The organism is Aeromonas sp. s7(2024), from assembly GCF_040907825.1.
Taxonomy (GTDB): Bacteria; Pseudomonadota; Gammaproteobacteria; order Enterobacterales; family Aeromonadaceae; genus Aeromonas; species Aeromonas veronii.
In genome coordinates this window covers 1-55,875 of the sequence record NZ_JBFOCM010000004.1, presented here as the reverse complement: position 1 = coordinate 55,875, position 55,875 = coordinate 1, and the positions used below count along the sequence as shown (strand labels likewise).

The 55,875-nt window shown below is 57.9% G+C and carries 58 protein-coding genes (1 of these 58 only partly in view); 32 read left to right on the top strand and 26 right to left on the bottom strand.

Features of this window, described 5'->3' with window-relative positions; genetic code table 11:
* A protein-coding gene (gene pyrG / locus AB5Y73_RS00305; protein ID WP_005335584.1) for a glutamine hydrolyzing CTP synthase crosses the window boundary here: on the top strand, positions 1–59 show its end. 1,579 nt of this gene lie to the left of the window's left edge; only the last 59 of its 1,638 coding nucleotides appear in the window; the start codon falls outside the window, past its left edge; the stop codon is at positions 57–59.
* 89 nt (positions 60–148) lie between these two features.
* The gene (gene eno / locus AB5Y73_RS00300; RefSeq protein WP_005335583.1) at positions 149–1,450 is read left to right on the top strand and encodes a phosphopyruvate hydratase; all 1,302 of its coding nucleotides are present in this window, start codon (positions 149–151) and stop codon (positions 1,448–1,450) included.
* Positions 1,451–1,574: 124 nt separating this feature from the next.
* On the opposite strand, the gene AB5Y73_RS00295 is transcribed toward eno, so the two are convergent.
* The 5 genes from AB5Y73_RS00295 to AB5Y73_RS00275 form a co-directional block, all read right to left on the bottom strand.
* Positions 1,575–2,060 (bottom strand): GNAT family N-acetyltransferase, encoded by a 486-nt coding sequence (locus AB5Y73_RS00295; protein WP_107682712.1) that lies wholly within the window; start codon positions 2,058–2,060, stop codon positions 1,575–1,577.
* 137 nt (positions 2,061–2,197) lie between these two features.
* Positions 2,198–2,296, bottom strand: coding sequence for a MerR family DNA-binding transcriptional regulator (locus tag AB5Y73_RS00290; protein WP_107682711.1), 99 nt, complete (start codon positions 2,294–2,296; stop codon positions 2,198–2,200).
* 87 nt (positions 2,297–2,383) lie between these two features.
* Positions 2,384–2,842 (bottom strand): hypothetical protein, encoded by a 459-nt coding sequence (locus AB5Y73_RS00285; RefSeq protein WP_181294861.1) that lies wholly within the window; start codon positions 2,840–2,842, stop codon positions 2,384–2,386.
* Positions 2,843–2,998: 156 nt separating this feature from the next.
* Complete coding sequence (locus AB5Y73_RS00280) at positions 2,999–3,790, bottom strand: Cthe_2314 family HEPN domain-containing protein (protein ID WP_107682710.1); 792 nt, start codon at positions 3,788–3,790, stop codon at positions 2,999–3,001.
* A gap of 237 nt (positions 3,791–4,027) precedes the next feature.
* Positions 4,028–4,456 carry a VOC family protein gene (locus tag AB5Y73_RS00275; protein ID WP_107682709.1) on the bottom strand — a complete coding sequence of 143 codons (429 nt, stop codon included), beginning with the start codon at positions 4,454–4,456 and terminating at the stop codon, positions 4,028–4,030.
* A 455-nt stretch (positions 4,457–4,911) separates the two neighbouring features.
* On the opposite strand from AB5Y73_RS00275, the gene AB5Y73_RS00270 reads away from it, so the two are divergent.
* Entirely contained in the window at positions 4,912–6,087 is a 1,176-nt protein-coding gene (locus tag AB5Y73_RS00270; protein ID WP_181497088.1) for a retropepsin-like aspartic protease, read from the top strand.
* A gap of 38 nt (positions 6,088–6,125) precedes the next feature.
* Here the strand turns inward: AB5Y73_RS00270 and AB5Y73_RS00265 are convergent, their stop codons facing one another.
* Complete coding sequence (locus tag AB5Y73_RS00265) at positions 6,126–6,722, bottom strand: MliC family protein (protein ID WP_181497089.1); 597 nt, start codon at positions 6,720–6,722, stop codon at positions 6,126–6,128.
* A gap of 187 nt (positions 6,723–6,909) precedes the next feature.
* Entirely contained in the window at positions 6,910–7,275 is a 366-nt protein-coding gene (locus tag AB5Y73_RS00260) for a DUF2061 domain-containing protein (RefSeq protein WP_064339468.1), read from the bottom strand.
* A gap of 191 nt (positions 7,276–7,466) precedes the next feature.
* Between AB5Y73_RS00260 and AB5Y73_RS00255 the strand changes: the two genes are divergently transcribed.
* Positions 7,467–7,673 (top strand): hypothetical protein, encoded by a 207-nt coding sequence (locus AB5Y73_RS00255; RefSeq protein WP_279499415.1) that lies wholly within the window; start codon positions 7,467–7,469, stop codon positions 7,671–7,673.
* 244 nt (positions 7,674–7,917) lie between these two features.
* Here AB5Y73_RS00255 and AB5Y73_RS00250 read toward each other — a convergent pair whose 3' ends face one another.
* The 8 genes from AB5Y73_RS00250 to AB5Y73_RS00215 all read right to left on the bottom strand — a co-directional run bounded on the left by AB5Y73_RS00250 (position 7,918) and on the right by AB5Y73_RS00215 (position 15,340).
* Positions 7,918–8,817, bottom strand: a complete 900-nt coding sequence (locus AB5Y73_RS00250; protein ID WP_158112821.1) for a TIR domain-containing protein — start codon at positions 8,815–8,817, stop codon at positions 7,918–7,920.
* 82 nt (positions 8,818–8,899) lie between these two features.
* On the bottom strand, positions 8,900–9,952 hold the full coding sequence (locus AB5Y73_RS00245) for a hypothetical protein (RefSeq protein WP_199258858.1): 1,053 nt from the start codon (positions 9,950–9,952) through the stop codon (positions 8,900–8,902).
* A gap of 36 nt (positions 9,953–9,988) precedes the next feature.
* The gene (locus AB5Y73_RS00240; RefSeq protein WP_199258860.1) at positions 9,989–10,357 is read right to left on the bottom strand and encodes a TIR domain-containing protein; all 369 of its coding nucleotides are present in this window, start codon (positions 10,355–10,357) and stop codon (positions 9,989–9,991) included.
* Positions 10,358–10,368: 11 nt separating this feature from the next.
* Positions 10,369–10,815: a hypothetical protein gene (locus AB5Y73_RS00235; RefSeq protein ID WP_279499416.1), complete on the bottom strand. Its 447-nt coding sequence runs from the start codon at positions 10,813–10,815 to the stop codon at positions 10,369–10,371.
* A 152-nt stretch (positions 10,816–10,967) separates the two neighbouring features.
* Positions 10,968–11,414 carry an N-acetyltransferase gene (locus tag AB5Y73_RS00230; RefSeq protein WP_199258862.1) on the bottom strand — a complete coding sequence of 149 codons (447 nt, stop codon included), beginning with the start codon at positions 11,412–11,414 and terminating at the stop codon, positions 10,968–10,970.
* Positions 11,415–12,127: 713 nt separating this feature from the next.
* A complete protein-coding gene (locus AB5Y73_RS00225; RefSeq protein ID WP_181497091.1) occupies positions 12,128–12,982 on the bottom strand; it encodes a 23S rRNA (adenine(2030)-N(6))-methyltransferase RlmJ in 855 nt (284 codons plus the stop codon).
* Positions 12,976–13,437, bottom strand: coding sequence for a DUF2390 domain-containing protein (locus AB5Y73_RS00220; protein WP_005343337.1), 462 nt, complete (start codon positions 13,435–13,437; stop codon positions 12,976–12,978). The genes AB5Y73_RS00225 and AB5Y73_RS00220 overlap by 7 nt, the downstream gene beginning before the upstream one ends.
* A complete protein-coding gene (locus AB5Y73_RS00215; protein WP_181497092.1) occupies positions 13,430–15,340 on the bottom strand; it encodes an ABC transporter ATP-binding protein in 1,911 nt (636 codons plus the stop codon). The genes AB5Y73_RS00220 and AB5Y73_RS00215 overlap by 8 nt, the downstream gene beginning before the upstream one ends.
* Before the next feature lie 154 nt (positions 15,341–15,494).
* Here AB5Y73_RS00215 and AB5Y73_RS00210 point away from each other — a divergent pair, with 154 nt between their 5' ends.
* On the top strand, positions 15,495–15,908 hold the full coding sequence (locus tag AB5Y73_RS00210) for a CBS domain-containing protein (RefSeq protein WP_040068349.1): 414 nt from the start codon (positions 15,495–15,497) through the stop codon (positions 15,906–15,908).
* Positions 15,909–16,025: 117 nt separating this feature from the next.
* Here AB5Y73_RS00210 and AB5Y73_RS00205 read toward each other — a convergent pair whose 3' ends face one another.
* The 3 genes from AB5Y73_RS00205 to AB5Y73_RS00195 form a co-directional block, all read right to left on the bottom strand.
* Entirely contained in the window at positions 16,026–17,687 is a 1,662-nt protein-coding gene (locus AB5Y73_RS00205) for a hypothetical protein (protein WP_118854623.1), read from the bottom strand.
* 168 nt (positions 17,688–17,855) lie between these two features.
* Positions 17,856–18,323, bottom strand: a complete 468-nt coding sequence (locus tag AB5Y73_RS00200) for a hypothetical protein (RefSeq protein WP_181497094.1) — start codon at positions 18,321–18,323, stop codon at positions 17,856–17,858.
* A 54-nt stretch (positions 18,324–18,377) separates the two neighbouring features.
* A complete protein-coding gene (locus AB5Y73_RS00195) occupies positions 18,378–19,754 on the bottom strand; it encodes a PLP-dependent aminotransferase family protein (protein WP_107682701.1) in 1,377 nt (458 codons plus the stop codon).
* 116 nt (positions 19,755–19,870) lie between these two features.
* On the opposite strand from AB5Y73_RS00195, the gene AB5Y73_RS00190 reads away from it, so the two are divergent.
* The 8 genes from AB5Y73_RS00190 to AB5Y73_RS00155 all read left to right on the top strand — a co-directional run bounded on the left by AB5Y73_RS00190 (position 19,871) and on the right by AB5Y73_RS00155 (position 27,950).
* On the top strand, positions 19,871–20,467 hold the full coding sequence (locus AB5Y73_RS00190) for a LysE family translocator (RefSeq protein ID WP_107682700.1): 597 nt from the start codon (positions 19,871–19,873) through the stop codon (positions 20,465–20,467).
* Positions 20,468–20,592: 125 nt separating this feature from the next.
* Positions 20,593–21,183 (top strand): LysE family translocator, encoded by a 591-nt coding sequence (locus AB5Y73_RS00185; protein ID WP_005335534.1) that lies wholly within the window; start codon positions 20,593–20,595, stop codon positions 21,181–21,183.
* A 126-nt stretch (positions 21,184–21,309) separates the two neighbouring features.
* Positions 21,310–22,008, top strand: coding sequence for an aspartate/glutamate racemase family protein (locus AB5Y73_RS00180; RefSeq protein ID WP_107682699.1), 699 nt, complete (start codon positions 21,310–21,312; stop codon positions 22,006–22,008).
* Between the two features lie 130 nt (positions 22,009–22,138).
* The gene (locus tag AB5Y73_RS00175; protein ID WP_005362790.1) at positions 22,139–23,245 is read left to right on the top strand and encodes a 1-acyl-sn-glycerol-3-phosphate acyltransferase; all 1,107 of its coding nucleotides are present in this window, start codon (positions 22,139–22,141) and stop codon (positions 23,243–23,245) included.
* Positions 23,246–23,559: 314 nt separating this feature from the next.
* Positions 23,560–24,030: a YhcH/YjgK/YiaL family protein gene (locus AB5Y73_RS00170; protein ID WP_107682698.1), complete on the top strand. Its 471-nt coding sequence runs from the start codon at positions 23,560–23,562 to the stop codon at positions 24,028–24,030.
* Positions 24,031–24,251: 221 nt separating this feature from the next.
* The gene (locus AB5Y73_RS00165; RefSeq protein WP_107682697.1) at positions 24,252–25,451 is read left to right on the top strand and encodes an acetate kinase; all 1,200 of its coding nucleotides are present in this window, start codon (positions 24,252–24,254) and stop codon (positions 25,449–25,451) included.
* 143 nt (positions 25,452–25,594) lie between these two features.
* Positions 25,595–26,836 carry a mechanosensitive ion channel family protein gene (locus AB5Y73_RS00160; protein WP_005335524.1) on the top strand — a complete coding sequence of 414 codons (1,242 nt, stop codon included), beginning with the start codon at positions 25,595–25,597 and terminating at the stop codon, positions 26,834–26,836.
* A 187-nt stretch (positions 26,837–27,023) separates the two neighbouring features.
* On the top strand, positions 27,024–27,950 hold the full coding sequence (locus AB5Y73_RS00155; protein ID WP_064335521.1) for a L,D-transpeptidase family protein: 927 nt from the start codon (positions 27,024–27,026) through the stop codon (positions 27,948–27,950).
* Between the two features lie 69 nt (positions 27,951–28,019).
* Here the strand turns inward: AB5Y73_RS00155 and AB5Y73_RS00150 are convergent, their stop codons facing one another.
* Positions 28,020–28,913 (bottom strand): DUF535 family protein, encoded by an 894-nt coding sequence (locus AB5Y73_RS00150; RefSeq protein WP_019446170.1) that lies wholly within the window; start codon positions 28,911–28,913, stop codon positions 28,020–28,022.
* Between the two features lie 325 nt (positions 28,914–29,238).
* Here AB5Y73_RS00150 and putP point away from each other — a divergent pair, with 325 nt between their 5' ends.
* The 10 genes from putP (at position 29,239) to rpoS (ending at position 37,702) form a co-directional block, all read left to right on the top strand.
* Positions 29,239–30,756, top strand: coding sequence for a sodium/proline symporter PutP (gene putP, locus AB5Y73_RS00145; RefSeq protein ID WP_005354514.1), 1,518 nt, complete (start codon positions 29,239–29,241; stop codon positions 30,754–30,756).
* A gap of 208 nt (positions 30,757–30,964) precedes the next feature.
* Positions 30,965–31,282 carry a cell division protein FtsB gene (gene ftsB, locus AB5Y73_RS00140; RefSeq protein WP_005335520.1) on the top strand — a complete coding sequence of 106 codons (318 nt, stop codon included), beginning with the start codon at positions 30,965–30,967 and terminating at the stop codon, positions 31,280–31,282.
* Positions 31,275–31,967, top strand: a complete 693-nt coding sequence (gene ispD / locus AB5Y73_RS00135) for a 2-C-methyl-D-erythritol 4-phosphate cytidylyltransferase (RefSeq protein ID WP_107682696.1) — start codon at positions 31,275–31,277, stop codon at positions 31,965–31,967. The genes ftsB and ispD overlap by 8 nt, the downstream gene beginning before the upstream one ends.
* Before the next feature lie 146 nt (positions 31,968–32,113).
* Positions 32,114–32,590, top strand: coding sequence for a 2-C-methyl-D-erythritol 2,4-cyclodiphosphate synthase (gene ispF / locus AB5Y73_RS00130; protein WP_005335518.1), 477 nt, complete (start codon positions 32,114–32,116; stop codon positions 32,588–32,590).
* Entirely contained in the window at positions 32,590–33,648 is a 1,059-nt protein-coding gene (truD, locus tag AB5Y73_RS00125; protein WP_107682695.1) for a tRNA pseudouridine(13) synthase TruD, read from the top strand. Before ispF ends, truD begins: the two co-directional genes overlap by 1 nt.
* On the top strand, positions 33,629–34,390 hold the full coding sequence (surE, locus tag AB5Y73_RS00120) for a 5'/3'-nucleotidase SurE (protein ID WP_040068372.1): 762 nt from the start codon (positions 33,629–33,631) through the stop codon (positions 34,388–34,390). Before truD ends, surE begins: the two co-directional genes overlap by 20 nt.
* Before the next feature lie 7 nt (positions 34,391–34,397).
* Entirely contained in the window at positions 34,398–35,015 is a 618-nt protein-coding gene (locus tag AB5Y73_RS00115) for a protein-L-isoaspartate(D-aspartate) O-methyltransferase (RefSeq protein WP_005335507.1), read from the top strand.
* Positions 35,012–35,593: a YqaA family protein gene (locus AB5Y73_RS00110; RefSeq protein ID WP_021229508.1), complete on the top strand. Its 582-nt coding sequence runs from the start codon at positions 35,012–35,014 to the stop codon at positions 35,591–35,593. Before AB5Y73_RS00115 ends, AB5Y73_RS00110 begins: the two co-directional genes overlap by 4 nt.
* Before the next feature lie 9 nt (positions 35,594–35,602).
* On the top strand, positions 35,603–36,673 hold the full coding sequence (locus AB5Y73_RS00105; RefSeq protein WP_076492587.1) for a LysM peptidoglycan-binding domain-containing protein: 1,071 nt from the start codon (positions 35,603–35,605) through the stop codon (positions 36,671–36,673).
* A 45-nt stretch (positions 36,674–36,718) separates the two neighbouring features.
* Positions 36,719–37,702 carry an RNA polymerase sigma factor RpoS gene (gene rpoS, locus AB5Y73_RS00100; RefSeq protein ID WP_005335504.1) on the top strand — a complete coding sequence of 328 codons (984 nt, stop codon included), beginning with the start codon at positions 36,719–36,721 and terminating at the stop codon, positions 37,700–37,702.
* 99 nt (positions 37,703–37,801) lie between these two features.
* Here the strand turns inward: rpoS and AB5Y73_RS00095 are convergent, their stop codons facing one another.
* Positions 37,802–38,839 (bottom strand): alkene reductase, encoded by a 1,038-nt coding sequence (locus AB5Y73_RS00095; RefSeq protein ID WP_279499418.1) that lies wholly within the window; start codon positions 38,837–38,839, stop codon positions 37,802–37,804.
* A 199-nt stretch (positions 38,840–39,038) separates the two neighbouring features.
* Here AB5Y73_RS00095 and AB5Y73_RS00090 point away from each other — a divergent pair, with 199 nt between their 5' ends.
* Entirely contained in the window at positions 39,039–39,605 is a 567-nt protein-coding gene (locus tag AB5Y73_RS00090; protein ID WP_005335495.1) for a TetR/AcrR family transcriptional regulator, read from the top strand.
* 60 nt (positions 39,606–39,665) lie between these two features.
* Here the strand turns inward: AB5Y73_RS00090 and AB5Y73_RS00085 are convergent, their stop codons facing one another.
* On the bottom strand, positions 39,666–40,619 hold the full coding sequence (locus AB5Y73_RS00085; protein WP_043821608.1) for a LysR family transcriptional regulator: 954 nt from the start codon (positions 40,617–40,619) through the stop codon (positions 39,666–39,668).
* 155 nt (positions 40,620–40,774) lie between these two features.
* Here AB5Y73_RS00085 and aguA point away from each other — a divergent pair, with 155 nt between their 5' ends.
* Together aguA and AB5Y73_RS00075 are read left to right on the top strand one after the other, a co-directional pair.
* Complete coding sequence (gene aguA, locus AB5Y73_RS00080) at positions 40,775–41,872, top strand: agmatine deiminase (protein WP_107682692.1); 1,098 nt, start codon at positions 40,775–40,777, stop codon at positions 41,870–41,872.
* Between the two features lie 266 nt (positions 41,873–42,138).
* Positions 42,139–43,842: an amidase gene (locus AB5Y73_RS00075; protein WP_118854627.1), complete on the top strand. Its 1,704-nt coding sequence runs from the start codon at positions 42,139–42,141 to the stop codon at positions 43,840–43,842.
* Between the two features lie 100 nt (positions 43,843–43,942).
* Here the strand turns inward: AB5Y73_RS00075 and AB5Y73_RS00070 are convergent, their stop codons facing one another.
* Positions 43,943–44,545, bottom strand: coding sequence for a hypothetical protein (locus AB5Y73_RS00070; protein ID WP_107682690.1), 603 nt, complete (start codon positions 44,543–44,545; stop codon positions 43,943–43,945).
* Positions 44,546–45,501: 956 nt separating this feature from the next.
* Here AB5Y73_RS00070 and AB5Y73_RS00065 point away from each other — a divergent pair.
* Complete coding sequence (locus tag AB5Y73_RS00065; RefSeq protein ID WP_118854628.1) at positions 45,502–46,266, top strand: CphA family subclass B2 metallo-beta-lactamase; 765 nt, start codon at positions 45,502–45,504, stop codon at positions 46,264–46,266.
* Positions 46,267–46,494: 228 nt separating this feature from the next.
* Positions 46,495–47,766 (top strand): hypothetical protein, encoded by a 1,272-nt coding sequence (locus tag AB5Y73_RS00060; protein WP_118854629.1) that lies wholly within the window; start codon positions 46,495–46,497, stop codon positions 47,764–47,766.
* An 82-nt stretch (positions 47,767–47,848) separates the two neighbouring features.
* Here AB5Y73_RS00060 and AB5Y73_RS00055 read toward each other — a convergent pair whose 3' ends face one another.
* The 3 genes from AB5Y73_RS00055 to AB5Y73_RS00045 all read right to left on the bottom strand — a co-directional run bounded on the left by AB5Y73_RS00055 (position 47,849) and on the right by AB5Y73_RS00045 (position 51,287).
* Positions 47,849–49,099, bottom strand: a complete 1,251-nt coding sequence (locus tag AB5Y73_RS00055) for a DEAD/DEAH box helicase (RefSeq protein WP_181497097.1) — start codon at positions 49,097–49,099, stop codon at positions 47,849–47,851.
* Between the two features lie 97 nt (positions 49,100–49,196).
* Positions 49,197–50,666, bottom strand: coding sequence for a GGDEF domain-containing protein (locus AB5Y73_RS00050; protein ID WP_118854631.1), 1,470 nt, complete (start codon positions 50,664–50,666; stop codon positions 49,197–49,199).
* Between the two features lie 156 nt (positions 50,667–50,822).
* Entirely contained in the window at positions 50,823–51,287 is a 465-nt protein-coding gene (locus tag AB5Y73_RS00045) for a hypothetical protein (RefSeq protein WP_005362752.1), read from the bottom strand.
* Between the two features lie 198 nt (positions 51,288–51,485).
* Between AB5Y73_RS00045 and AB5Y73_RS00040 the strand changes: the two genes are divergently transcribed.
* Complete coding sequence (locus AB5Y73_RS00040; RefSeq protein ID WP_064335542.1) at positions 51,486–52,394, top strand: S-adenosyl-l-methionine hydroxide adenosyltransferase family protein; 909 nt, start codon at positions 51,486–51,488, stop codon at positions 52,392–52,394.
* A gap of 76 nt (positions 52,395–52,470) precedes the next feature.
* Here AB5Y73_RS00040 and AB5Y73_RS00035 read toward each other — a convergent pair whose 3' ends face one another.
* On the bottom strand, positions 52,471–53,031 hold the full coding sequence (locus tag AB5Y73_RS00035) for a carbonate dehydratase (RefSeq protein ID WP_005335471.1): 561 nt from the start codon (positions 53,029–53,031) through the stop codon (positions 52,471–52,473).
* Between the two features lie 197 nt (positions 53,032–53,228).
* Here AB5Y73_RS00035 and AB5Y73_RS00030 point away from each other — a divergent pair, with 197 nt between their 5' ends.
* The 3 genes from AB5Y73_RS00030 (at position 53,229) to AB5Y73_RS00020 (ending at position 55,273) form a co-directional block, all read left to right on the top strand.
* On the top strand, positions 53,229–53,870 hold the full coding sequence (locus tag AB5Y73_RS00030) for a ribonuclease (protein ID WP_107682685.1): 642 nt from the start codon (positions 53,229–53,231) through the stop codon (positions 53,868–53,870).
* Positions 53,871–53,942: 72 nt separating this feature from the next.
* Positions 53,943–54,230, top strand: coding sequence for a Pathogenicity locus (locus tag AB5Y73_RS00025; protein ID WP_107682684.1), 288 nt, complete (start codon positions 53,943–53,945; stop codon positions 54,228–54,230).
* Positions 54,227–55,273: a nitronate monooxygenase family protein gene (locus tag AB5Y73_RS00020; RefSeq protein WP_118854633.1), complete on the top strand. Its 1,047-nt coding sequence runs from the start codon at positions 54,227–54,229 to the stop codon at positions 55,271–55,273. Before AB5Y73_RS00025 ends, AB5Y73_RS00020 begins: the two co-directional genes overlap by 4 nt.
* The last annotated feature ends 602 nt before the right edge of the window (positions 55,274–55,875 follow it).

The window sequence follows — 55,875 nt, the reverse complement described above, 5'->3', positions numbered from 1 at the left end:
CTCTGTTCGCCGGTTTTGTGAAGGCGGCAGGCGAGTATCAGAAGCGTAATTTGAAGTAATTGAAAATAAATGCGGTTGGGGCACTGTGCCACAGCCGCTTTTTTTGGCATATTTTTGTTGTTTTTTTACGAAACCTGAGGAAATACACATGTCCAAGATCGTTAAAGTGATCGGTCGTGAAATCATCGACTCCCGTGGTAACCCGACCGTTGAGGCCGAAGTTCACCTGGAAGGTGGTTTTGTTGGTATGGCAGCCGCTCCGTCTGGCGCGTCCACCGGTTCCCGCGAAGCGCTGGAACTGCGTGACGGCGACAAGAGCCGTTTCCTGGGTAAAGGCGTGCTGAAAGCCATCGAAGCCGTAAACGGCCCGATCGCTCAAGCTCTGCTGGGTAAAGATGCCAAGGACCAGGCCACCGTTGACCAGATCATGATCGACCTCGACGGTACCGAGAACAAATCCAAGTTCGGCGCCAACGCCATCCTGGCTGTTTCCCTGGCTAACGCCAAAGCTGCCGCTGCTGCCAAAGGCATGCCGCTGTACGCCCACATCGCCGAGCTGAACGGCACCCCGGGTGTTTACTCCATGCCGCTGCCGATGATGAACATCATCAACGGTGGTGAGCACGCCGACAACAACGTCGACATCCAGGAGTTCATGATCCAGCCGGTTGGCGCCAAGACCCTGAAAGAAGCCGTTCGCATGGGCGCAGAAGTGTTCCACAACCTGGCCAAAGTGCTGAAGTCCAAGGGCTACAACACTGCAGTTGGTGACGAAGGTGGTTTCGCTCCGAACCTGAAATCCAACGCCGAAGCGCTGGAAGTTATCGCTGAAGCCGTTGCCGCTGCCGGTTACAAACTGGGCACCGACATCACCCTGGCTATGGACTGCGCTGCTTCCGAGTTCTACGACGCAGAGAAGAAAGAGTACAACCTGAAAGGCGAAGGTCGTGTCTTCACCTCCAACGGTTTCTCCGACTTCCTGGCTGACCTGACCACCAAGTTCCCGATCGTCTCCATCGAAGATGGCCTGGACGAATCTGACTGGGAAGGTTTCGCCTACCAGACTGCTGAACTGGGCAAGAAAATCCAGATCGTGGGTGACGACCTGTTCGTAACCAACACCAAGATCCTGAAGCGCGGTATCGACAACGGCATCGCCAACTCCATCCTGATCAAGTTCAACCAGATCGGTTCCCTGACCGAAACTCTGGCTGCCATCAAGATGGCCAAAGACGCTGGCTACACTGCCGTCATCTCCCACCGCTCCGGTGAGACCGAAGACGCTACCATCGCCGACCTGGCTGTTGGTACCGCTGCTGGCCAGATCAAGACCGGTTCCATGAGCCGTTCTGACCGTGTTGCCAAGTACAACCAGCTGATCCGTATCGAAGAAGCTCTGGGTGCCAAAGCTCCTTTCCGCGGTCTGAAAGAAGTTAAAAACCAGGCTTAATTCGCTGGTTTGCCAGCCTCGGCTGGAATGAAAAAAAACCGGAACCCTTGGGTTCCGGTTTTTTTATGTCTGATCCTTGCCACAACGCCCTGAGAGGCGAGGGGGTTGTGGCTCTGGTTTCGGGTCAGACAAAGGGGAGCATGCGCTGATAGCGCCCTGCATGCGCCTTGAAGCCCAGCTTTTCAAACAGGGTGATAGAGCGGACATTATCTGCATCGATATCTGCGGTGAGGCAGGTGACTCCCAGTGTACTGGCGTGGGCGAACAACAATCCCAGCGCTTCCGACATAAACCCCTTGCGCCAATAGGCCGCATTGAGCAGGCAACCCACCTCGCAGCAGTGGCCCGCCTCGCTGAAACTGTGCAGGCCACAGGTGCCGATCACCTTGTTGCCCTCCCGTTCGACAATCGCCCACTCCAGCGACTCACCGGTTTGTTCCAGCCGCACCACGCTCGCCATCATCTGCGCCACCATGGCGGGTGAGGTAAAGCAGGGATCGGAGGCAAACTCCATGGTCAGTGGATTGCCATAAATCTCGAACAGATCGGCAGTATCGTGCGGGCCAATGGTGCGCAGTACAATCCGTGTGCCGGTTAAGTCTGGCTTCATAAATCTCCTTTGGATGTTTTACGCCAGCAAAGCTACAGGTGGATAAAGAGACCGTATAAAAGTCGGTCTCAAAGACAACTGGTACTATCAAGAAATATTGTTTTCGCGAATGTCCGATTACGCTTCGCTAATCGAACCTACGGGCTACGGATATTAAGTAATAGCCCTTCTTTTTCATAATATCGCAGTGTATGAATGGAAATATTTGTCATCTCTGCGACTTCAGAAATCTTCATGATATCTCCATGAAATTTTATATGAGGTTAAACGGCGGAATGATAAGAAGTCGTGAAATTAACTCAAAAATATAAAGGTGGAGTTGGTTACGCATTATTTTTGAGTGCTTTGTTACTTTGTAGTCTGGCATCTATTTTATTCGAAAAATCTGAAAATCCATCCAAGTCAAAAGGGGCATAGATTTTCTTGCGACTGTTAGTGCGAATAACCAGGCAATTTACTATTAGTAACATTTCCATGCTTACACCGATCATCTCTGTATAGGGTATGGATACTTTCCGGAAAAAGCGGTTTCTACCTACCACGTCCTCATTTCTTAGTTCGACAGAAAACAATCTGGAGGCTTGAGCCATTGCGAACAATACAACGAAGGATGCTAGCAGGATTTTTAAATATTGGTAAAAGAGCCAAGAGCCCAACTCCATGTCGAGTTGGGTTTTGTATGTACTGAGTGCAACAAACCCGGCAAAAATCAAAGTGATAAATATAAAGAACCGCTTGCTCATGGAGAGTAATGGTTTTTTCCAATTTAATGAATATTTCATTGTCTATTCCAGTTGGATTAAAATAACATCTACTTAATCAGTGAATGGCAGCGGATCTCCACCTTGTCAGGGAAATTTACCATAGAGATATTGGATTTTCCGGATTTTTTTTGGCCGGTATATTCGCGATTCGCACCTACGGGCTTGAAATGTTTGTTAGCTATTTTTTTCACAGTGTAGAGGGAAATGCTGCGAAACACCCATTGCAGAACCATGCGATAATCTAAGATGTGTATCGCGATAATGGGTATAGCAATTATCAACTAAGTTAATTGTAGCTTTTAGTGCAACCTGTACCTCTTGCACAACTAGCTCGCAAATTTTATCTCGGGAGTTTTCGTAGATGCCCACTAGATCGTACCCAGTATTATCGATAACAGTGCCCTCCATCCATGACATATTTTTGAACATCTGATCATCACCAGTATAAAGCTCACTGAAACCTTTATGAGCTCGTTCATTACGATCTGTTCTCAATTCCTCACCAGTTTTGTCTAGAGTTTTTAAGGATTCTAGAATGTCAGGGTGCTCGGTTTTAAGCACTTTATTTAGCTGCTTAATATTCAACTGAAAATCAGAGAGGCCTAGTTCCAAAACTTCATTCACAAAATGAAAAGCGATATCTCGCAGGCTAGAGAAACGAAATAAAGTTAGGTCAACTATAGACTTTAGCCAGTCATATCTATTTATATCTTGAACGCTCGACTTCACTGGAACAGTTTCAACTCCAAGCATTTGAGGTATTACTCGTAAATCGATGAACTGCTGTTCAAGCATATTAAACCTAACATAAGTTAAGTGTGCATAAGCCATATGTGGATCAGCTTCAGAGAATTCTTGCCAGTTTTGATAAGGTAAGTCATTGAGAAAATAGCAATTTATCGAATCATATAGAACACCTTTGAAGCTAGATTTTTCTAAATCCCACCAGTGATACTCATTATTCATAAAAACTCACAATTTCTGATTGATGGCTAATAATGATTAGATTAAGCCAGATAAAGGCTGTGTTTAATAATGTTTGAAATGATCTTTTTATCTTCCATCGTATTAAGCTGAACGTGTTCATTTGATATTTTTTTGACACGACCCTTACGGCTGTATAGAAAATAAATATTGGGCGGTACTATTATTATCAGATCGTTACGCCATGAAAGCCCCATTAATTAGTGCTCCGCTTTCTTGCTAAAACCGAATCTCCACCGACTCCACACTACGCTTTGCCTCACCGTGATAAACCGCTTCGATATTATTGCCATCCGGATCGAGGACAAAGGCTGCGTAATAGCCACGGTGATAATTTCGCTCACCGGGGGCGCCGTTATCTTTGCCGCCATTGGCCAGTGCGGCCTGATAAAAGCGATCCACCATGGCGCGATCTTTTGCCTGAAAGGCGAGGTGGTGGCGACCGGTCAACACCCCCAGTGCGGCGGGGCTATCGACAACGGTGACAAACAGTTCGTCTGCCCAGAAGTAGCCCTCACCTGTGCCGCCCAGCGGAATATCGAGGCTGGCCAGGGTTGCGGTGTAAAAGCGCTGGCTGGCAGCCAAATCTTTGACCACCAGCTGGATATGGTCGATCAAGCGACCTCGATACAGGGTTTGTGTTTCCATACACCACCTTGATTTGCATGTTGTGGGTGAGTCACCGGCTTGGCATGCAGGGGAATTGGCATGGCTACCGCCCCTGAATTTCAGCCTCCAGTCTGCTGCGGTTCACCAACGGGATGGGGTTGGCATGGCTCATGGGAGACTCCGACGAGGCAAGTGTTGCCAAACGGCAATATTAACCATGGCACTGTGGATAGAAAGCTCAATATTGAGGATTTCTGTTCAAGATCAATAAATTAATCAAATCTCACCAACGATTGATGACGCGCCGAGATAGCGTGAACAACCATTCTTGAACTATCTCCATAGAATATTCATGGTCATATCCCGCTTGAACCAGCATAAAACTCTTTGTTATTGTCCGCCTTCCCCGCTGAAACAGCTTATTTATCTATAAATCAACAAGATAGCATTATGTGGTGGCGCCGCGGGGGCATCTGCTATCGGAAAGGAGAGTTATGAAGTCGCAGTTCAAAGTGGCGCTGGCCATGTTGGCCCTGTTCGTCGTCCAAGGCTGCACAGCCCCGGATTCATCCACCAAGCGCAATGCACCCGGCCCGGTGCTGACAGTGCATTACGAAAGTGCCCCCCTGATCCCCGTCACCATCGCAGGTGAGCAGTATCAGTTTTTGCTCGATACCGGGGCCAGTATCACCTTTATCGATCGTCGTCTGGCCAGCCGTTTCAAGGCGCTGACCTTAAGCGAATTGCCCAGGGCCTATCAGGCTGATTTTGCCAGTGTGAGCAGCGTTTCGAGCCAACTGGGCAGCGAGCAGCTTGGCTTTGTTGAGCCGCAGCCCTTCTCGCTGGGGTCGGTCACCATTGATGACAGCGATCTGTGGGCAACTATTGATTTCGATCTTTTCTCCCAGTCTCTCGGCAGCCGTATCGATGGCATCCTCGGGATCGACACCATCCGCCGTTTCAACTGGGTGTTTGATAGCGACAAGCATCAACTCACGGCTTCGCTGACGGCACCGTCGGCAGCCACCTTCGAGCGTTGCATCGGCTATGAAGACAGCTACAACCGCTCCCCGGCAGTGTATCTGACCCACGGCGAGAGCAGCGTGCGCATGTCTTTGGATACCGGGGCCGATCAGAGCTATGCCGATCATGCTTTTATCGACTTTATGGCCAGCCAGAAGGCGATCTCTGGCGAAGATGCGATGCCACGTAAAGGGGTGGATGCCAGCGGTATGGTGGAGGGGCGTGAACATATCCTCACCGGCCTGCACTTTGATGAGCGCCAGCTCGGTGAACTGCGCGTGTCGGAAAACAGCAATGAGCAGTATGGTCTGGGGCTGGATTTTGTTAACCGCTTCAATCGCTTTGCGATCATGCCCGGGCGGATGATGTTCTGCTACGACGCCGACAGCCTGGCGCGCAAAGTGCCGCCAATCCTGCGCAATATCGGGGTGCGTTTTGATGGCGAGCATTTGCAGGTCTACTACAGCGATGAACGGGATCTTGCCCCCTATGGTCTGGCCAACGGCGACATTCTGGAGCAGATCAACGGGGTGGCTTATCGTCCCCTCGATATCGACAAGGTGCGTGAACTGCTCAGCACCGGCAAGCCGGGGTCGCTCAAGTTGCGGATTGTGCGGGAAGGAAAACCGCTGGATATCGCCATCTAGTCAAGGTGGGGCGGCAAGATGAGCCGCCCCCATGAGCCTCAGCCCTTGGTCGGATTTTCCATGCAGGTGAGGGTTGGCTGGCCGTAACGCTCCAGCGTGGCGTCGTCCCCCTTGGTGAAGAAGGTGAGGTTTTGCCCTTCATAGCGGGCGCCGCTGGCGCTGGGGGCTTCATAGGCGAGCACTTGTTGCTGCTTGTCGCCCTCGCTCAGGTTGATCACCGCGGCGGGCAGCTTGGCATCGTTATAGAAGTAGGTGGAGAGAGTGACGTTCTTGCCACACTGGTAGTTGACCGGAGCCGGCACCATCAGCTGGCCGCCGCTGATCTGCAGTTCGGTGATCCGCAGCAGGTAGTTATCCTCCACACACTGGCGCAGATCCTGCCCCTTCCAGCAGTCGTTACGCCCCTTGATCCAGCCGCGCTGCATGGCGCGCTCTGTCTTGAGCTGTTCGGGAGAGAGCGCGGCAATCGCCTTGGGGTAGAGGGCCGCCAGTTCGTTATCAAGGGCGGCCAGTCCGGCATCCTTGCAGATCAGGGTTTCGACCGACCCGGAGGCTTTGGTGCAGTCAAAGGAGGGGGTTGCGGCACTGGCCAGCAGAGGGGTAAACAGCAGGGTGGCAAACAAGGTCTTGTTCATCGATAGATTCCAGCAATGAGGAGGGCATATCTGCCTACTACAGCACACTCTACAGGGCAATGCAGCTGTGGGGGCGAGCTCACTTGCACTGCTGAATGGCTGCCAAACGGAAAAACCCGACACTCCTGGCCGGAATGTCGGGTTTTTTGTGGCCGCGATAAAGGGGGGAGGCGGTTTGCCCGGTTGATCAGGCCAGCGCCAGTTGCTGACTGCGGGCGCGCCACAGCCGCTCGTGGAAGAAGAACACCACGGTATTGATGGCCGGTTCGATCATCGCCATCACGCCGCCGGTGAGCAGCTCGCCGCTCAGCAGGAAGGCCACTCCGAAGGCCACCGAGAAGTGGACCACCGCGAAGCTGCTGGTCTTGGCCTGCAGGCTGTGATTTGGTCTGAGCTTGTGCCAGCCAAGGTCATGAAAGTAGAAGGCGACCGTGTTGACGGCGGGCTCGATCAGGGCGATCAGGCTGGCGGTCAGCAGTTCACCGGTCAGCAGGTAGGCCACGGTAAAGGCGACACCGAAGTGCAGGATGGCAAAGCTGATGGTCTTTTTCATGATGGCGGCTCCCTCTGTTGATGGTGAGAGTATCCGCCGAAATGAGATTAAATGAAAACTATTCTCATCTATTGCCAGAATAGAGAGAACCTATCAACGGGCGAGTGGCCGGTGTGGTTCAGCGGTTGCCAATCGCAGCCAAGGCGATAAAGTACAGGTTCTTCACACTTGCCCATGAAAAAGGATCTTTCATGAATATCAATGCCACCCTGCTTGGCCAGTTCATTGCGTTGCTAATGGTCATCGTCGGCCTCATCGCCTGGCGACTGGCGCGCCGCAAGAGCGAGCATCCGGCGCTGGTCACCCTTATCTGCTCCCTGCTCTGCCTGTTCCCACCCTTTGGCCTGCTGGCCCTGTTGCTGGTTGCGCTGAAACAGGATCTGCCTGCCTGCTCATAGGGCGCGCAGGTTCAGGCTGCCGCACACACTGGCCGTACCAAAAGCAAAAGCCCCGTGATGGGGCTTTTGCGTTTGAACTCGGTGAGCAGAAACCTTGGACACCCATCTTTTGGGTTCGGGCATATGCTATGCCTTGCTCAAAAAGGTGGGTGTCCCAGATCTGTTTCAATCACAACAACCGAAACCACCGCGGCTCATTGGGACTGGAAACGCTACGCGTTGACAGTCCCTCTTGAGGCGTTTGTTAGCTGTTTGGTATTTCGTACCCTGCGTTACGTAACTCAGCATCTAACTCCTCTTTCCATGTTCCTGCAGCATCCATAGAAACATAAACAACCCCACTAATATCATTTGGAGTTTCAACAGAACCTTTGACTAATGCAGCTACCCGCTCTCTCGATAATTTAGCAATTAAGTAGCCATGCTCAAATACAACATTTTGACGAGCTCTCCATTTAAAATTCAAAGTATCCCTTTTAGCCCCAATATCACATTCAGTATAAAGAACTATACCGAAGCCAACATTGCTGTAATGGTCTATTTTTTCAATTATAGTTCTACCGCCACTGGCCTGAAGGTGTAAAATTATTGGTTCTAAACCTTTAGATTCGACATATGCTTTTACATCATTTTTTGCATGCTCATCATGCCCATGCACAATAAACACTTGATTTTTGTTAAAGCAAGATCCTTTTTCTGGCGGTAAGTTTTCAACCTCATATTCTTGAGGTGTAACAAGTGTTACAGGAGCTTCAGTTGGCCTTAAAATATTTGCCAAGTTTGCTGTTTTTACAGCCCAATGAGTTCTATATAATTCAAACTCGTCAATTCCTAACTCAATAGCTAATTTATCTATTGTTTCTTTCGAGATAACACCAAAATTATTATCTCTTTCAAAGGTAATCTTATAGTCTCTGTGTGAACGAGTAATGTTTGTAATATTAGCGACAAATGCACCATCTGGACAATGTTCGTGCATAAATAGCGCTGGAAACTCTTTGATCTCGACAACGTTATCTGCATTTAAATTTCTATAACGCATTTGAGTCTCAGAGTCTGTATATTCAAGGAATCTTGACGCAGAGACAATAACTTCGTTTTCATTTTCATTTGGGCCTGTATACCCGATTATTAAATTGTACATATTTATCCTTTCAACTAACGAAGACAGCTAACGCCTAGCTCACCGGAAAATTGAGAGCGCAGCGACCAATTTTCCGGTGAAGCTACTTGTTAGCTTTTTTAAAGAAATCCGGAATCGTCTTTATGATATTTCGAGTCAATTCCGATTCCGATTTGGCCCGTTCAAGTTCCACTGTTGTCTGGCCCTTTTCAAGAATAAAATTACGCTCTGTTTTTGACAGGGCTTCGATTGCAGCTTTGAGACCTTCTTGGTTATTAGTTATATATGAAAATTCAACAGCTGTTAGTTTCGACTCGATATTTGTAAGTTCATTTTGAAAATACTTTATCTCCGAAAGGCCATCTTTATAAAGCCTCAGAAAAAAGTAGGCAAATACTTCAATAAAGATAACAAGAAGTATCCTAGGTACAATCGGTAGAATTAGATTCTTTAAAAACTTACCGTCGGATTCAGCACCTTCAGATGCCAGTTGCTTCAATAACTCGGAAGCATCTACCATGGACACAGTAGACCACAACAAATATAAGCCTCCGGCGGTAATAGACATTCCGATCAGAAGATTAATATTTGAACGAAGCCGAAGATCAGCGATTTCCCTTCTAATCCTCTGTACAATATCTCTTGATGAGTCCGACAACCTCTCAAAGCCCAAGCTATCTTTGATGGTATCTTTTAGTAAATTAGCTTCATGCTCAAAAATTGTTTTTATTGCTTCTTCACTAGTCGATTTCACTGCACCATCAATAATTGCTTGTTTCTCTGCTTCACTTAATCCTTTTTCAGACTCATATGTTTCTAGCTTTTTCTTCAGTTCGTCAATTTGCGCTGCATTTCTATTCTTTTGAATTTCAATATCTTTAAGTATTTTCTCTAGCATTGAAGAGCTATATACTTCAGGAGCTTCTTTAGCACCAGACTGCAAGTATATAAAGGAAAATGAGACAACAGAAATTAGCAATAAAGTAATAGGGACAGACGTTCTAGATATATCAAATTGAATAAAATTACTGAAATAAATTAAGAATGGTTCAGAGAAAAATGAAAGTATCGCAAACGAACCACTTAAAGCTCCGATGAGAATCAATAGCCGTTTGTTGCGAAATAGTCTTACATATACTTCCAGTACTGAACTCATATTCATACTCATTCCTTAATTGAAGCTAACGCCAATCTAGGCGGCGCGAGTTAGCGCGTCCTTGCTTGAGCGCCTTGTTAGCTTATTGAACTCTGAAGCTAGTTTATATTTTAAATTACTAATAGTTTCTGTTGGGTTTATAGATGCCTGTACTTCAATTATGGGAATGCCATTTTTTTTAGCTTCGTTCAATTCCCACTGAACCCATTCGGACTTCTCTATAGAACGCGACCTTATTAGAATCATAAGTTGAGCATGAGATAGCATCTCCTCAACGTGACGTTGTTTTTCTGACGCATCGTTGTGTAGAAGGTCAATGTAGTGCGAACCATATTTCGACAACACACCTGATACCATTTTCAGCGTATTACGATCAACATAGCTATCTCTGGTGGTATAGCTCACGAATATAGTCATTATGATCCAATCCAATTCATGGCATATACTACCCAGCCGATAATCCAGAGGCCAGCCAAGGCAAAATAGAGCACCATAGAATGATTAAATGCGGCACCAAACCAAGTTACACCCAGATCTCCATTAGGATAATTGCTGATGGAATTTCTCTGAGCAATTGCATATAACTTTTTATTCATGGCGCTTCTTGTCTTTCGTTGAAAATAGTATGCAGAGGAGTCCGCGATCCAGAACCCGAAACAAATTAGAAGTGGTATAACGAAGTACGAGTGATCAAGATTATTGTCAGTCAGTTTGACCAATACAGCCAAAGCTGCGCCAATAAGCCCCACGCAAATTTTCTTGAATTCAAAACAGCTCTTGCTTATTTGAAGAGTTGCTTCGTGAAGCTGGTCGATACTTACCCAATCGAGTTCGTCTTCAATTGATCTTTTGTATTCTGTCATTTTTCTTATTTATCTCCAGACTACCAGAAGAAGCTAACGCCGCGTTAAGGGGTGCAGGCACGCAATACATAAGTTTCTGCAAAGCACCTTAAACACCAAACTCAACGCAAACTGAAAATGCCACGCGTGCCAAATCCCTCTTAAACGCTTTGTTATGAGGCAACTTGAAGCGACAAAGAAAGGAAGTTTCCATCGCTTTCAGTCACCTTATAGCCAAGAGATTTGTAAAACCTTACTGCTGACTCGTTTCTAGTAAAACTTGATAAAGTTACATGACTACGCCCTTGCTCTCGCGCTATTTCGTGAACCATATTCATTACCCTTGCACCCAATTTTTGATTTTGAAATTCTGGAAACACAATGAGTAAATGCACATGAAAAGCGTTTTCGTAAGGCTTGAAGCATAGCATTCCAACTTGCGTGTGATTGAAATAAACCCAGTGAAACCAATGCGGCTCATAGTCATTTTTTAAACGACTGACCTGAAACTCATCACACCAGCCAAAGACGGCGTCAACATGCGAATAAAGTCCCTGTTTCACAACAGAGAACAGACTTTCAAACTCATCAATTTCTATTTGTATTAGTTGAATATCCATATGCCTCATAACAGTGATTAGATGGAAGGCGGTATTAATCCGTTAGCAGAGCATTCCATATAACTCCGTAACATTTCCACTGCCGCCAAGTAAAAACAACCATTAAATCATAATGTTACCCGTTTGCTTCTTATGCTGAGCGTATTCGCTTGACTTCCTCTTTTTGCACCACCGTTACTACTGTATGAAAAATCAGTGCTCAGCGCACTCTTGGCAAGCGCCGCCAAAGCACGCCTGCGTGAGCGGGTCAGAAATCAGCATAAGGCTGCCACCATGTTGACTGGGTAGTCGTAGGCAACGTTCGCTTATCCATTCCATCCGGCATGGCTACCGCCCCTGAATTACAGCCTCCAGTCTGCTGCGTTTAACCAACGGGATGGGGTTGGCATGGCTCATGGGGTGACTCCTACGAGGCTTTGTTGCCAATTGGCTATAGTACTGGCCTATTGGCCAAGGGAAAGAGGTATGCGGGGAATTCCTGAGCCAGATCAATTAATTAATCAATAACTGCTGGTCTGGTGTGCAGAGGGGATGCGTGGCCGCCGTGGCCGCCATTGGTGAGGAAAACAGTTAGTGGGTAAAAGCGCTGGCAGGTAAAAAACAAGAAGCCCCTGAACGGGGCTTCTCTTTGCTGGCCATGCCGCCACGGTGAACGGCTTGGCTGGCCGACTCGCTGGCGCCTTGACCGGGCGCCGGAGCGGGCTGGTGCTGGCTTACTCTGCGACCTTGTTGAGCCACTCCACCTTGTACTGGGCGCCAGCGCCTTGAGCCAGCTTGGCGCACAGCGGTTTCAGGAAGGCTTCGATCTGCTCGTCCAGCATCCAGGGCGGGCTGATGATCAGCATGCCTGAGCCGTTCATTCCCCAGTCGGCAGTCTGACCGGCCACTTCCAGCTCGGCCACCAGCACGTTGCCGAAGTTTTCCCGCTTGATGGCGCGCAGCATGTCGCGGGATTTGTCCGCCTCTTGCCCGAGGATCGGATACCAGAGGGCGTAGATGCCGGTTGCCCAGCGTTTCTGCGCCTTTTTCAGGGTGTCGACCACGGCGAAGTAATCTTCTTTGAGCTCATAGGGCGGATCGATCAGCACCAGCCCGCGGCGCGGGGTGGGTGGCAGCAGGGCGATCAGCCCCTCGAAGCCGTCACGGTGGTGCACGGCGACGCGGGGGTCATAGCCCATGTTGGCGCGCAGATCGTCCACTTCGTTGTTGTGCAGCTCCATCAGCGCCAGCTTGTCCTGCTCGCGGGTGAGGCGGCGGGAGAGCTCCGGCGAGCCGGGGTAGTAGTGCAGCTCGCCGTTCTGATTCATCTCCTCAATGACACCCAGATAGGGGGCCATGGCAGACCACTGGGCCCGCTCGTCCCACAGGCGGCCGATGCCATCGGCATACTCGGCCTTTTTCTGGGACCAGTCGCCGCGCAGGTCGTAGAGACCGCCACCGGCATGGGTGTCCAGCACGATGAAGGGTTTCTCCTTCTTCTTGAGGGACTCGATGATCAGGGCCTGAACGGCGTGTTTCAGCACGTCGGCATGGTTGCCGGCGTGAAAGGCGTGGCGGTAGCTCAGCATATTAGATCTCTGAGGGGGCCCTGCTGGGCACCCAGTAACGATAGATAGTTCAACAAATTGCGGCTGTTGCCGCGAAACAGGGAGAGGCTGCGCAGGGTCTGCAACAGGACGCCCTGTTGCAGCCGCTCCAGCTCCAGCTCGTGGGCCAGCATCGACTGATACTGCTGCTCGTCGAGTCGCGTCTTGGCGCTCTGGCGCAGGGCACGCCACGGGGTCAGCACCGCCTCGGTTTGCACCAGCGCCGGTTGCAGGTCGGTGAGATCGACCACGATGCCGAGCTGATCGAGCCGGTGCAGCAGCAGCGCGAGATTGACGTTGCCCCCCTGCTCCTGCACGGTGAGCCAATCCTGGCTGCGCTCACCATAGACTTTGCCGCTCCAGTGCCAGAAGCCGATCGGCGTCGGCAATTCGTGGACCGCGACCCGCTCGCTGGCCATCAGCTGTTCGTCACGCAAAGAAGGCTTGCTCCATGGTTTCCAGCTCTTCGGAGAGGCTCATCCACTCCAGCTCCACCTCTTCCAGCTGCTCCTTGAGGGGGCCCTGGGATTTGAGCAGCTCGGAGAGCTTGGTTTTAGCGCTCTCTTCGTAGATGGCGGGGTCGGCCAGTTGGCTCTCGATGTCGCCAAGCTTGCCTTGCAGCTTCTCCATGCTCGCTTCGAGCTTTTCCAGCTTCTGGCGCAGGGGACGGGTCGCTTGCCGGAACTCCGCCTCGCGCCGCTTCTGATCCTTGCGCGCCACCGCCGAGTTGGCAGAGACGGGGCCATCGGCCGGTTTGGCGTTGGCCTCTTTCTCCTGCTCGCCGAGCCACTTGTGGTAGTCGTCCAGATCGCCGTCGAACGGCTCGACCCGGCCACCGTGCACCAGATAGAAGTCATCTGTGGTGGTACGCAGCAGGTGACGGTCGTGGGAGACCACTACCATGGCCCCTTCGAAGCCTTGCAGCGCCATGGTGAGGGCGTGGCGCATCTCCAGATCTAGGTGGTTGGTCGGTTCATCCAGCAGCAGGAGGTTCGGTTTTTGCCAGGTGATCAGCGCCAGCACCAGCCGCGCTTTTTCGCCGCCGGAGAAGGGGGCCACCTTGTCGAGCGCCTTGTCACCGTGAAAACCGAAGCTGCCCAGATAGTTGCGCAGCTCCTGCTCGGTCTTGTCCGGCGCGAGGCGGGCCAGATGATCGAGCGGGGAATCATCGAGACGCAGGGTCTCCAGCTGATGCTGGGCGAAGTAGCCGATGCTCACCCCGGCGCTCACTTCGAGTTTGCCCGACAGCGGCGGGTTGGAGCCCGACAGCATCTTGATAAAGGTGGATTTACCGGCGCCGTTGCGACCGAGCAGACCGATGCGCGAACCCGGTACCAGATTGAGTTTGATCTTCTCCAGGATCACCTTGTCGCCGTAACCGGCAGAGAGGTTCTCCATGGCAATGAGCGGGGTCGGCAGGGCCGACGGCTCGCGAAACTCGAAGCTGAACTCGGAGTCGGCGTGGGCGGGCAGGATCTTCTCCATCCGCTCCATCGCTTTCAGGCGGCTCTGGGCCTGGCGGGCCTTGGAGGCCTTGTAGCGGAAGCGATCCACATACGCCTGCATGTGGGACATCTCCCGCTGCTGCTTCTCGTACATCGACTGCTGCTGGGCCAGCTGTTCGGCGCGCTGCAGTTCGAAGTCGGAGTAGCCGCCGGTGTATTCGTTGAGCTTGCCATTCTCGATATGGATGATGCGGCTGATGACCGAATCGAGGAAATCGCGGTCGTGAGAGATGAGCACCAGCGTGCCCTGATAGCCCTTGAGCCACTTCTCCAGCCAGATCACCGCATCGAGATCCAGGTGGTTGGTCGGTTCATCGAGCAGCAGCAGATCGGAGCGGCAGAGCAGCGCCTGGGCGAGGTTGAGGCGCATGCGCCAGCCACCGGAGAAGCTGCGCACCTGCGAGCTCAACTGCTCATCGCTGAAACCGAGGCCGTGCAGCAGCTCGGCGGCGCGGGCGCGAATGCTGTAGGCGCCGATGGTATCGAGGCGACCGTGCAGCTCGGCCACCAGCAGACCATTGTCATCCTGCTCGGCTTGCACCAGCTGGGCTTCCAGCGAGCGGAACTCCTTGTCGCCGTCGATCACATACTCGAGCGCGGAGCAGTCGAGCGCCGGGGTCTCCTGCGCGACGCCTGCAATCTGCCAGCCAGCGGGCAGGCTGAAGGTGCCGCTGTCGATGGCCAGCTCGCCCCGTACCAGTGCAAAAAAGGTGGACTTGCCACAGCCATTTTTGCCCACCAGACCCACTTTGTGGCCGGGGTGAATGGTGGCGGAGGCGTTGTCCAGCAGCTTGCGGCCGCCGCGGATCAGTTCGATTTGACTGGCAACTATCATGGGTGGGATCTGCTTGCTCAAAATGGAGGAGAAAAACTGGCGCGGATCTTACGTGAAATGACGCTGATTTGCACTGTAGCGAAGGGCTGGCCACTGGCTGGCGCTGCAAAAACATGCCATAACAGAGAAACCAGTTTGGTTACGGGAGGTTAGCATGCATATCAGGGATATTATGACGACCCGGGTCGCCACCGTTTCAATGGATGATCGACTCCGAGTCATCAGGGATATCTTCGAGCAGGCACACTTTCGCCACCTGCTGGTGCTGGAAGAGGAGGAGTTGGTGGGGGTCATTTCGGATCGGGATCTGTTCCGCGCCATCAGCCCCTATCTCGACTCCGAAGCCGAGATGAGCCGCGATACCGAAACCCTCAACAAGCGGGCCCACCAGATCATGAGTCGTCAGCTCGTCACCATCGCTCCCCATCTCACCGTGCGCGACGGCGTCAAGCTGATGCTGGAGAAGGGGGTCTCCTGCCTGCCGGTGCTGGAGAATGGCGCCCTGGTCGGCATCATCAGTTGGAAGGATTTTCTCAAGGCGGCGCTGGAGAGTGACGCACTGGTTTGAGCCCAACGCTCATCGCCATCAGCTGACAGAGAACCAATATAGAGAGAGGGGAGCTAAGGCTCCCCTCTCTCTATATTGGCTTTGCCGACAATGCCGGTTTGCACGCCGCCAGCATCATCACGGCTCGGGCTGCCCTGCGACAAGGCAGGAGGGGCCGCTGCCGGAGAGGTGCGGCTGAAGATGAGTGCGGATCTCCTGCAGGGTGCGCTGGTACTGCTGGGCATGTTGATCGAGAAACGCGGGGCTGTGCTTGAGGCGCCGCTCCAGGGTATCGACCAGCAGTGCCACCCTGGGGGCTGCCATACCCGCTGGCCAGCAGTGTTGCAGCAGCTCCAGCAGTTGCCAGGCATCGCCCGGCAGGGCGGGGAACTCCTCCAGCAGCTGCAAGCCCGCTTGCAGGGCTGTCTGATACTGGCTGGCCTGCATCGCCTTGTGGCGCAGCTGGCGCAGTTCGCTCAGCCGCTGCTCTCTCGCCGTCAGACGCTGGCCCAGCTCGGCCACCAGATGGTGGAACAGCTGGCGGGTGAGCGGGTGGGGCGCAACCCTGACGCGGTATTGGGTCAGCTGGGTCAGGTAGCGCTGGGCGTGGTGGGGCAAACCGCAGAACTGGCTGACAGCAAAGCCGAGCAGCAGGGTGAGGTGGTTGTCGCTCCCCTCATCCGGCTGGTGGTGGGCAATCAGGATCAGTGCTTCGTCGAAGCGGTAATCCAGCCCCAGCATCAACGCCTGCAGCAGCTCATATTCGTGGGGCTGCAGGTGGACGGTGCGCTTGAGGTGCTCCCACTCCTGTTGCAAGGAGCGGATCCGGTTGCTGGAGGGGGCGTGCCACAGCACCGCCAGACTGGCATTGAGCATGAAGCTGTCGATGGCGAGCCGGACGCGCTGCTCGCCGAAGTGGCGCAGGGTCAGGCTGTTGGCCTGCTCCAGCACCTTCTCCTCATCTTGCAGCACCAGCCCGAGCAACATCGCCAGCTGATGCCAGCGCGGCTGATGGGGGCGGATCTGCAGCAGCTCTCCCATGGTCTCCCAGGCCGCCAGCCAGTGATGCTGATGCAGCTGGCTGGCGAGTTGCAGCTCCAGCCGGGTGGCCATCGAGACGCTGGCCTGATGGCGCTGCAAGTCGGTCCGGGCGCTTTGCAATTTGCCGAGCCCCAGCATGGCGTAGAAGAGTCCGGCCCTTGGCCAGCTCGCCTGATACTCGTTGGCACAGAGGGCATAGTGCTGGGCGGCGGTGATCCGCTCGGTCGATTGCAGCAGAAGGTAGCCCTTGAGTCGATCCAGCCAGGGGGTCAGCGAGCGATTCTCCCGTTGAAACAGCAGGTCTTCACAGAGGGCGGTAGCCAGTTGCCACTCCCGCAGCAGAATGGGGGCGGCCAGCGTACGGGTCAGGTTGCTTAACTTCACCAGCTGGCCGAGCACCGCGGTGAGCTGCTGGGTCATGAAGGGGAGGGGCAGATAGAGGGAGAAGTAGAGATCCGAGGGGAGAAACTCCTGCTCGCTCTGGTCGGCATCGAGCAGCAGCAAGACGCAACCGGGTTGCAGCAGGCCGAGATAGTGCGCTTCATGCAGCAGCCGGGCTCCGTCAAGATCCTGCTGCTTGTCCTGCTGACAGATGATGGCGTCGAAGGCGTGCTGTTGCAGCAAGGCTAGCAGGCCGCTGCGCTCGTGGTTTGGATGGCTGTGGTAGTGGATCCGGTCGGCGGGCACCCCCTGTTCGGTCAGTTCCCGGGTGATGGCGCTACGGAGCAGGGGATCCTCTTCGAGCAGCAGTATCGTCATGCACGTACTTCCTGTGAGCAAACCATTAGGTTGATTATGGTAGACCCAAGAGGAACATAGGCACAGCACTCGCTGAGTGAAAAGCTGACAGTAGCCAGCAGGGTGCTGGAGGGCGCACTATGGGCTGTTATTTCAATCGGTTATGCCATCTCTCAGGGCGGCAACCTGTTATTGCCGAGGGCGGGCCTGTGCCCCGAAGGGGCAGTCGCTCTGGCGGATCAGCCGCGACCCCTTGCCCTGTTCCCCCAGCCAGCTCAATTCCAGCTTGCCGAGGCGGCCCAGATGGCGCAGCTCGAACTCGTAGCGCTGGCAGATGTTGTCTTGGGGCAGGCTCGCCATACCTGCAGGCAGACGGTATTGATAGCGCAGGAGTGGCCCATCTTCCAGCTTGTTGGTCACCGGCACCAGCCCCTCTGGGGTGGGCTGCGGCGCCCCGAGTGCGCGGCGCAAACTGAGCGGGGCATCGATCGCCTTTTGATAGTGCAGGCCGTTCATCGCCGCCAGCTCCTCTTCCAGTCGTTGCAACTCCCCTTCCAGCCCATTGAGCGCGGCCCCCAGCTGCTGGTGGGTCGTTGACGAGGCGCAGCCACCCAACAACAGGGTGGCAAGCAGCAGGGCGGCTCTGATGGGGGGCACGGCATCTCCTTGGCAATGACGATGAAGCGTGAAGGTCAGGTCGGCTGGCCCTGACTATAGCAGGGGATTGCTGGGGGGCGTCCCCTGCAGCAGTTGCGCCAGACGGGCCAGCCCCTCGCCGACCCGGGCGTCGGTGGCGGGTTGGCTCAGGCTCAGGCGCACCCCCTGCGGAGCGGCAAACTGACCGGCGGCGAAGTGTTCCCCGCTCGCCACGCCAACGTCAAGGGCATCGGCGGCAGCGGCAAACTGCTGGCTGCGCCAGGGCTCCGGCAGCGGCAGCCAGGCGTGCATGCTGCCCGGCTGCCAGCGGGCGGCAGGCAGCAGGTGGCGCAGCAGTTCGCCGCGGCGTTTGAGGATCTCCCGCTGCTGCTCGACCAGCGGCATGATCTGGCGCTGACTGACCATTTTGCAGGCCAGCTCGATCAGCAGCGGGCTCACCATCCAGCTCGACAGCCGCATGGTCTGGGCGAAGGCGCTGCGCAGGGCGGGGGGCGTCAGCACGAAGCCCACCCGCAGGCCGCCGCAGGCGATCTTGGCCAGACTGCCCAGATAGATGACCCGCTCCGGCGCCAGATTGACCAGAGGGATCACAGGTTGCTGGGGCAGCAGGCCGTTGACGTCATCCTCGATGATCAGCAGATCGTGGCGACGGGCGATGGCGACGATGGCCTCCCGCCGCGCCAGACTCATGATAGCGGTGGTGGGGTTTTGCAGGGTCGGCGTGAGGTAGAGCAGCTTGGCCCGGCGGGTGCGGCAGGCGGCGTCCAGCGCCTCGGGCAGCAGCCCCTCCTCATCCATTGCCAGTCCCACCACCTGATTCTTCAGCTGGCGAGCGTTACCCAGCATACCGGGGTAGCTCAGCCCCTCGCACAGGATGGTCTCCCCTACGCAATTGGTAGCCAGCAGCGCCAGCATGATGCCGTGCTGGGCGCCGTGGCTGAACAGCAGGCGATCCTCACTGCAGGCCACCCCTTGCTCCGCCAACCAGTTGACGAACTGCTGGCGCTGATCCGGCCGTCCCGCCTCCTTGTCGTAGCCGAGCAGGGCGTTGAGATCCCCGTCCGCCACTTCCCCCAGCATGGGGCGAATGATGGCCGCCCGATCCAGCTGCACCGGCAGGTTCTGCCACAGCTCGATGCGGTGCCCCTCCTCCTGGCGGATCACCCACTCATTGGCGGGATCCGTGTTCGCTCCCTTGACCCAGGTGCCGTGGCCCACCCGGGCGGCCAGCAGGCCGCGCCGCTCCGCCTCGCTGTAGGCGCGGGTGACGGTGCCGACGGTGACACCCAGACGATCCGCCAGGGATCGGTGGGTAGGCAATCGGGTCTGTGGTGGCAGCTCGCTATTCGCGATCCCCTGTTCGATCGCTTTGACCAGCTTGAGGTAGAGGGGGCCATCGAAGGCCGTAAGGTCGGGCGTCCAGATTGTCATGGTGACAATAAATCCATTGATCAAAATTTGTTGTCAATATAGCGTGAATTTCAACCTGACAACAACCAAATAGCACACATTGTATCGATACAATGTGGCGAACAAGGAGTCACAATATGACGATGGAGTGGTATGTCACCCTGTTCTGTTTTGCCGTACTCACCTGCGGTACGCCGGGGCCCAACAACCTGATGTTGACGGCCTCCGGCGCCAACTTCGGGGTGCGTCGCACCCTGCCACATCTGCTCGGGGTGGGGCTGGGGCAGCCGGTGTTACAACTGGTGCTGGCGCTGGGGCTCTATCCGCTGTTCGAGCGCTGGCCCTTGCTGCGGCTCGGTTTGCAGATCTTCGGTAGCCTCTATCTGCTCTGGCTGGCGTGGCGTATCGCGGTGGCCGGGGCGCCGGGGGATCCGGCACGGAGGGCCCGTCCGCTAACCATGCTGGAGGGGCTGGGCTTTCAGTTCCTCAATCCCAAGGCGTGGATGATGGGGATCTCCGCCATCAGTCTGTTCAGCCTGCCCGGCGCCAGTTACTGGTCGAGTCAGCTGGCGGTGATGGTCATGTTTGTGCTGGTGGCTCTGCCGGTCTGCTTTGTCTGGGTACTGTTCGGCCATCAGCTGAGCAACTGGATCAGCTCGGATCGGGGCTGGCGGCGGCTCAACGGTTCTCTCGGTCTGCTGACGGCGCTCTGCGTGGTGATGCTCTGGTATTGAGCCGTGCTGCGCTGGAGGGGGAGGTGGCCGAGAAAGAGGCATTTCTGACTTGTCGCCACGGGGTTGGCTCTGCATATTAGAAGGCTTTCCCCATAACGGGGGCGTTGTATCGACAAGAGGTTGAGATGGATCTGAACTGGTTACTGCCCCTGGCGGGGTTTGCCCTGGTTACCTGCGGCACGCCGGGGCCCAACAATATGTTGCTCACCAGCGCCGGGGCGGCGCAGGGTTTTCGCCGCACGATTCCCCTGCTGGTAGGGGTGGTCGGGGGGATCAATCTGATGATCCTCGCTACCGCGCTGGGGCTTGGCGTGGTGTTCGAGAAGGTGCCGCTGCTGCACGACGGCCTCAAGCTTATCGGCTCGGCCTATCTGCTCTGGCTGGCGTGGAAGGTGGCGACCGCCAGCGGCCCGGCCGAGGGCAACCGGCCGCTTATTCCCGCCCATCAGGGAGCCATGCTGCAACTGCTCAACCCCAAGGCGTGGATGATGGCGCTCTCCGCCATTAGCGGTTTCACTCTGGCGGGGGAGGCTTACTGGCCCTCCGCGCTCTGGGTGTTGGTGATCTTCTTTATTACCGGCCTCTACACCGGGGCGTTCTGGGTGCTTTTTGGTGCCCAGGTGCGGCAAATCATTCGCACCGCCCGGGGTTGGCGGCGTTTCAATCTTGGCATGGGGCTGGCGACGGCCGCCTGTGTCGGGATGATCTGGATTTAGCCCGGGGTTGACCCGGGCCTTTACCTGCTGTCTTGTTGGCCCTGCGGGGCCTTTTTTATCTCGCCCGCGTGACCTTGCCTGCAAGGTAGCGTGGTTCTGCCCTCCCTTGGGATGAAAGGAGTTCCTATGAAATGTATCGGTCTGCTGGGTGGCATGAGCTGGGAGTCCACCGTCAGTTACTATCAGGCGTTCAACCGCGGGGTGCGCGCACAGCTCGGTGGTTTGCACTCGGCGCGGGTGCTGCTCAACAGTGTCGACTTTGCCGGTATCGAGCGGCTGCAGCATGCCGGTGACTGGCCCGCTACCGCCCGCCTGCTGGCGGCGGAGGCGCGCAAGTTGCAGGATGGCGGCGCCGATTTCTTGCTGATCGGCACCAACACCATGCACAAGGTGGCGCCCGAGATTGAGGCGGCCATCGATATTCCGCTGCTCCATATTGCCGATGCCACCGCGGCCAAATTGCAGGCGGACGGGATAACCCGGGTCGGCCTGCTCGGCACCCGCTTCACCATGGAGCAGGATTTTTACAAGGGGCGTTTGCAGGAGCGCTTCGGGTTGGCGGTGCTGGTACCCGATGACGCCGGGCGGGAGCGGGTACACAGGATCATCTATGACGAGCTCTGTCTGGGGGAGATCCGTGCATCGTCGCGCGCCGAGTATCTGGCCATTATCGAGGGGCTGGCGGCCGCTGGCGCCGAGGCGGTGATCCTCGGCTGTACCGAGATTGCCCTGCTGGTGGGGGATGCCCGGGCGGCGGCGCCGCTCTACGACACCACTGCTATCCATGCCGAAGCGGCGGTCGCGCTGGCACTGGCATCCGATTAATAAACTGGTCAGATCTCACTATTCATGCTTGTCTCATACCCCTTGCCATAAAAGCGTGTAAAATTGCGCCCTGAATTTTCCCCGGCCAACGCGGGTTGGCTGCGGTTTCCTAGCATGCAAGGCTGACATTGTGACTGAAGTAGATAGATTCGCGGATATTCGCCCCTACCGCGATGAAGAAGTGCCGGCAGCCATCGAACGGCTGATCCAGGATGATGAATTTATCGGCGCCATCGCCAAGTATCGTTTCGGTTCCCTGATGAGCTGGCTGGGTTGGGCCATCCGCCCGATGATCCGCCTGTTCCTGCGCCGCAAATGGTCAAAAGTGACCACTGTGCATCAGGTCCAGATGGGGGTTACCCGGTACATGTCCCGCATGATCGCCACCTCCACCAAGGGGGTGACCTTCTCCGGGATCGAGCATCTGAAGAAAGAGCAGGGCTATCTGTTTGTCTCCAACCACAGAGACATCGCCATGGATCCTGCGTTCGTCAACTGGGGGCTGCACACCCACGGTTTCGATACCGTGCGCATCGCCATCGGTGACAACCTGCTGCGCAAACCCTGCGCCACCGAGCTGATGAAGCTCAACAAGAGCTTTATCGTCAAACGCTCCGCCAAGGGGCCGCGAGAGATGATGAAGGCGCTCGGCGAGCTGTCTGCCTATATTGGCAACTCGGTCCACGAAGGTCACTCCATCTGGATTGCCCAGAAGGAAGGACGCGCCAAGAATGGCGATGACAAGACAGATCCCGCCATCCTCAAGATGTTTTACGTCGACGGCAAGAAGCAGAAGATCGACTTCGTCGACTACATGCGCAGCCTCAATATCGTGCCGGTCAGCATCAGCTACGAGCTGGATCCGACCGACAAGGCGAAGGCGCGCGAGCTCTACGAGAAGTCGGTCAACGGCAGCTACGAGAAGGGCGAGTTCGAGGATATCGAGAGTATCGTCGCCGGTATCGTCGGCATGAAGGGGCGGGTACACGTCTCCTTCGGCGCGCCGATCACCGAGGGCTTCAGCGATCCGGACGAACTGGCCGCGCTGATCGACAAGGCGATCTGGAGCAGCTACCACCTCTTCCCCAGCAACTATCTGGCGGCCGATGTCTCCGGCAAGGCCAACACCATCGAGCAGGCGGCCTTCCTGACCCGTCAGTCAGAGGTGCCGGAAGAGCACAAGGCGATCTGGCGTGCCATGTACGCCAAACCGGTGGAAAACGCCAAAAAGGCTTGAATGAAACCGGTAGCTAAACGGTTTTGCGAAAAAAACGGGCGCTGATGCGCCCGTTTTTGCGTCTGGTCAAAGTCGAGGGGGAAAGGGTGGTGAATAATATGGTTTCAGCTGGTACGATCACTATGAAAATGGGATTATGTCTCTTGGCAAGGTGCTGACGAGTGTGTAACAGTGCCCATATAGCTGAACATGAGCAAAAGCTCTAAACCGGTTTGCACGGATTGCAGACGGCATTATTGAAGGACCTGTCACAGGTCCTTTTTCATTGGCTGGCAAAGATGCCGCCCAGATATACCTAACAGGAAACAGACGCCATGATTACCGGTAGCCTGAACACCCTGCAGCGGACGCCGCTGCCCGCCCCGCTGGCCCGCATCATGGCCGAGGTGGTGAAGAGCGTGGCTCACTGGGGTGACGCTCCGCTCGGCAAGACCGAGATCGATGGTCTCAATCTGTTCTGTCTGGTGAGCGAGGATCTGACCGAGCCAGCCGCGGATCGCCGTGGCGAATTCCATGAGCAGTATCTCGATATCCAGTTGCTGCTGCGCGGTGAAGAGTGGATAGGTGTGGGCCCCCACGACTACGTGAGCGACGGCGCCGACCATCCCCATCCCGACCTCTGGTTTGTCGATGACGAGCAGACCAGCTATCTGGCGCTGCAACCGGGCGATTTCGCCATCTTCTGGCCGGGCGAGCTGCACCGCCCGCTCTGTACCTTCAACCAGCCCGCCAGGGTGAAGAAGCTGGTGGTCAAGGTACACAAGGATCTGCTGGCTATCGCCTGAGCACTCCCATTGAGGCGAGCCCTGCGCAGCTGATGCGTTGAGGCTCGCAAGCATTGAAACCAGTGATACGCACCACAAGTTGCGATCGCTCTTTCAAGAGCAAGAATTGAAAAATTGGACGCACCCTCCTGCGACCATAAGCCCCCGGCAGGGGAATCCCATCCTCTTTTGGATGACACGACACTGTCGGCATAAAGCCGAAGCACAGGAAGATGTAGAAAATGAGCAAGTTGGTATTGATCCTTAACTGCGGTAGCTCTTCCCTGAAATTTGCCGTAATGGACGCCGAAACAGGTGAGGACATGCTGTCCGGCCTGGCCGAATGCTTCAATCTGGATGATGCACGTATCAAATGGAAACTCCACGGGGTCAAGGGCGAAGCCATGCTGGGAGCGGGTGCCGCTCACCAGGAGGCCCTCGACCATATCGTGGGTCACATCCTGCCGCAGGATCCGACTCTTGCCGAGCAACTGGTGGCCATCGGTCACCGAATCGTACACGGTGGCGAGCAGTTCTCCCGCTCCGTGCGCATTGATGACGGCGTGATCGCCGGTATCGAAGCCGCCATTCCGTTCGCCCCGCTGCACAACCCGGCCCACCTCATCGGTATTCGCGCCGCGCTGAAAGTGTTCCCGCAGCTGTCCGAGAAGAACGTGGCCGTCTTCGACACCGCGTTCCACCAGACCCTGCCGCAAGAGGCCTACCTCTATGCGCTGCCGCACAAGCTCTACCGCGAACACGGCATCCGTCGTTACGGTGCCCACGGTACTTCTCACCGCTACATCGCGGAAGAAGCCGCGAAAGAGCTGGGCAAGCCGTTGAATGAACTGAACATCATCAACTGCCACCTGGGTAACGGTGCCTCTGTCTGCGCCATCAAAAACGGCGAATCCGTTGACACCTCCATGGGGCTGACTCCGCTGGAAGGTCTGGCGATGGGGACCCGCTCCGGTGATATCGATCCGGCCGTGGTCTTCTTCATGCACGACCAGCTCGGTTACAGCGTTGAGCAGATCAACCACACCCTGACCCGTGAGTCCGGTCTGCTGGGGATGACCGAAGTGAGCAGCGACTGCCGCTATGTCACCACCAACTACGCTACCGACGCCGGTGCCAAGCGTGCGCTGGATGTCTTCACCTACCGTGTGGCCAAGTATGTCGGCGCCTATGCCGCTGCGATGGACGGTCGTCTGGACGCCGTGGTCTTCACCGGCGGTATCGGTGAGAACGCCGCCATGGTGCGCGAGATGGTGCTGGCGCGTCTGGCCCTGTTCGGCTTCAAGGTGGACAAAGAGGCCAACAACGCCGCGGTACTGGGTGGCGAAGGTCGCATCACCACCGCCGACAGCCGTTGCGCCATGGTGATCCCGACCAACGAAGAGCTGGTCATCGCTCGCGATGCCCTGAGCTTGGTCTGCTAAGTCAACCTCGCTTTGAAACAGCGCCCGGCCTGTGCCGGGCGTTGTCATTTCTGGCGTACGCCGATTTGACATGGGGGAGGGGAGCGGTACCCTGACCACCACTGTTTTTGCAGCCAGCGGGCTGCCCGGTTCGGGAGAGAGCAATGAAAGAGGCGTTTTTTAACTGGTTGTCGGGCCTTGGGGTGGAAGTGACCAGCCTGATGGCGCTGGTGATCGCGCTGGGCTTTATCGTCATCACCTCGTTGCTGCTGCACATGGCGCTGCACCGGGTGCTGCTGGTCCGGCTGGTGGGGATCCTCGGCAAGGCCAAGCAGGTGTGGCTGCCGCCCCAGCTGCAACAGCGCCTCTTCAACCGGCTCGCTTTCGTGTTGCAGGGGGCCGTGCTGCTCGGTCAGGCGGAGATCTGGCTGCCCCGCCAATCGGATAGCCTCAAGCTTATCGAGATGGTAGCCCAGCTCTGGATTTTGCTGTTCCTGCTGCTGGCCTTCTTCGCTCTGCTCGACTGCCTGTTGTCGGTGAGCCGTTATACCCGCCTTGGCCGGGATTTGCCCCTGCGCGGCATCTTCCAGGGGGCCAAGCTGGTAGGCAGCATTCTGGTGGGCATCCTGATGATCGCCCTGCTGCTCGGCAAGTCGCCGCTGTTCCTGTTCAGCGGTCTGGGTGCCATGACCGCAGTGCTGATGCTGGTGTTCAAGGACCCCATCCTCGGGCTGGTGGCGGGGATCCAGCTCTCCGCCAACCGGATGCTGAGTGTCGGTGACTGGCTGCAGATGGACAAGTACGGCGCCGATGGCGAGGTGACCGACATCGGGCTTACCACGGTCAAGGTGTCGAACTGGGACAAGACCATTACCACCATTCCTACCTATGCCTTGATCTCCGACTCTTTCAAGAACTGGCAGGGGATGACCGAGTCGGGCGGCCGCCGCATCAAGCGCAGCGTCAATATCGACATGACCAGCGTGCGTTTTCTGACGGCCGAGGAGCAGTTGCAGCTCAAGCAGGCGCAGCTGCTGGCACCCTATCTCAGTCGCAAGGAGCAGGAGCTGAGTGCTTACAACCAGCAGCTGAGCGATGCCCTGAGCTGTCCCATCAACGGTCGTCACCTCACCAACCTTGGCACCCTGCGCGCCTATCTGGATGCCTACCTGCGCGCCCACCCCGGCATTCGCAAGGACATGACCCTGATGGTGCGCCAGCTGGCACCCACGTCAGACGGTCTGCCGCTGGAAATTTACTGCTTTACCGCGACAACGGCATGGGCCGATTACGAAGGGATCCAGGCCGATATTTTCGACCATATCTTTGCCATCATTGAGCAATTTCATCTGCGGTTGCATCAATCTCCCACAGGTTACGACATGCGTGCCTGGCAACGGGGATAAACAGGGAAACCGGGCGGGTCGAGGACGCGGAAAAAACCGCATATTAATCATCGACCCGTCGCCACTTGTCAGTTGAAATTTGCCGTGCAGAGGAGAAAAATGGCGGCCTTCTCTTCGCGCCCCTGATCCCCTCTTGATCAGCTGCCAGCCCAGAGACGTCACTTCAAGTCATCATCATGGGAAAGTTATGAAGCTCCTTCGCAATAGTGTGGCAACACTCTGCTACAGCCTGCTGCTGACCGCTGCGCCGGTTTTCGCTGTTGAATATGCTCTGCCTGCGGCCAACAGCCGTCTGGTAGGGGAAAATCTGGAATACGTGGTTCCGGCCGAAGAGAACGGCCAGCCGCTGGAGGCCATTGCGGCCAAATTCCAGCTGGGGCTCACCAACATGACCGAAGCCAACCCCGATGCGGACCCCCTGCTGGTACAGACCGGCGAGAAACTGGTGATCCCCCAGCAACTGATCCTGCCGGATGCACCCCGTGAAGGGATCGTGCTGAACGTAGCCGAGATGCGCCTCTACTACTACCCCAAGGGTAAAAAAGTGGTGGAAGTGCTGCCCATCGGCATCGGCCAGCTCGGCACCGATACCCCGGAAAACTGGGTGACCAGCGTGCAGCGCAAGAAAGCGGGCCCGACCTGGACCCCGACCGCCAAGATGCATGCCGAATATGCCGCCCGTGGCGAGAGCCTGCCTGCGGTATGGCCGGCCGGCCCGGACAATCCCATGGGTCTGTTTGCCCTCTACATCGGCAAGATGTACGCCATCCACGGTACCAATGCCAACTTCGGTATCGGCCTGCGGGTGAGCCACGGCTGTGTGCGCCTGCGCAACGATGACATCGCCTATCTGTTCAAGCAGGTACCGGTCGGTACTCGCGTCCAGTTCGTCAACCAGCCGATCAAGGCCTCTCTCGAGCCCAACGGTGCCCGCTATCTGGAAGTGCATCAGCCGCTGTCGCGCAGCGAAGAGGAGTTCAACTCCAAGCTGCCGGCACCGCTGCCGATGACTCCGGCGGTGACCCGCTTCATTGCCCACGCCGACAGCGACTCCCAACTGGTGAAGCAGGCGCTGGAGCAGCGCAACGGCATGCCGATGGCGATCAACCGCTAAGGGCAAATCCCCGTCACGACAAAGGGCGAACAGCATGCTGTTCGCCCTTTGTGTTTCTGCTGCGCTGACTCAGCTTCGCAGCAGATTTGCCTGCAGCTCGCTGCCGAGCTGATCGAGCAGCTGATAGCGCGCCTTGTAGCTGGCCCGCTTGCGGGAGGGGATCTCCTCCAGCGTCTTGCGGGGCACTTCCAGCGGCAGGCTCATCCAGAGTTCATCTTGCACGCAGCCCTGATGCTCCTGCCACAAGCCGTCGAGGTCGAACTTGACCCGATCGGCAGTGCGTTTGCTGCTCTGATAGACGTGGCTTTGGGTGCGGATCCCGAGCAGGCTTTTGCACGCCAACCCCCGGGCCAGCTCGGCGGCCATATAGACCAGCAGGGACATGGGGCGCAGCCCGCCGCACGCCTTGGTGACCAGCTTGATCTCCTCGCTCTGCCCCTTGCCGCCCTGCAGCGAACAGATCTCGAGGGTCGGGTTCGGCGCGGGGCGCAGATTGAGGGCCATGTAATATAGCGCCGCGTCACCCAGCTTGAGGGTCAGGCTCATCTCCCCCTCTTTGCCCATGTGGGTTTGGTAATCCAGTTGCAGGGTGAGGGGGGCCGTCAGCTTGTCGCTCTGCCACTGGGCCAGCAGCAGGCCGCGCCCGCTGTAGATTGCCAGTTGTTGCGCCTTGGGCAGCTGACGTGCCAATTGCTGGTAGTGGCCGCTGATAAGCCCGGCTCGCAGGCGCTTGCGGAGCCCCTTGTGGCGATAGGGGTGGATCGGCTTTTCCAGAATATCGGGGAAGCGGCTGATCGCCTGCGCCAGCAGCGGTTGCTCCTGCTGCTGGCGATAGAGGGCGCGGGCGCCGGGATTGAGCCAGAGACGCCCCACATACTTGGCCCGTCGGATGAGATGACCCGACTCCTCCACCGGGTGAAGGCGGCGGGCGAGGGTGCGCAGGTGTGACAGATGAGATGACATGGTGCCGACCTCTGACTGGTGTAATGAGACAGGGCGGGGAGTGTAGGAGCGGGGCGCTGGCTTGTAAAAAATGGATAGTAACAAAATGTGAAAACATAACGCTCAGTAGCGGCTGGCGCTGCGAGATGACCGTCACGGCCACGGCAGGAAATCTGGCGCCATCCTCTTGATGCGGCAGATGATTTGATGCGCAAAGGTTTTTATTGTGTTTTGTGTTTGTTAAAAGTGGTTGAGCTGGCGCGAACGGCTGATTAAGCTAGGCCGGTTTTTTAGGGATGAGCCCGTCACCAGAGCGGGCAGAAAATGACACAAAACGGAGTTTTGCATGACAGCTAGCACACCCATGTTAATCACCTTCCTGGTGTATATCCTCGGGATGGTGTTGATCGGCTTCGTCGCCTATCGCGCCACCCGCAACTTTGATGACTACATTCTGGGCGGCCGCCGGATGGGGAGCTGGGTCACAGCTCTCTCTGCCGGCGCCTCCGACATGAGCGGCTGGCTGCTGATGGGGCTGCCCGGCGCCGTCTTCGTCAGTGGCATCTCCGAGAGCTGGATCGCCATCGGTCTGGTCATCGGTGCCTACCTCAACTGGCGCTGGGTAGCGGGTCGCCTGCGGGTACATACCGAGAAGAACCGCAACGCCCTGACCCTGCCGGACTATTTCACCTATCGCTTTGAAGATCACAGCAAGGTGCTGCGCATTCTCTCTGCGCTGGTGATCCTGCTGTTCTTCACCATCTATTGCGCCTCCGGCGTGGTGGCCGGTGCCCGTCTGTTCGAGAGCACCTTCGGCATGGATTACAACACCGCCCTCTGGGTCGGTGCCGCCGCCACTATCACCTACACCTTCTTCGGCGGCTTCCTCGCGGTGAGCTGGACCGACACTGTGCAGGCGACCCTGATGATCTTCGCCCTGATCCTGACCCCGGTCTTCGTCATCATCGCCGTCGGCGGGGTGGACAGCGCCATGATCGAGGTGGCCGCCAAGAGCGCTACCAACCTCGACATGTTCAAAAATCTGGATGTGATCGCCATTGTCTCGCTGATGGCCTGGGGCCTTGGCTACTTCGGCCAACCACACATTCTGGCCCGTTTCATGGCGGCGGACTCCCACCACTCCATGGCCAATGCCCGCCGAATCAGCATGACCTGGATGGTGTTCTGTCTGGCTGGCGCGGTGGCCATCGGCTTCTTCGGGCTGGCCTACTTCGCCCGCTTCCCGGAAGTGGCGGCTGGAGTGACCGGCAACCCGGAGCGGGTCTTTATCGAGCTCTCCAAGATCCTGTTCAACCCCTGGATCGCCGGGGTGCTGCTCTCCGCTATTCTGGCGGCGGTGATGAGCACTCTAAGTTGTCAATTACTGGTCTGCTCCAGCGCTATCACAGAGGATCTTTACAAGCCTTTCCTGCGCAAGAACGCCTCCCAGCGTGAGCTGGTATGGGTGGGACGCCTGATGGTGCTGCTGATCGCGGTGATTGCCATCGCCGTTGCCATGAATCCGGAAAACCGGGTGCTGGGGCTGGTGAGCTACGCCTGGGCCGGTTTCGGTGCCGCCTTTGGTCCCGTGGTGCTGCTCTCGGTGCTGTGGCCGCGAATGACCCGCAACGGCGCGCTGGCGGGCATGCTGGTCGGTGCCATCACCGTCATCGTCTGGAAGCAGTTCGGCTGGCTGGGGCTGTATGAGATCATCCCGGGCTTCCTGTTCGCACTGCTGGCTATCGTGGTGGGCAGTCTGCTGGGCGAAGCGCCCTCAAAAGCGATGCTGGAGCGTTTCCGCGATGCCGAGGAGGAGTACAACACTCCGGCCGAGAGCGCGGGAGAGCCGGTCGCGGTGAACTGATCCCCCTTACCGCTTTCTGATTGAGAGCCCCGCCCCCGGACAAGGAGCGCCCTGGTTGGCCATCCTTGCACCGGTTTGGCGGGGCTTTGTGCTATCTGATTCACTCTTGGGCACTTTTTTATGTTCGGCCGGTGGCTCCCGGGTGCTCGCTTTCTTTTGTCTTGGCACCGAATATGGGACACTAGGCCGCCTGAAGGAGACCTAGTGCATGCGGCTATTCACCCTGATCCTGATCCTCCTGCTGGGGGGACTGCAATATGACCTCTGGCTGGGGAAGAACGGGCTATCCGATTATCAGAACCTGTCGGAGGCCATCTCGCAGCAACAGCGGGACAACCAGACTCTCAAGGATCGTAACGACCTCATTTACCGCGAGATAGATGATCTCACCTCTGGCCTCGAGGCCATCGAGGAGTTGTCGCGCAACGATCTGGGTTACATCAAGCAGGGGGAGACCTTCTACCGGATCATCCCCAAAGAGAAAGACAAAGAGACAGCGCCGGACGATGAGCCCTACGATGACTGATGCCAGCCGGATATCCGGCCTGACGGCGATCGTCCCTGCCGCCGGTATCGGCAGCCGAATGGGGGCCGATTGCCCCAAGCAGTACCTGCAACTGGCGGGTAAAACCATTCTCGAACATACCCTGGAGCGGCTGCTCTCCCACCCGGCCATCGCCCAGGTGATCGTGGCGCTGGCGCCCCATGACCGCTGGTTCGAGGCCCTGCCCGTGGCGGCCGAGCCGCGCATTGTGCGGGTCGAGGGAGGCGCCGAGCGCGCCTTTTCCGTCCTCAATGGTCTCCATGTGGCGCAAGGGGAGTGGGTGCTGGTGCACGATGCGGCCCGTCCCTGTCTGACTCACGGCGATCTCGATGCGCTGATTGTCGCGGCCATGAGCTGTGGCGGCGCCATTCTCGGCAGTCGGGTGCGCGATACCATGAAACGCTCCGATGGGGAGGGCAATATCATCGCTACCGTCGAGCGCGAGCAGCTCTGGCATGCCCTGACGCCGCAGATGTTCCCGACCCGTGCCCTGAAGCGGGCGCTGGAAGAGGGGCTGCTGCTGGGCGCCACCATCACCGACGAGGCCTCCGCCATGGAGCGGGCCGGATTCACGGTGCGCATGGTGGAGGGGCGCGCCGACAATATCAAAGTGACCCGGCCGGAAGATTTGTCGCTGGCGGGGCTGTTTTTAAGCCAGCAGGCATAAGCCCCTCAGTCAGAACAGACCGTTCAGAGCAGAGTGTCTCGAACAAACAGGCCCGAACAAGGAGTTAGCATGATCCGGATTGGACATGGTGTGGACGTACACAAAATTGATGGGGTTGGTTTCAGCATGTTGGGAGGTTGCCGCTGATGATGCGCATTGGTCATGGTTTTGATGTTCATAAATTTGGTGGTGTTGGCCCCTGCATGCTGGGTGGCGTGCCGGTTCCCTACGAGCAGGGGCTAGTTGCCCACTCCGACGGCGATGTGGTGCTGCACGCGGTAAGCGATGCCCTGCTGGGGGCTATTGGTGCCGGTGACATCGGTCGCCACTTCCCCGATACCGCTGCTGAGTTCAAGGGGATCGACAGTCGCATCCTGCTGCGGGATGTCTTTGCCCGGGTACAGAAGGCGGGTTATGCCATCGGCAACCTGGATGTGACCATCATCGCCCAAGCCCCCAAAATGGCGCCCCATATCGACGCCATGTGCGCCGTGCTGGCCGCCGATCTGCAATGTGATTTGAACCGGGTGAACGTCAAGGCGACCACCACCGAACAGCTTGGGTTTACGGGGCGCAAGGAAGGGATCGCCACCGAAGCCGTCGTCCTACTGGTGAAACAATAATGCTGGAACAACTTGCCTATCTGCACGGGGCGCCCACCGCCCGCGGTATCCTCAAGGCCGAGGCCGCCGACTTCGTGGTGAATGAAGATCTCGGCTTCGAGCCCTGTGGCGAGGGGGAGCATATCTTCGTCCGGGTGCGCAAAACCGGCGAAAACACCGCCTGGGTAGCGGGTCTGCTGGCCGATGCGGCCGGAGTCAACCGCAATGCGGTGACCTGGGCGGGCCTGAAAGATCGTCACGCGGTGACCGAGCAGTGGTTCGGCATTCACCTGCCGGGCAAGGCCGAACCGGACTTGTCGGTTATCGAGAGCGACAGCATCCAGATCCTGCAAGCCAGGCGTCACAACCGCAAATTGCGGGTTGGCTACCTCAAGGGCAACCACTTCACCCTGCGTCTCACCGGTCTGGAACAGGCCGACGGGCTGGAAGCGCGCCTGCAGGCCATCGCCACTCAGGGCGTGCCCAATTACTATGGTGAGCAGCGTTTTGGCCGCGATGGCAACAACCTGGAAGCGGCCAAGGCGATGTTTGCCGGCAAGCGGATCAAGGATCGCAACAAGCGTTCCCTCTACCTCTCTGCCGCCCGCAGCATGCTGTTCAACGCCATCGTCAGCGCCCGTATCGAGCAGGGGCTGGCTCATCAGCTGCTGGCCGGTGATTGCGTGATGCTCAAGGGCAGCCACTCCATCTTCAGCGAAGAGAGCGTGACCCCCGAGCTGGAAGCGCGTCTTGCCTCCGGCGACGTGCAGCTGACCGCGCCCCAGTGGGGCCGTGGCCGCTTGGCCAGTCAGGGCGCCGCTGCCGAGTTCGAACAGGGCGTGCTGGCCCCTTACAGCGATTGGTGTGACGGGCTGGAGAAAGCCGGGCTGGATCAGGATCGCCGCCCCCTGCTGCTCAAGCCGGAGCAGGTGAGCTGGCAGCTGGACGGCGAGGCGCTGACCCTCTCCTTCTTCCTGCCGGCGGGCGCGTTTGCCACCAGCGTGGTGCGCGAGTTAATGCAGGCCGAAGAGGCCGATCACGGTTTCAGGAATCAGACCGATGCGAATTCTGGTCAGTAATGATGATGGTGTGCATGCAGAGGGCATTCGTGCCCTCAGCGAGGCGCTGCGCGCCTGCGGCGAGGTCATTGTGGTGGCGCCGGATCGCAACCGCAGCGGCGCGAGTCACTCCCTGACGCTGGAAGTACCGCTGCGGGTTACCCGCATCGCAGAAAACGGCTTTAATGGGTGCGAGAGCTATGCGGTGAAGGGGACGCCGACCGACTGCGTGCATCTGGCGGTCAACGAGCTGGTGCGTCCTGAACCCGACATGGTGGTGGCCGGCATCAACCACGGTGCCAACTTGGGGGATGATGTCATCTACTCGGGCACGGTCGCCGCGGCCACCGAGGGGCGCCATCTCGGCTACCCCTCCATCGCCATCTCGCTGGTGGGCAAGACCCACTTCGCCACGGCGGCCCACTATGCGGCCCTGCTGGTGAAGGGGCTGATGAAACACCCCCTGCCTGCCGATCAGATCCTCAACGTCAACGTGCCGGACTTGCCCCTCGAGCAGATCAAGGGGATCAAGACCACCCGCCTTGGCAATCGCCACCGGGCGGAGTCGGTGATCTGCACCGAGGATCCCCGTGGTCAGCCCATCTACTGGATCGGCCCCCCCGGTAGCCAGCAGGATGCCGGTGACGGTACCGATTTTGCTGCCATCGAGCAGGGTTATGTCTCGATTACCCCCCTGACCATCGATATGACTGCCTACGACAGTCTCGCCGGTCTGGGGGCCTGGTTAGATCTGCAGGGATGAGGGTGGTGTGATAGTACAGCGCCTGTTAAATCAGCTCATTGCGCAGGATATTCGCGATTTTCGCGTGCTGGCGACCATCGCGAAAGTGCCGCGCCAGCTGTTCGTGGACGAGGCCATGGCGCACAAGGCGTGGGACAACACCGCCCTGCCCATTGGCCACGGCCAGACCATTTCGCAGCCCTATATGGTGGCGCGAATGACCGAGTTGCTGATGCAAAACAATCCGGCCCATGTGCTGGAGATTGGCACTGGCTCGGGCTACCAGACGGCGATCCTTGCCCATCTGGTGGAGCATGTTTATACCGTGGAGCGGATCAAGTCGCTGCAGTTCCAGGCCAGACGCCGACTGCGCCAGCTCGATCTGCACAATGTCTCGGCCAAGCACGGCAACGGCTGGCTGGGGTGGCCCAACAAGGGGCCTTATGACGCCATTCTGGTGACGGCCGCGGCGAGCGAGATCCCGACGGCACTGACCGATCAGCTGGCCGAAGGGGGTCGACTGGTGTTGCCCGTGGGTGACAGCCAGCAGACCCTGCAACTGATCGAACGATCCGGATCCCAGCTGACCAGCCGTATTCTGGAGCCGGTACGTTTTGTTCCCCTGATTGACGGAGATGTTGAGTGAAGTTGTTTTCCCGTTTGTACGTACTGGTGATGCAGTGGGCTCGCCACAAGCATGCCCCCTGGTATCTCTCCATCACCGCTTTTATCGAGTCGGTATTCTGGCCGATCCCGGTGGATGTGATGCTGGCGCCGATGGCGCTCGCCAAGCCCCACAAGGCGTGGCACTACGCCACGCTGGCCACCCTCTTCTCTGTGCTGGGCGCCCTGTTTGGCTATGCCCTTGGCTATGCCCTGTGGGATCCGGTCGTGCTGCCACTGGTGGAGTCTGTGGGTTATCAGGACAAGATCGAGATTGCTCGCAACTGGTTTGAGCAGTGGGGGATCTGGGTCATCTTTATCGCCAGCTTCACCCCTATCCCCTACAAGGTGTTTACCGTGACGGCAGGGTTGTTGCAAATGGCTCTGCTGCCCTTCATCATCACCTCCCTCATCGGTCGTGGCATGCGCTTTTTCCTGGTTGCGGGCCTGATGCGCTGGGGTGGCGAGAAGATGGAACGCAAACTGATGCACTACGTAGATGTGCTCGGTTGGCTCTGTATTGGTCTGGCCGTGGTGGCCTATTTCTGGTTTAGTCGTTAAGGATCCATTATGCGTTCGCGTATTTGGCAAGGAAGCAGTGTCGTGGTGTTGTCATGGCTGCTGCTTGCCTGCTCCTCCAGTAAAAATGCAGCTCCGGTAGATGGTGTTGATGAGGGGCAGTTTGTCTCGACCATTCCGGCTCGCCAAAGTGGTGCCCAGGTCAGCGCCCCCATTCAGGGCGGCAGCTATGTGGTGAAGCGGGGCGATACCCTCTACTCCATCGCCTTCAACTCCGGCAACGACGTGCCGTCGCTGGCTAGCCTCAACAACATCAGCCCGCCCTACAACATCTATCCGGGGCAGCGACTGCGACTCGATGGTTCCAGCGCCAGTGTTGGCAGCAGCCGCAGTGCCGGTACCTATGAGGTGCGCCGCGGCGATACCCTGAGCAGCATTGGCCGCCAGTTCGGCATGACGCCGCAGGCGCTGGCCCAGAGCAACAACCTGAGCGCCCCCTATGCGCTGCAACCGGGTCAGGTGCTCAATGTCCAGACCGCAGGCGGCGGTTCGACCCAGATGGTGGCTGCGACTCGTCCGGCAACCGTGACGCCGGTGGCCGTTAGCCGTCCGAGCAGCGGTCCGCGTCCGTTGGCCGAGCCGAGTGGATCTGGTCAGACCACGCCGTTCATCTCTCAGAAATCCGTTGCTCCGGCAGCACCGAAGGAATACGCTCAGTCCAAAGAACAAAAAACAAACAACTCCCAGTCGAGACTTGCTTGGCACTGGCCCGCAAAAGGCCGGATCGTTGAGGGGTTCTCTGTTGCAGAACAGGGTAACAAAGGGATCGACATAGCCGGCCAGAAGGGGCAACCCGTCTACGCCGCCAGCAGCGGTAAAGTGGTATACGCTGGCAGTGCTTTAAGGGGGTACGGCAAGCTGATTATCCTCAAGCATGATGATGACTATCTCTCCGCTTACGCACACAACGACGAGTTGCGGGTGAAGGAAGGGGACAGCGTCAAGGGGGGCTCGGTCATTGCCAACATGGGTAGCACGGACGCGCCGGATGTGCGATTGCATTTCGAGATCCGGTACAGAGGCAAGTCGATCAATCCGATGAGCTATTTGCCAAAGCGTTAACCCCAGAGAGACCGTCTTACTCTGGTAACGTCAGGGAGACACACCATGAGCCAAGAACAACTGGTAATGCAGGATGCAGAGTTAGAGTTTGACGCTGAACCCGAATCTCACGAGGTAGAAGAGTTGCAGGAGGTAGCCGCCGAGGCGGACGAGACTATCTCCGATGAGTTGCTGGCACCTGAGCTGAATAAGGTGATGGATGCCACGCAACTCTATCTGGGGGAGATAGGTTTCTCCCCGCTGCTCACAGCCGAAGAGGAAGTCTACTACGCCCGTCGTGCCTTGCGAGGTGACAAAGCCGCCCGCAAGCGCATGATCGAGTCCAACCTGCGGCTGGTGGTGAAAATCGCCCGTCGTTACAACAACCGCGGCCTGGTGCTGCTGGATCTCATTGAAGAGGGCAACCTCGGTCTTATCCGCGCGGTCGAGAAGTTTGACCCCGAGCGCGGCTTCCGTTTCTCTACCTATGCCACCTGGTGGATCCGCCAGACCATAGAGCGGGCCATCATGAACCAGACCCGCACCATCCGTCTGCCCATTCATGTGGTCAAAGAGTTAAACGTTTACCTTCGCACCGCGCGCGAACTCTCTCACCGTCTCGATCATGAACCGACCGCCGAGGATATTGCCTTCGCGCTGGATCGTTCGGTGGATGACGTGAACCGCATGCTCAAACTCAACGAGAAGATCACCTCAGTGGACACCCCCATCGGTGGCGATCGCGACAAGGCGCTGCTGGATGTGCTCTCCGACGAGCGCGGCATGGGGCCTGAGCTGGAGTCACAGGAAGATGATATGCGCAGCAGCATTGTGCACTGGCTGGAGGAGCTCAACCCCAAGCAGCGGGAAGTGCTGGCCCGTCGTTTCGGTCTGCTGGGGTACGAGCCCGCCACCCTTGAGGATGTGGGGGCCGAGATTGGCCTGACCCGCGAGCGGGTACGCCAGATCCAGGTGGAGGGGCTGCGCCGTCTGCGGGAGATCCTGCTGAGCCAGGGGCTCTCCATCGAGGCGTTATTTCGTACCAATTAAGCATCCGCACCAACTGATCAGCGCATCAGCCAGATAGCACGAGGGGAGCAACAGCTCCCCTCGTTTTTTATTGCCTGTGGTCTGGCGATGGCTTCGTGGTTATACCAGCTCGGCCAGCATGGTGTCGGCGTAGGGCACCAGCGCTTCGCCCTTCTTCACCTTGGTGAGGTAGTCCGGGTTGGCGATAAGCGGACGGCCGATGGCCACCAGATCGAAGCGGTTAGCCTCGATGGCCGCAGCGGCGCGCTCGGCGTCGTAGTTGCCCACACCGACCAGATTGCCCTTGTAGTGGGCGCGCAGATAGTCGGAGGCGCGGCCACCCAGATAATCGAAGGTGAGGTTGTCATCAAAGATGCCGAGGTGGATATAGGCCAGCGGGCGATCGTTGAGCTTGCCCAGCAGGTAGTCGAACACGGCGCGATCTTCCGGGCTACCCGTCAGATGGACATAGGCACCCGGGGAGAGACGAATACCTACCCGATCACCATCGATACGGGCGCTGATGGCATCGACCACTTCCAGCGCGAAGCGGCTCATCTTTTCCGGGCTGCCACCGTAGTTGTCGGTGCGCAGGTTGGTGGAGTGGTGCAGGAACTGGTCGATCAGGTAGCCGTTGGCACCGTGGATCTCCACCCCGTCAAAGCCCGCCTCGATAGCGTTGGCAGCGGCCTGGGCGTAATCCAGCACCAGCTGGGCGATTTCCGCCTCGGTCAGGGCACGCGGCACCTGATAGGTCAGCTCGCGCATGCGGGGCACAGTGCCCTCGTGCGCCACGGCAGAGGGGGCCAACACTTCAGCCTGATGGAAGAAGGGGTGGGAGAGGCGACCGACGTGCCACAGCTGGGCGAAGATCTTGCCGCCCTTGGCGTGCACGGCGCTGGTCACTCTCTTCCAGCCATCGATCTGCGCCTGGGTGAAGAGTCCCGGGGTATTGGGGTAGCCCTGCGCGTCGGGGCGGATGATGACGGCCTCTGAAACAATCAGGCCGATGTCAGCGCGGCGGCCGTAATAGGCAGCCATCTGCTCGGTCGGCACCAGACTTGGGCCTGCCATGCAGCGGGTGAGCGGGGCCATCATGAAACGGTTGGCCAGGGTCAGAGTGTCATTGAGTCGATACGGCTGAAACAGGGTATTCATGATAGGTTGTCCTGAACGGGTTATTCTTGAACGTGCATTCAAGACGTTTTTTGCGTCGGGCGCAAGCTTTTTTTGAATGCGCGTTCAAGAAGGTTGGCCCGAGCGGGCGGCTGGGGTAAACTTGCCGCCCTTTCCAGCCACTCTTTATCGGCGGGCCCTGTTGCCCCTTGCCGGTGAACCATTTCCCACGGGAGGAACCATGCGCATAGCCGAGTTTGATCGGGACGAGGTACTGCGAAATGCCATGGAAGCGTTTCGCGCCAAGGGATATGCCAAGACCACCATGCAGGAGCTGGTGGCTGCCACCGGCCTGCACCCGGGCAGTATTTACGGCGCCTTTGGCAACAAGCGCGGCCTGCTGCTGGCGGCGGTGGATCACTATGTCGAGGGTAAACGCACCCTGCGCCGCTCCCTGCTCGACAACCCGAGCCCGCTGGCGGGCCTTGCGGCCTATCTCGACCGGATTGTGGGGGAGGCGCTCTGCGGCTCCTGTCTGGTGACTCGTACCATGATGGAGCTGAGCGAGCAGGATGAGGAGCTGACCCAGCGGGTCAAGGGGATCTATGGCGAGCTGGAGCAGGATCTGGCCGAGTTGCTGACACAGGCGCAGGCCAAGGGCGAGCTGGCCCCGGATAGCAATATCCACACCCTCACTGCCCTGCTGCTGATCAACCTGCAAGGGTTGGTCACCTTCGCCCAGTGCCGCCCCGATCGCCCCCTGCTCGACGACGTGGTTGCCCAGCTGATGCGGGCCCTGCGGGCGTAACGCGATACCGCAGAAACAACAGTGGCTCCCTCGGGAGCCACTGTTGTTTCTGCGGTAGGGTTACCTCGGCCCCACCAGCTCTTTCATCAAATCTTTCAGCCACACCAGTGCGGGTTGCTGGGCATGCACGGGATGCCAGACGCAGTTGAGGTGGTAGTCGGGCACGTCTTCGGGCAGCGGCAGGCTTTTCAGCGGCCAGTGGGTGGCGAGCAGCTCGGCCACCATGCTGGGCAGCACCAAGAGGTGATCGCTCTGGCTGACAATGGCGGCGGCGGACATATAGCTCTGGCTGTTGACCGAGATGGTGCGGCTAAAGCCCTGACTCTTCAGATAGCGGTCGAGGCTCGCCTCCGAGGTGCCCAGCGGCGAGTGGAACACATGGGGCATGGCAATCAGCTGCTGCAAGGTGATGCGCTCCATCCATTGGGAGGGGTCATCCTCGGCCCCGGCGGGGGCCGATTTGGCAATGGGCAGATCGGCGCGCACCAGTCCGGCCAGCGGCTCGGTGAGCCAGGTCTCTTTGCCCAGATACCCCGGCACCTGCATGTACTCGTCAAAGCCCAGCACCAGATCGATCTCGCCGCTCGCCAGCTCGGCTTCGGGCAGGGTGTCGCGCAGGATGCGGATCTCGATGGTGACCCCCGGCGCCAGCCCTCTGAGCCGCTGAATAAGCGGCGGGATCAGCACGCACTCCACGTAATCTGTGGTGCAGAGCACGAAGCGCCGCTTCGACTGGCTCGGCTCGAACTCTTCTTCCTCGGTGAGCTGCTGCTCCAGCAGCCGCAGCGCCTGCTGCACCCCGAGGTGCAGCCGCTGGGCGCGCGGGGTCGGCAGCATCCCCTGCGGGGTGCGCACCAAAAGCGGGTCGCCGAGAAAGGTGCGCAGCCGGTTAAGGGAGTGGCTCATGGCGGGCTGGCTGATAAAGAGCGCCTCGGCGGCGCGGGTGACGCTGCCCTGCGTCATCAGGGCGTCAAACGCGAGCAGCAAATTGAGGTCGAGCTGGTGCAGTTTCATGGGGGGATTATTCGCCGTGTTTATGGGACAATCCATCCTATTCATTTGATGGATGGGGGCGCAACGTCTTACTCTGCGACCCACTCTTATTTTTCCGGGTTCCCGCGCCGCATCGGGCGTAAACGGGGGCCTCAATCCATGCAAGGAGCCTTGCGATGAGCATCAAGACCATTAACTCCACGCCGGCCGCCGACGGCTTCACCATGCCCGCCGAGTGGGCACACCAGCAGGCCGTCTGGATGATCTGGCCGTTTCGCCCGGACAACTGGCGCGTAGCCGGTCGCTTCGCGCAAGAGACCTTCGCCAAGGTGGCCGATGCCATCGGTGGTGCTACCCCGGTCTTTATGGGGGTGCCAGCCCGGTTTATGGAGCAGGCCCGCGCCATCATGCCCGCCCACGTCACTCTGGTTGAAATGAACAGCGATGACTGCTGGGCCCGCGATACCGGCCCCACCATCGTTACCAACGCTGCCGGCGAGTGCCGTGGGGTGGATTGGGGCTTCAACGCCTGGGGCGGACACAAGGGTGGTCTCTACTACCCGTGGAATCAGGATGAGGAAGTGGCAGCCCAGATGCTGACCCAACACGGCATGGCTCGCTACGATGCGCCGCTGATTCTGGAAGGGGGCTCCATCCACGTTGATGGCGAAGGCACCTGCCTGACCACCGCCGAGTGCTTGCTCAACGAAAACCGCAACCCGCACCTGACCAAAGAGCAGATCGAAGCTTACTTACGCGACTATCTGGGCGTCACCAGCTTTATCTGGCTGGACGAAGGCGTCTACATGGACGAAACCGACGGCCACATCGACAACATGTGCTGCTTCGTGCGTCCGGGTGAAGTGGCCCTGCACTGGACTGACGATCAGAACGATCCCCAGTACGCCCGCTCCGTGGCCGCCCTCAAGGTGCTGGAAGCGGCGGTCGATGCCAAGGGGCGCAAACTGAAAGTGTGGAAGCTGCCCCAGCCGGGCCCGCTGTTCTGCACTGAAGAGGAGTCTGCCGGTGTCGAGAGCGGTACCGGTGTGCCGCGCGAGGCAGAAGGCCGTCTGGCCGGTTCCTACGTGAACTTCCTCATCACCAACGATCGCATCGTCTATCCGCTGCTGGATGCCGCCACCGATGGTGAAGCCCAGCACATTCTGGAAGAGATCTTCCCGGAGCACACCGTGATCGGCGTGCCGGCCCGCGAGATCCTGCTGGGCGGTGGCAATATTCACTGCATTACCCAGCAGATCCCTTCCGGCAAATAAGAACCGGATGACGATCCTGCTGCGAAGCCGTGATCAAGGCTCATGTGCTGCTCGGAAGCCTCACGTATGTTTATACGCTCCGGTTCCTGTGCTGCTCTTCACCTTGCTGACGACCTCTCGCGACGGGTCGTAAACCGGTTTACGCCAGCTGAGGTTGGTATTCAAAACCCCACGCCGTGGGGTTTTATCTCTTGATGGTGTGATGGTCGCAGGCGCAGATGCGGCGATCATCATGACAAACAGTCACCCTTTTACAGGAGATCCCCATGATCGAAGTGACCGAGGTTTCCATTGCCGAGCTGCGTGCCGCGCTCGAATCAGGCCGCACTACAGCGGTCGAACTGGTCAAGGCCTATCTGGCCCGGATCGAGGCCTACAACGGCCCCGAGACTGCCACCAAACTCAACGCCGTGGTGGTCGCCAATCCCGATGCGCTGAAAGAGGCCGAGGCTTCTGATGCCCGCCGCGCCCGTGGCGAGACCCTGAGCCCGCTCGACGGCATCCCCTACACCGCCAAAGACAGCTATCTGGTCAAGGGGCTGACCGCCGCTTCCGGCAGCCCGGCCTTCAAGGATCTGGTGGCCCAGCGCGATGCCTTTACCGTGGAGCGCCTGCGCGCCGCCGGTGCCATCTGCCTTGGCAAAACCAATATGCCGCCGATGGCCAATGGCGGCATGCAGCGCGGCGTCTATGGCCGTGCCGAGAGCCCCTACAACGCCGACTACCTGACCGCACCGTTTGCCTCCGGCTCCTCCAACGGGGCCGGTACCGCCACCGCTGCCAGCTTCTCCGCCTTTGGTCTGGCGGAAGAGACCTGGTCGAGCGGCCGTGGCCCGGCCTCCAACAACGGTCTGTGTGCCTACACCCCGTCCCGTGGCGTCATCTCGGTGCGTGGCAACTGGCCGCTGACCCCGACCATGGATGTGGTGGTGCCCTATGCCCGCACCATGAACGACCTCTTGGAAGTACTGGATGTGGTGGTCGCCGACGATGCCGACACCCGTGGCGATCTCTGGCGCCTGCAACCCTGGGTGCAGCTGCCCAAGGCCTCCGAGGTGCGTCCGGCTTCCTATCTGGATCTGGCTGCCAAGGCCGATGCCCTCAAGGGCAAGCGCCTCGGCGTGCCGCGCATGTTTATCAACAAGGATGAACTGGCCGGCACCAGCGAAAACCCCGGCATCGGCGGCCCGACCGGTCAGCGCATCCATACCCGCGAGACCGTGATTGCCCTCTGGGAAGATGCGCGCAAGGCGCTGGAAGCCGCGGGCGCGGAAGTCATCGAAGTGGACTTCCCGCTGGTCTCCAACTGCGAAGGGGACCGACCCGGCGCGCCGACCGTGTTCAATCGCGGCATCGTGAGCCCGGAGTTTCTCAACGACGAGCTGTGGGAGCTCTCCGGCTGGGCGTTCGACGACTTCCTGCGCGCCAACGGCGATCCCAAGCTCAACAAGCTGGCTGATGTCGATGGGCCGAAGATCTTCCCCCACGACCCGGGCACCCTGCCGAACCGCGAGGGCGATCTGGCGGCGGGCATGGACGAGTACGTCAATATGGCCAAGCGTGGCCTGAAATCCTGGGACGAGATCGCCACAGTGCCGGACGGCCTGCGCGGTCTGGAAAAGACCCGCAAGCTGGATCTGGAGGACTGGATGGACGGGCTCAAGCTCGACGCCGTGCTGTTCCCCACCGTCGCCGACGTCGCCCCGGCTGATGCGGATGTGAATCCGGCCTCCGCCGATATCGCCTGGAGCAATGGCATCTGGGTTGCCAACGGCAACCTCGCTATCCGTCACCTCGGCGTGCCGACCGTCACCGTCCCCATGGGCGTGATGGCCGATATCGGTATGCCGGTGGGCCTGACCTTCGCCGGTCGCGCCTATGACGACAACAACCTGCTGCGCTTCGCCTCGGCCTTTGAGTCCACCGGCAGCAAGCGCAAGGTGCCGCCGCGGACACCGCCGTTGGTTTGATTGCGGTTGTGAGTTAAATCTCTCGGAGTCATTCTGAGAGAATAAAAAAACCACCCTTTATGCGGGTGGTTTTTATTATTTGACGGTTAGCTAAATTACCTTAGTATCTTGATTTCATTATTTTTTTGAATTTATCACCAGTGATAGTGGATGAAATATAAGAAATATGAAGTAACTCTTTGAAGGCTTTTTGTTTTGGTGCTTCTGGTTCAAAGACAAATGCTTCCATATTCGCGTGGCGAATTAGCTCCTCACGTTTTATCCGCATGGCTTCAGGATTATCTATATTCTCATATATGTTATCGATTAATTTAACTTGGATTTGTCGTGCTTTTTCTAAAAGTGATTCATCAAAAACAGCTTTGGATTCAGCCCTTGCTAACTCAGCAGAAACCACTCTGATATAGAAATTGTTAATTAATTCTATGTCGTCATCATCAAAATATTTTATTAGTCTTCCCTTAAATTTTTCCCAGTTATTTTCGCCAATAATTGGTTTGGTTAAATTGTTAACAACCAACTCTTGTTGTGGTTGTTGACTTAAATCATTAATTCTTCTTTCTGCATCTTTAATTTGTAAAAATACTATTGTAGCGGCATCTTTATCTGTTTGCTTTTGCTGGAGGCGGTAAACAATCCATGCAATCCCACCAACAAGTATTGTTGCTATTGAGCTAAATAAATCGGAGTTTAGGAAGTCCATGTTTTCTCCTTGGATATAATCATTTGATTTCACGGAATTTTTCAATGTTGAATCATATTATACCCTTATATAATTTTCCTCTAAAGCCTTTTGGTGAGTCATAAATTAGAAAGGGGAGGGCCGTAGGTTCGAATAGCGAAGCGTATTCGGACGATCGCGAAAGTAAGGACGTTGAGGTGACGCTGATGTTCAGGGTTTCCTGCTTCTTTTACTATCAGGCTATTCGCGGTAAACGGACGATTACGCTGCGCTAATCGTCCCTACATGATGTGGCATATTGTTACCTCCCCCTCATCCCCAGCCCTTCTCCCGCAAGGGGAGAAGGGAGCAAAACGGTTCAGCTGACTGTGCTTTACGTGCGAGGTACGGATGTGAGTTTGGAATTGGCACGGGCCATCCCCTCTCCCTTGGGAGAGGGTTAGGGCCGTAGGTTCGAATAGCGAAGCGTATTCGGACGATCGCGAAAGTAAGGGCGTTGAGGTGACGCTGATGTTCAGGGTTTCCTGCTTCTCTTGCTATCAGGCTATTCGCGGTAAACGGACGATTACGCTACGCTAATCGACCCTACATGATGTGGCATATTGTTACCTCCCCCTCATCCCCAGCCCTTCTCCCGCAAGGGGAGAAGGGGGCGAAATTGATTCTGCTGGCTGTGTTTTGGCTCTGTGGTGTGGGTGAATATGTGTGGCTTGGAATTGGCACGGGCCATCCCCTCACCCTCGGGAGAGGGTTAGGGTGAGGCGTTGCTATCTGTGTTGCAGGTTCAAATAGCGAAGCGTATTCGGGCGATCGCGACAGGAGGTCGCTGCTGATTGCTCCGGACTTTACCCTGACTTCACCTTCTCTTCACACAACCTCATTTTCCCCTCACAAATCCCCCGTATCTTCTGCCCACTGCTTAAAAGGCCCGGCTTGCCACAGGGGTGGCGAGGGGGCGGTTGGTTCGAGGGAGCAAGATGATGAAAGGTTGGATGAAGTGCACATTGGCCGGGGCTGTGGTGCTGATGGCGAGTTTCTGGGGTGGCAGCGTGCGGGCGGCTGGGATCGAGCTCAAGCAGGTGAGCGGCCCTGTCTATGTGGTCGAGGACAACTACTACGTCAAAGAGAACTCCATGGTCTATTTCGGGGCCAAGGGGGTGACTGTGGTGGGGGCGACCTGGACGCCGGATACCGCCCGCGAGTTGCATAAGCTCATTAAACGGGTCAGCAGCAAGCCGGTGCTGGAGGTGATCAACACCAACTACCACACCGACCGGGCGGGCGGTAACGCCTACTGGAAGTCCATCGGGGTCAAGGTGGTGGCGACGCGCCAGACCCGGGATCTGATGAAGAGCGACTGGGCCGAGATTGTCGCCTTTACCCGCAAGGGGCTGCCGGAGTATCCGGATCTGCCGCTGGTGCTGCCCAACGTGGTGCACGATGGCGACTTCACGCTGCAAGAGGGCAAGCTGCGCGCCTTCTATGCGGGCCCGGCCCACACGCCGGACGGCATCTTTGTCTACTTCCCCGATGAGCAGGTGCTCTATGGCAACTGCATCCTCAAGGAGAAGCTGGGCAACCTGAGCTTTGCCAATGTGAAGGCCTATCCGCAGACCATCGAGCGGCTCAAAGCGATGAAGCTGCCGATCAAGACGGTGATCGGCGGCCACGACTCACCGCTGCACGGCCCCGAGCTGATTGATCACTATGAAGAGCTGATCAAGGCGGTGCCGCAGTCATAACCGCTGCGTGGCAGAGAGCCTGCAAGCCGTGCCATCGCTGCAATCAGCAGCCATAACGGCACACCACAAAACGCCCGCTTTCAGGAAATAAGCGGGGGTTTTGCTGTTGCGGCTTTTCTGCGGCCACTTATTGCGGGCGTTGGCACTGCGAGATTAAGGCTGTTCAAGGGAGGGAGGCTTTCATAAGATGGCCCTCTCTCTTTTCCCTGAAAGTTATCCATTTTCGTTATGCAATACGCCTCTCTCGCCCGCCTCAAACAGGCCTTTATCACCGGAATGTGGGCCTCGCTGGTCAGCATCGTTATCGGCTTCGCCTTCAAGGTGTGGCTGGCGCAGTGGGTCGCCAAGGGGGAGCTGGCGCTGTTCAACAGCGTGGTGGATTTGATTTCCCTCTCCTTTATCCTGATGACAGGTTTTCGCTCTTCCATGGTGGTGAGTTACTCCCAGACCAAGAACGATCGGGACATCATCAATATCTTTCGCTACTTCCTCATCGGCATCGTGCTGCTCACCTGGGGGGCGGTGATCCCCTATATCAAGCACGGGCTCCATATCCGGGTGGAGTATCTGCAACTGGTGGGGGTCATCTTCGGGCTGGGGCTCAAGGTCTACTTCACCAATCTGGTCGCCATGTACCGGATGTATGCGCTCTCCAACCGGGTCACCTGGCTGGAGCCGCTGGCCAACGGTCTGCTGTTTATGACCTGCTACTTTGGACTCGGGATGGATGCGCTCGCTTCGCTCTTCTACGGGCTGACCTTCTCGTCGCTCGCTATCGCCGGTTATATGTATGTTTCGCGGCGCCGGGCCATCGCCACCAAGCCGCTGGCCAAGGTGGCGCTCGGCCCCGAGATGGTGAGCTATGTGAAGAAGAGCTTTACCGCCTCGCTGGAGGCGGGGGCCAGCATCCTGATGATTTACATCACTGTGCTGCTCACCATCCGCCACTTCAGCATCGACGAGCTGGGGGATTTTCAGGTGGTGGTTCGCCCCATCTTCACCTATATGACAACCCTGTTTGTCTTCCCCATCTACCGCTTTGTGCTGCCGGAGCTGGCGGTCAATCTGCGCAACGGCGATCACCGCCAGATAAGGCTGATCCGGCGCTGGATCTTCCGTCTCTCCGCCATCGTCAGTCTGGCCTTCTTTGGCTTGATGTTGCTGGCGGGCAAGCCGCTGGTGTTGCTGTTCTTCCCCGCCGACTACGTGGGTGCGGTGCCTGTGCTGTTCCACTTCTCCATCTTCTTTATCTTTATGATGCTCAACGGCTATCAGCTCGCCTATATCAAGGCTCACGGCCACTTTACCCAGAGTTTGTTGATCCGGCTGGCGGGCATAGTGGCACTGGTCGCCGCCTACTATCTGGTGGCCGAATTCACCGCCAACGTGGTGGCGATTATCGTGGCGCTGGGGCTCGGTTATATGGTGATGTTTATCCTCTCGACCCTGGCTGAGCGGCAGATCTTGCGATCCCTGCCACTGGTGCTGGCGACCCGTTAGGGTGTGACTCGCCAAGAGCTGGCTTTGGTCAGATAACAAAAAACGCCCATGCGGGCGTTTTTTGTTGGCGGCGCAGGGCGGTTTAACGCTTGCCCTTGCCACCCTTGTTGCCAGCGAGGGCCTGCTTTCTGGCGCGCTGCTTCTGGGCCGCCTTGCTGTTGCGGCGCGGCTCGGGCTCGAAGCGGGTGAGATCCGGCTCAAAGCCCGGGAACCACTGCTGGGGCAAGCGGGTGTCGAGTACCGCTTCCACCTTCTCCAGCAGGGGCGCATCTTCCGGGCTGAACAGGGTAATGGCGAGCCCTTTGTTGCCGGCACGGCCGGTGCGCCCGATACGGTGGACGTAATCCTCGGCCACGAACGGGAACTCAAGGTTAATCACGTAGTTGAGATCCGTGATATCGAGGCCGCGGGCCGCCACGTCGGTGGCGACCAGCGCTTGCAGGGTGCCGGCGCGAAACTCCAGTAGCACTTTTTCCCGTGCGCTTTGCGACAGATCGCCGTGGAAGGCCAGCGCATTGATACCCGCTTTGCCAAGCTGCTGGGCCAGCTTGTCAGCCCCTTGGCGGGTGCGGCTGAAGATGAGTGCCGGTGCCCACCCTTTCACTTTCAGCATGTGTTCGACCAGCGCCAGCTTGCGATCGCTGTCCACCGTGTAGACCCGCTGCTCCACCTCGGCCGCCGTGGTGTTGCGCGGTGCCACTTCAATCAGCTCGGGGTCGCGCAGCAGCACCTTGCAGAGGGCAAACAGGTTGTCGTCGCAGGTGGCGGAGAAGAGCAGTGTCTGGCGATCCGCCGGGATCTGTTTGAGCAGCGCCTTGATCTCGTCCATAAAGCCCATGTCGAGCATCCGATCCGCCTCGTCAAACACCAGATGGCGCAGGCTATCCAGGCTCAATGCCCCCTGACGCAGATGGTCGAGCAGGCGGCCCGGGGTGGCGATCAGGATATCCACCCCGACTTGAAGCGCCGCTACCTGCGCCGCGATACTCACCCCGCCGTAGACCTGGGTGCTGGTGAGACCGGTGCCCTGACCGTAGCGCGCCACGCTCTCGGCGACCTGCACCGCCAGCTCGCGGGTCGGCACCAGCACCAGCGCGCGGATCGGGCGTTGGGACTCCATTTGCGGCTGCGCCAGCAACTGCTCCAGCAGCGGCAGCACAAAGGCGGCGGTTTTGCCGGTGCCGGTCTGGGCGCCTGCCATCAGATCCCGCCCCGCCAGAATGACCGGGATGGCGCGAGCTTGAATGGGGGTCGGTGCGGCATAGCCGAGCTCGGTCAGGGTCTGCTGCAAGCGGGGGGAGAGGGCCAGTTCGGCAAAGGAGGCTGTGGACATAGGGGCACCAGTCGGGGTTATCGCGGCCTGCGGCCACGATGCAATGAGTGATCGTGGCCGCGATGGTAACAGAAGCAGGGGGAGCGGCAGAAGGCGGCTATGGCTCTGCGTCGTCCGGCAACGGGCGGATCAGCCGGATCTTTTTGCCCTCGTAGCAGGCGATGTTGTGCTTGCCGTGCTGTTTGACGTGGTAGAGCAGCTCGTCGGCGAGATGCACCGCCTCGGTGACGGTGAGGTAGTCGCGAATGCGGATCACCCCGGCGGAGAAGGTGATGGGGGGGGGCAGCTCGGGGATCCCCAACGGCCGATCCAGCAGGCGGCCAGCGGAGTGGATCATCATCTCGTCATCCTCCATCCCCTTGAACAGCACGATAAACTCCTCGCCGCCCCAACGGATGGCGCTGTCCACCTTGCGGATATTACTTCTGAGGTGGCGGGCAAAGGCGACCAGTGCCAGATCCCCTACGCCATGGCCATAGGTGTCGTTGATCGACTTGAAGTTGTCGATATCGAGGATCATCAGGTAGTCGTGCTCATGGAGCAGACTCTGGCAGAGCACATCCCTGCGTGGCAGCCGGGTCAGGTGGTCGGTGTGCGCCAGGGTGCGCAGCCGCAAGTAGATCTGCTTCCAGGCCACTATGCCCAGCAACAGCACGATGAGATAGACCTTGAAGGCCGCACTTTGCAGGGCCAGCTTGACGAAATCAAACCAGCTGTAGGACCACTTCAGATAGAGATCATCCCCCGCCTTGGTGCGCATAAAGGGTTTGCTCAGGCAGAGATGCCTCGGGCGGCAGGGCTCGGCGGCTTCAAACGATATGTTGGTGCGGGTCGGATTGATGGTATCGAAGGGTCGCAGCACATCGTTAAATGCTTCATCGACGGCGATGTCGATACCGAGCAGTCCGTATTTGTAACCGCCGCGCCCCGACTGATGGATGAAGGGGAAGTACATCACTATGGTGTTGCGCATGCTGAAGCTGTCGATTTCGATATCGGAGACAAAGGCCTCATCGGCGCTGCACAAGGCGCGGCCGGGGGCAAAGCTGGCGCAACCGAAGTAGTGATACCAGGCGGGCAGGGTCATCAGATCCACCTTGATCGGCGCCAGTCTGGTGGGCAGCACATTGTTGTCGGCCACCATGCCGATCAGCCGGTAGTCATTCCAGATGGTGTAGATATTGATCACCTCCGGGTAGGAGAGGGCATAGCGGAAGGTGTTGAGGATGTTGGCGGCCGGGTATTGCAGCGGAATATCGGCAAAGCGGTATTTGCTTTTGAGGTCATATCCGTAGAGATAGTCGCTGCCGACGCTATTCGGGGGCGGTGGCTGATCGAGCAGATGGTGTTGTGCCAGATAGCTGGTGATGTTCTCCACCTTGAGGATCTTGGCTCGCTGGTAGAAGACCTCGAACACGTTCTTCTGTCTGGCGGTGATGAGATCCATGTCGTGCTGGATAGTGAGATAGGTGTAGTAGAAGACAGTGCCCAGTCCGGTCAGGGCGAGCAGGGCCAATCCGGCCACTTTGACGATGAACTGGCGAGCAAACGCCGGTGGCCAGCGCAAGGCTGGGGGGTTACCTGAAAATAAGGTCATAGGTGTCTGGTTAGAGTACCGATAGGGGCGCGGGCGCCATACGGGCAAAGTATACGCGAATGAAATCCCGACAGGATCCACCGACAAACCTTGCCTGAAGCTGAAGACCTCACCACTTATTTATCCCTACTCCACGATCAGCACGCTCTCGCTGGCCAGATGGTGCAGCCACTCCCTGACGATCAGCAGCACGGCGGCAAAGTGCTCGTCGCGGGGCAGCAAGCTGGCGGCGAGGGGATCCCCTTCCGCCATGGCGGCCAGCTGGCCAAAGGCTTGCTCCACCAGATCCCGGTCGAGCTGGTTGTCCCCCAGCGCTTCGGCTAGTGATGGCTGGCTGCGCAGGGTCAGCTGCAAGCCGGGCGGGATCTGCGGGGCGATGCGCATCAACTCATCCTCCACCACCATGATGGCCCGCTCCAGTTCGAGCGGGGTGGGCGGCGCGTGGCGAAACGGCCCGGGCTGGATGGCGTGGGTGCCAAAGGCCAGCGGGTAGTGTGACGGGGCCGCATCTGGCTGGCTCAGCCAGAGCTGACTGCTCTGTTCACCAATCTCCAGCAGCAGGGTCATCATCTCCGGTACGGGTTGTGTCATGGTGCTTAGCTCCTGTATTGTAAACGTTTTCCCATTCTGCCTTTGATACCCCCGCTGTCGCCGTTTGGCGAGCACAATTTCTGCGAGTCGTCCCTCACTTTGTTGCAAATCCCTTGCAAAAAAATCCATTGGTGGCAGTCTGGATGTCTAAATGGCTGTTGCCGTTTCGTTATCCTCAGATGATTCAGGAGTTCAGATATGGATATTCGCACCGCTCCCCGCGCCATCGCGCTCGCCCTCATGCTGGCTAGTGGCATCGCCGTCGCCAACGAAGCGCTGGTGATCCAGACCGACTTTGGTCTCAAAGATGGCGCCGTGTCGGCCATGAAGGGGGTTGCCTTCGGGGTGGATCGTACCCTGCCGCTCTATGACCTGACCCACGAGATCCCGGCTTACAACATCTGGGAAGCCTCCTACCGCCTCTACCAGACCCTGCAGTATTGGCCCAAGGGCACAGTGTTTGTCAGCGTGGTGGATCCCGGTGTCGGCACCGAGCGCAAGTCTGTGGTGCTCAAGACCAGGAGCGGCCACTACATCGTGACTCCGGACAACGGCACCCTGACCCTGGTGGCCGAGCACTTCGGCATCGAGGCGGTGCGCCAGATTGACGAGAAACTCAATCGCCTCAAGGGCTCCGAGAAGTCCTACACCTTCCACGGCCGCGATGTGTACGCCTATACTGGCGCGCGGCTCGCTTCCGGCGCCATCAGCTACGAGCAGGTCGGCCCGCTGCTGCCCGCCGAAGTGGTTAAGATCCCCTATCAGCCTGCAGTAGCCGAGAAAGATGGCACCCTCAAGGGCACCATCCCGATCCTCGATGTGCAGTACGGCAACGTCTGGACCAATATCGACGATGCCCTGCTGACCAAGGCGGGGATCAACAAGGGGGATAATGCCTGCATCAAGATCCGCGAAGGGGATGTGGTCAAATATGACGGCAAGGCCCCTTACGTCAGCAGCTTCGGCGATGTGCCGGAAGGTCAGCCGCTGGTCTACCTCAACAGTCTGCTGCAGGTCTCGGTGGCGCTGAACATGGACAGCTTCGCTGCCAAGCATCAGGTGCAATCCGGTGCCAACTGGCATATCAGCCTGAAGAAGTGCTCCTGACCCGCACATATATAAGTAGAAATAGAAACAGCAACGGGCGCCTCGGCGCCCGTTTTATTCTCTGGTAATGAAGGGATCAGAACTCGTTGGAGAGCGCTTTGTACCCTTTGACCAGATCGATGTTGGTGTGAGCCACGTCTTCGGAGAACTCGGCGGCATCGACCGAGACCCGCGGGATATGGGTCAGATCGCTCTGCTGGTTGATGCGGGTGGTGGAGGGGACGTAGAACTCAGGCGGCAGATCGCAGCCATCAATCACCGAGTTGTGACGCACCACGGCACCGTCACCGATATGGCAGTTGAACAGCACGCTGTTGAAGCCGATAAAGACCCGGTTTCCCACTTCGCACGGTCCGTGGACGATGGAGCGGTGGGCGATGGAGGTGTACTCGCCGATGGTGACGGCGGCGCCGGATTTGGAGTGGATCACCACGCCATCCTGGATATTGGAGTTGGCGCCGATGACGATGGGTTCCATATCTCCACTCTCATCCACCTCGTCGGCACGGATCACTGCATAGGGGCCGACAAAGACATTCTCTTTGATGATCACCTTGCCGCAGATGATGGCGGTCTTGTCGATATAGGCGGATTCGTCGATGACAGGCAGATGGCCGGAGGGATTCTTGCGGATCATGTTACATCCTGTGGTTGCTTGAAATGATGCGGTGGCGCACCCGGCGCCAGGATGCCAGCTTACGCCTCGTTATTATCCGGTGAAACCCCGAAGTGGTCTGACCCTTGTCGCAAGCCTTGGCGGGAGCACTGTTTCCGCGCGCTGGAATATGGGAGCATTGCAGCCATTCCCGAGTTGGTTGAAATGGACATATATAGATGAAGAAGATGATTGCCCTGTTGGCGGGTGGTTTGTTGCTCTCCTCGGCCGTGCAGGCCAAAGGGAAGGCGGGGGAGTTTGACTATTACGCCATGGCGCTCTCCTGGTCGCCCGAGCATTGCGCCGTCAAACCTGCGGATCGGGACCAGTGTTCCCGCAAGCTGGGCTTTGTGCTGCATGGTCTCTGGCCCCAGTACGATCGCGGTTACCCCAGCAACTGCACTCGCGAACGGCTCGATCCCGATATGGAGAGCGAGTTTGCCGACCTCTACCCCAGCCGTTTCCTCTATCGCCATGAGTGGGAGAAGCACGGTACCTGCTCCGGCTTGAGCCAGCAGGCCTTCCATCAGCTGGCGAGCGATTTGCGCCAGAAGGTGAAGATCCCGGCGGCTTATCAATCCCCGGAAGAGCCGCTGCGCAAAACCAGTTTCCAGCTCAAGGCCGATCTGGCGAGCGCCAACCAGTGGCTGGCTCCCGACAACATCACGGTGGCTTGCGCCGATGGTGGCCGCTTCCTACGGGAGATCTACATCTGCGTCAATAAAGAGGGGACGGATGCGGTCACCTGCTCCGCCGAGATGCAAAAGCGCGAGCGCCGCTCCTGCGGTCAGCCGGACTTCCTGCTGCGCAGCGTGCGTTAAGCCTCCACTCTCTTCATCGGGCCCCTTGCAGGCCTGATGTTTAACCACGGTTATCGGAAAGGAGTCTGACAGATGGATGGCAACAACCGGTTTAGCCCACAAGAGCGGGCCCTGCTGCTCGGGGTGAAAGGGGTAGGGCCGAGCGTTATCGGGCGGCTTGAACAGCTGGGCTACCATACCTTGGCCGGATTGGCCGGATTGGCCGAGGCCGACACCACCCATATCGTCCAGATGGTGGCCAGCATGCTGGGCTCGACCTGTTGGCAGAACAGCCCGCAGGCCCGCAGTGCCATCGACGGCGCCATTGCGCTGGCCCGCGCGCATCTGGTGGCGGACGCTGCAAAAGGGGTGAATGGATGAGCCTCTTTAGCGAACTTGGGATGCGTTATCCCATTATTCAGGCACCGATGGCCGGTGTGCAGGGTAGCGAGCTGGCGCTTGCCGTGACCCGTGCGGGCGGCTTGGGCTCCTTGCCTGCCGCCATGCTCACATCAGCGGAGCTGCGCAGCGAACTGGGACGACTTACCCAAAGCGGCCTTGGGCCATTTAACATCAACTTCTTCTGCTATCGGCAACGGGAACCTGATCCCGTTGCTCTGGCCAGCTGGCAGCAGCGCCTTGCTCCCTACTATGCCGAGTTCGGCATACTTCCCCCAGCGGTCACGATGGCGCCAAGCCGTGCACCTTTCAATGAGGAGCATGCCGCCATGGTGACCGAGTTCAGACCTGCGGTGGTCAGCTTCCACTTCGGTTTGCCCGCGCCCGAGCTGCTTGTCCAAGTGAAAGCTGCGGGGGCCAAGGTATTTGCCAGTGCCACCACGGTGGCGGAGGCCGTATGGCTCGCTCAACACGGCGCCGATGCCATCATCGCTCAGGGATTGGAGGCGGGCGGTCATCGCGGTCATTTCCTCTCCGATGATATCGCCTTGCAGCAGAGCACCTTGACCCTGCTGGCGCAGATCCTCGCGGTGACCGATCTGCCGGTGATTGCCGCTGGCGGTATCGTCGATGGCAAGGGGATCGCCAACGCGCTGGCAATGGGGGCGAGCGCCGTGCAGATGGGCACCGCCTTTCTCTGCTGCCATGAAGCGACCACCTCGGCGCTGCATCGCGCTGTCCTCCACTCGCCCCAAGGCCAGCAGACGGCACTGACCAATCTGTTCAGTGGCCGTCCGGCGCGGGGTATCGTCAACCGTCTGATGCGTGAGCTGGGCCCGCTCTCGGATCTTGCCCCTCACTTCCCCTATGCCAGTGGCGCACTGGCACAGCTGCGTGCCGCCGCCGAGAAGGCGGGGGACAGTGGCTTCTCTCCGCTCTGGGCTGGCCAGAATGTATCGGGTTGCAGGGATCTTCCTGCCAGCGAGCTGATAGCGTGCTGGGTCAAAGAGGCTGGATTGGGATAAGCACTGCTATATACGCCTCTTTATATAGAAGCGGCCGTTGGTGCAGTGCGTCGGACGCGACGGTGCTGCGATGATGGATGAGTGCCTGTTCCCTTGTGAGGCGCTTATCCGGAGACAAAACCCCGCATTTTACCCTTGCCTGTGGATAAGTCTGTATAAAGGCTGTGTGCTGATATGAATAACTAATAAATTGCACTTTTTTGCAATTTTATTGCGGCAAAAGCTTGCCAATGTGAGCTGGATCTCTATAATGCGCCTCCATCGACAGGGCAAGCGGCAACGCAAACAACCTCGTCGGTAACCTCGAAAAGCATTTGAAAATAAGGCTTGACTCGAGAAGGCGGTTGAGTAGAATTCCACTCCCGCAGCAACACACTGTTGCATCGCTCTTTAACAATTTGAATCAAGCAATCTGTGTGGGCACTCACAGCATCGAACATCAAAAACAATTTTTGATTTTCAATGTCTGATGAAGTGACCAAAGCAACTTTTAGTTGCAGCAGTTAATTCAGCAATTCATTGAGCCGCTTTTCGAAGCAACCAAACTTAAATTGAAGAGTTTGATCATGGCTCAGATTGAACGCTGGCGGCAGGCCTAACAC

Coding starts and splice junctions, on each gene's coding strand:
- AB5Y73_RS00210 (WP_040068349.1), top strand. CDS start 15,495: ATGCATATCAGGGATATTATGACGACCCGGGTCGCCACCGTTTCAATG.
- eno (WP_005335583.1), top strand. CDS start 149: ATGTCCAAGATCGTTAAAGTGATCGGTCGTGAAATCATCGACTCCCGT.
- AB5Y73_RS00095 (WP_279499418.1), bottom strand. CDS start 38,839: ATGAATACCCTGTTTCAGCCGTATCGACTCAATGACACTCTGACCCTG.
- AB5Y73_RS00025 (WP_107682684.1), top strand. CDS start 53,943: ATGGATGGCAACAACCGGTTTAGCCCACAAGAGCGGGCCCTGCTGCTC.
- AB5Y73_RS00150 (WP_019446170.1), bottom strand. CDS start 28,913: ATGTCATCTCATCTGTCACACCTGCGCACCCTCGCCCGCCGCCTTCAC.
- AB5Y73_RS00230 (WP_199258862.1), bottom strand. CDS start 11,414: ATGGATATTCAACTAATACAAATAGAAATTGATGAGTTTGAAAGTCTG.
- AB5Y73_RS00290 (WP_107682711.1), bottom strand. CDS start 2,296: ATGAAGATTTCTGAAGTCGCAGAGATGACAAATATTTCCATTCATACA.
- AB5Y73_RS00260 (WP_064339468.1), bottom strand. CDS start 7,275: ATGAAAAAGACCATCAGCTTTGCCATCCTGCACTTCGGTGTCGCCTTT.
- AB5Y73_RS00040 (WP_064335542.1), top strand. CDS start 51,486: ATGGATATTCGCACCGCTCCCCGCGCCATCGCGCTCGCCCTCATGCTG.
- AB5Y73_RS00270 (WP_181497088.1), top strand. CDS start 4,912: ATGAAGTCGCAGTTCAAAGTGGCGCTGGCCATGTTGGCCCTGTTCGTC.
- rpoS (WP_005335504.1), top strand. CDS start 36,719: ATGAGCCAAGAACAACTGGTAATGCAGGATGCAGAGTTAGAGTTTGAC.
- AB5Y73_RS00275 (WP_107682709.1), bottom strand. CDS start 4,456: ATGGAAACACAAACCCTGTATCGAGGTCGCTTGATCGACCATATCCAG.
- AB5Y73_RS00170 (WP_107682698.1), top strand. CDS start 23,560: ATGATTACCGGTAGCCTGAACACCCTGCAGCGGACGCCGCTGCCCGCC.
- AB5Y73_RS00265 (WP_181497089.1), bottom strand. CDS start 6,722: ATGAACAAGACCTTGTTTGCCACCCTGCTGTTTACCCCTCTGCTGGCC.
- AB5Y73_RS00065 (WP_118854628.1), top strand. CDS start 45,502: ATGATGAAAGGTTGGATGAAGTGCACATTGGCCGGGGCTGTGGTGCTG.
- ftsB (WP_005335520.1), top strand. CDS start 30,965: ATGCGGCTATTCACCCTGATCCTGATCCTCCTGCTGGGGGGACTGCAA.
- ispF (WP_005335518.1), top strand. CDS start 32,114: ATGATGCGCATTGGTCATGGTTTTGATGTTCATAAATTTGGTGGTGTT.
- AB5Y73_RS00180 (WP_107682699.1), top strand. CDS start 21,310: ATGAAATGTATCGGTCTGCTGGGTGGCATGAGCTGGGAGTCCACCGTC.
- AB5Y73_RS00235 (WP_279499416.1), bottom strand. CDS start 10,815: ATGACAGAATACAAAAGATCAATTGAAGACGAACTCGATTGGGTAAGT.
- AB5Y73_RS00285 (WP_181294861.1), bottom strand. CDS start 2,842: ATGAAATATTCATTAAATTGGAAAAAACCATTACTCTCCATGAGCAAG.
- AB5Y73_RS00280 (WP_107682710.1), bottom strand. CDS start 3,790: ATGAATAATGAGTATCACTGGTGGGATTTAGAAAAATCTAGCTTCAAA.
- AB5Y73_RS00215 (WP_181497092.1), bottom strand. CDS start 15,340: ATGATAGTTGCCAGTCAAATCGAACTGATCCGCGGCGGCCGCAAGCTG.
- AB5Y73_RS00035 (WP_005335471.1), bottom strand. CDS start 53,031: ATGATCCGCAAGAATCCCTCCGGCCATCTGCCTGTCATCGACGAATCC.
- aguA (WP_107682692.1), top strand. CDS start 40,775: ATGAGCATCAAGACCATTAACTCCACGCCGGCCGCCGACGGCTTCACC.
- AB5Y73_RS00165 (WP_107682697.1), top strand. CDS start 24,252: ATGAGCAAGTTGGTATTGATCCTTAACTGCGGTAGCTCTTCCCTGAAA.
- ispD (WP_107682696.1), top strand. CDS start 31,275: ATGACTGATGCCAGCCGGATATCCGGCCTGACGGCGATCGTCCCTGCC.
- AB5Y73_RS00190 (WP_107682700.1), top strand. CDS start 19,871: ATGACGATGGAGTGGTATGTCACCCTGTTCTGTTTTGCCGTACTCACC.
- AB5Y73_RS00255 (WP_279499415.1), top strand. CDS start 7,467: ATGAATATCAATGCCACCCTGCTTGGCCAGTTCATTGCGTTGCTAATG.
- AB5Y73_RS00205 (WP_118854623.1), bottom strand. CDS start 17,687: ATGACGATACTGCTGCTCGAAGAGGATCCCCTGCTCCGTAGCGCCATC.
- AB5Y73_RS00185 (WP_005335534.1), top strand. CDS start 20,593: ATGGATCTGAACTGGTTACTGCCCCTGGCGGGGTTTGCCCTGGTTACC.
- AB5Y73_RS00225 (WP_181497091.1), bottom strand. CDS start 12,982: ATGCTGAGCTACCGCCACGCCTTTCACGCCGGCAACCATGCCGACGTG.
- AB5Y73_RS00055 (WP_181497097.1), bottom strand. CDS start 49,099: ATGTCCACAGCCTCCTTTGCCGAACTGGCCCTCTCCCCCCGCTTGCAG.
- AB5Y73_RS00045 (WP_005362752.1), bottom strand. CDS start 51,287: ATGACACAACCCGTACCGGAGATGATGACCCTGCTGCTGGAGATTGGT.
- truD (WP_107682695.1), top strand. CDS start 32,590: ATGCTGGAACAACTTGCCTATCTGCACGGGGCGCCCACCGCCCGCGGT.
- AB5Y73_RS00090 (WP_005335495.1), top strand. CDS start 39,039: ATGCGCATAGCCGAGTTTGATCGGGACGAGGTACTGCGAAATGCCATG.
- AB5Y73_RS00075 (WP_118854627.1), top strand. CDS start 42,139: ATGATCGAAGTGACCGAGGTTTCCATTGCCGAGCTGCGTGCCGCGCTC.
- putP (WP_005354514.1), top strand. CDS start 29,239: ATGACAGCTAGCACACCCATGTTAATCACCTTCCTGGTGTATATCCTC.
- AB5Y73_RS00295 (WP_107682712.1), bottom strand. CDS start 2,060: ATGAAGCCAGACTTAACCGGCACACGGATTGTACTGCGCACCATTGGC.
- AB5Y73_RS00155 (WP_064335521.1), top strand. CDS start 27,024: ATGAAGCTCCTTCGCAATAGTGTGGCAACACTCTGCTACAGCCTGCTG.
- AB5Y73_RS00160 (WP_005335524.1), top strand. CDS start 25,595: ATGAAAGAGGCGTTTTTTAACTGGTTGTCGGGCCTTGGGGTGGAAGTG.
- AB5Y73_RS00060 (WP_118854629.1), top strand. CDS start 46,495: ATGCAATACGCCTCTCTCGCCCGCCTCAAACAGGCCTTTATCACCGGA.
- AB5Y73_RS00030 (WP_107682685.1), top strand. CDS start 53,229: ATGAAGAAGATGATTGCCCTGTTGGCGGGTGGTTTGTTGCTCTCCTCG.
- AB5Y73_RS00085 (WP_043821608.1), bottom strand. CDS start 40,619: ATGAAACTGCACCAGCTCGACCTCAATTTGCTGCTCGCGTTTGACGCC.
- AB5Y73_RS00020 (WP_118854633.1), top strand. CDS start 54,227: ATGAGCCTCTTTAGCGAACTTGGGATGCGTTATCCCATTATTCAGGCA.
- AB5Y73_RS00105 (WP_076492587.1), top strand. CDS start 35,603: ATGCGTTCGCGTATTTGGCAAGGAAGCAGTGTCGTGGTGTTGTCATGG.
- AB5Y73_RS00245 (WP_199258858.1), bottom strand. CDS start 9,952: ATGAGTTCAGTACTGGAAGTATATGTAAGACTATTTCGCAACAAACGG.
- AB5Y73_RS00195 (WP_107682701.1), bottom strand. CDS start 19,754: ATGACAATCTGGACGCCCGACCTTACGGCCTTCGATGGCCCCCTCTAC.
- surE (WP_040068372.1), top strand. CDS start 33,629: ATGCGAATTCTGGTCAGTAATGATGATGGTGTGCATGCAGAGGGCATT.
- AB5Y73_RS00070 (WP_107682690.1), bottom strand. CDS start 44,545: ATGGACTTCCTAAACTCCGATTTATTTAGCTCAATAGCAACAATACTT.
- AB5Y73_RS00250 (WP_158112821.1), bottom strand. CDS start 8,817: ATGTACAATTTAATAATCGGGTATACAGGCCCAAATGAAAATGAAAAC.